Source organism: Rhodanobacter sp. Soil_C_14, assembly GCF_057657335.1.
The window spans coordinates 1-57495 of record NZ_JBDGIQ010000002.1 but is presented as its reverse complement, the minus strand read 5'-3'; the positions used below and the strand labels follow the sequence as shown (position 1 = coordinate 57495).

Below are 57495 nucleotides of genomic sequence, written 5' to 3'. Positions count from 1 at the left end.
GCGGCGCTGGTGTTGCTGATCGCCCTGGTCAATCTGGCCAACCTGATGATGCTGCGCGCGCTGGCGCGCCAGCATGACGTGGCGGTACGCCATGCACTGGGCGCGTCATGCTGGCGCAGCCTGCTGCCGGCGCTGGCGGAGGGCCTGCTCATCGGTGTCGTGGCGGCGTTGGCGGGCATGGCGCTGGCGCTGGTCGGGCTGGCCTTGCTGCAGGGGGCCATTCCCGCTTCGTGGCGCTGGGGCGGCCAGGTGCAGGTGGGCGCCACGGCTTGGCAACTCGCTTTCGGCATGGGTTTGCTGGGCGCGGTGCTGGCGGCCGCGTTCGGCGTGCTGCGCAACCGGGGCGCGGCCAGTGTCGAGGCATTGCGCGAAGGCGGGCGCAGCGGCGTCGGCATCGACCGTGGCCGCCTGAGCCGCGGCCTGGTGGTGGCGCAGGTGGCGCTGGCGACCGTGCTGCTGTGCGCCGCCGGCCTGCTCGTGCGCGCCATCGGCGATGCCTCGCGGCAGCCGCTGGGCTACACGGAAACCGGCGTGCTCACGTTCGAACTGGCGCCGGTGAAAGGCCACTATCCGGACACCGCGTCGATGCTGGCCATGACCCGGCAACTGGTCGAGCGCCTGCGCATCCTGCCCGGCGTGAGCGCCGCGGCGGTGACCACCAACCTGCCCACCAGCGACGACATCTTCGGCTCGTTCAACAACGGCATGCGCACGCCCACGGGCGGTGAATTCCAGTCGCAGGTGAAGGGCATCGGCACGGACTATTTCAACGTGTTCGGCATGCACCTGCGCGAGGGACGCGACTTCGCGCTGACGGACCAGCAAGGCGGTGCGCCGGTGGCGATCGTCAGCCAGGATCTGGCCGACCAGTGGTATCACGGTCGCGCGCTGGGCCAGCAGCTCGACATCGAGGTGAGCAATGCGGCACCGGTGCCCATGCGCATCGTCGGCGTGGTGCCCCGCACCTGGCAGCGCGGCCCGCTGCATCCGCCGCTGCCGGTGGTGTACCTGCCGCTGGCGCAACTGCCGGCGCCCACGATGGCGATCTTCCGCGAGCTGGAACCGCTGCGTTTCGCGGTGCGCGGCCACGGCAATCCGGATGACTGGCGCGCCGGCGTGCGCGAGGCGGTGGCTGCGGTGGCGCCCGAGCAACCCATCGCCAGGCTGCGCAGCATGCGCAGCATTGTCGAGCAGACCACCGCCGACGCGCGACTGAACCTGCTGTTGATCGGCGTATTCGCCACGTTGGCGCTGTTGCTGGCCGCGGCCGGGTTGTATGCGGTGATGGCGGTGGCGGTGGCCGCGCGCGAACGCGAATTCGGCGTGCGCATGGCGCTCGGTGCGCAGCCCTCGCGGCTGGTCGCCCTGGTGCTGCGTGGCGGCCTGCTGCAGATCGCGGCGGGGCTGGTGCTGGGCGTCGGCATGGCGCTGGTGTTCACCCGCCTGTTGCGCGCGCTGATCGAGCAGCTCGGTCGCCGCGCCTTCGATCCGTGGGCGCTGGCCGGCGTGTGCGTGGTGCTGGCCTTCGCCGGTTTGCTGGCCTGCCTGGTGCCGGCGCTGCGCGCCGGTCGAACCGATCCCATGCGCGCCTTGCGCGGAGAGTAGCGACGATGAAGCACATGACGCGGGAGCTTTCGCGATGAACATCTGGCTGGCGGAAATCTGGCGTGCCTGGCGCGCGAGTCTGCGGCGTCCCGGTTTCCTGCTGCTGGCTGCGGGCGTGCTGGCGCTGGGGGTCGGCAGCACCGCCGCGGTGTTCACCCTGATCGACCAGGTGCTGCTGCAGCCGCTGCCGGTGCCGCAGGCCTCGCGGCTGCTGGTGGCCGGTCCCTGGAACGGCGACCATGTCAGCGCGGTGTCGCCGCAGCAGTACCAGCACATGCAGTCGCTGGAAGGCGTGCAATCGCTCGGCCTGATCCAGGATGGCCCGAAGTTGAACATCGCCGGTGGCGGCCAGCCGGAGCTGGTGCCGGCGAGCTACGCCGATCGCGGCCTGCTGCCGACGGTCGGTCTGTCCCTGCAGCTTGGTCGCAACTTCAGCGCCGAGGAGGACCGGCCGCACGGGCCGCAGGTGGTGATCCTGGGCCACGGTTTCTGGCAGCGCCGTTATGGCGGCGACGCCGGCGTGATCGGCCGCAGCATTTCGATCGAAGGCACGCCGCGCACCATCGTCGGCGTGTTGCCGCAAGACTTCGCCGCGCTGGGCTTCGCGGGCGACGTGGTGTTGCCCGCCGCGCTGCCGCCGAACACCGTCAATGACGGCACCAACTACATGGCGCTGCTGCGCCCCAACGCCGGTGTGGCCGCCGCCACGGTGGCGGCCGAGGTCGACACGCGCCTGCACGCGATGTACGTCGCGCTGGGCAACGATGACTGGAGGCGTGCCCACTTCGGCGCGCAGCCGTTCAGTGCCTGGCAGCATGCCGATGCCGGCCACGTGCTGACGCTGTTCCTCGCCAGTGCACTGTTCGTGTTGCTGATCGCCCTGGTCAACCTGACCAACCTGATGCTGCTGCGTGCGCTGTCGCGCAGCCACGATGCCGCGGTGCGCGGTGCACTGGGCGCGCCGATGTCGCGGCTGGCATTGCCGGCGCTGGCCGAAGCGCTGCTGGTCGGCGTCGCCGGTGCGCTGGTCGGCATGCTGCTGGCGATGATCGGCCTTGGCGCCTTGCAAAGCCACATGCCGGCGGAGTGGTTGCCGAATGGTCGGCTGCATTTCGATGCCGCGACATGGCTGCTGGCCCTGCTGGCCCTGCTGGTCGGGCTGGGCGGTGCGCTGCTGGCCGCGGCGCTGGGTCTGTGGCGCGGGCGCCGCGTCACCGGGATCGACGAACTGCGCGAAGGCGGACGCAGCGGGCTGGGCCCGCACAGCGGTCGGCTGGGCCGCGTGCTGGTGGTGGCCCAGGTGGCGCTGGCGACCGCGCTGCTCAGTGCCGCGGGCCTGTTCCTGCACACGCTGTACGACGCCGCGCGCACGCCGCTGGGTTTCGACAGCGACGGCATCCTCACCTTCGAGCTGGCGCCGGTGCTGGCCGACTATCCCGACGCCGCCGCGGTGGAGCGCCTGTCGACGCGCGTGCTTGAACGTCTGCGCGCGATACCCGGCGTGACCACGGTGACCTCCACCACCAATCTTCCGGCGGACCTGTGGAGTGGCCAGTTCAACCTCGGCGGCCTGCACCTGCCCGGTAGCGGGGAGATGTTCAACACGCAGTACCGCGGCGTCGACCCCGACTTCTTCGCGCTGTTCGGCATCGCCACGCATGAGGGGCGCACGTTCGGTCGCAACGATATCCGCGGCGGCGAGCCGGTGGCGATCATCAACCGGGCGATGGCGCAGAAGCACTATGGCGGCCAGGCCCTCGGCAAGCTGATCCAGCGCGGTGAGCGCGGCGACCATGCCGGACTGTGGTCGGCGCGGATCGTGGGCGTGGTCGGTGACACCAACCAGTTCGGTCCGCTGGAAGAACAGCCGGAAGTGCTGTACGTGCCGCTGGCGCAGATGACCGACAACGCCATGGCGATTTTCCGCAGCTTCGAACCGATGCGCTTCGCGCTGCGCGGCCATGGCGACCCGAACGCGTGGCGCGATGCGCTGGCGGCGGCGGTGACCGCCGTCGCGCCGAACCAGCCGATCGCCAACGTACGCAGCATGCAGGGCATCGTGCGCAGCACCACTGCGGACATGCGCCTCAACCTGTTGTTGGTCGGCATCTTCGCCGCGCTGGCGCTGCTGCTCGCCGCGGCCGGCATGTACGCGGTGATGGCGGTGGCGGTGGCCGCCCGCGAACGCGAGTTCGGCGTGCGCAGCGCGCTGGGCGCCTCGCCATGGCGCTTGATGCGACTGGTGCTGCGCGGCGGGCTGTGGCAGATCGGGCTTGGCCTGGTGCTGGGCGTCGGCCTCGCGCTGGGACTGTCCGGCGTGCTGCGCGCGGTGCTCGAAGACATCGGCCGCGGCGCGGTCGACCCGGTGGCCATCGGCGGCGTCTGCGCGGTGCTGGCCGTGGCCGGTGTGCTGGCCTGCCTGGTGCCGGCGCTGCGTGCCGGCCGTGTTCATCCGATGCGCGCGTTGCGGGGGAGCAGGGAATGATCGTGCGCGAATTTCGCGGTGCATGGCGGCGGTTGCTGGCGCGGCCGGGTTACACCTGTCTGTCGACCGGCATGCTGGGTGTCGGCCTGGGCGTGCTGCTGTTTCTGTTCAGCCTGATCGACACCCTGGTCCTGCAGCCGTTGCCGTTCCCGCATGCCGATCGGCTGCTGGCGATCGGCGAGGTGCACGACAACGGCAGCGGCATCGGCGATATCGAGAGCAGCCAGTACCTCGACCTGCATGGCCGACTGCAGGGACTGGATGAGGATGGCGCCTATGCACCGGTCGGCCTGGGCATGGACCATGGCAACGGCACCAGTTTTTACAGCGGCACCTTGTGGACCTCGTCGATGATGGATCTGCTCGGCGTCAAGCCGTTGCTGGGGCGCGGCTTCGGCGCGGCGGACGACGTGCCCGACGCCGCCCCGGTGGTATTGATCGGCGAGACCTTGTGGCGGCACGAGTTCGACGCCGACCCCGCGGTGATCGGGCGTGCCGTGCGCGTCAATGGCGAGTGGGCGACGGTGGTCGGCGTGCTGCCGGCGGCGTTCGGCTTTCCGGGTGTCAGCCAGCTGTGGATGCCGCTGCAACCTCGCGCAGGGCAGCACGATTCCGTGTACATGGTCGGGCGGCTCGAGCCCGGTGTCAGCCTGGTCCAGGCGCGTTCGCAGCTGCTTGCGCTGGACGGCCAGCTGCGGCAGCGGTCGAGGTCGTGGCAGATGCAGCAGGCCCTGACGGCCAAGCCGCTGGCGGTGAGTTTTGCACCCGAAGACATGCTGCGCTGGGTCTGGCTGATGTTCGCCGCCGCCGCGCTGGTGTTGCTGCTGGCCTGCGTCAACGTGGCCAATTTGCAACTGGTGCAGACCCTGAGCCGGCGTCGCGAGCTGGCCTTGCGCAGTGCGCTGGGCAGCAGCCGTGGCCGGCTGATGCTTGGCGTGCTGGCGGAGAGCCTGATGCTCGGCATGATGTCGCTGGCCCTGGCGCTGCCGATCGTGCACTGGGGCAATCGCTGGATCATTTCCGCCTACATGACGGCGGACCGGCAGGCTCCCGGCTTCCAGCACTTCGGCATCAGCGGCGGCGTGCTGATGTTCGCTGTCGCCGTGGCGTTTTTCACCACGGCGCTGGCCGGACTGATACCGGCGTGGCGCGCCTCGCACGCCGACATGCAGGATGCGTTGCGCGAAGGCAGCAAGGGATCGGGCGGCGCGTTCGCGCGTATCGCCAAAAGCCTGGTGGTGATGGAAATCGTGCTGACCGTGGTCCTGCTGGTCGGCGCCGGCACCTTCGTGCGCTCGCTGAACCAGCTGCTGGCGGTGCCCGCGGCCGGCGGTGGCGATGCCAGCCATGTGCTGACCGCCGAGGTGGCGCTGCCGCCGAAAGCGTATGCGAAGGACGAGCAGCGCATCCGCTTCTTCAGCACGCTGGCCGAACGCCTGCGCGCGGACCCGCAGGTGCTGGATGCCACGGTGGCCAACACCGTGCCCGGCGCGCGGCTGGGCAGCCACGAAATGATCGGCGCGAAGGGACGCTCGCGTCCGTCCGGCGGCTGGACCGAAGCGCAGATGGGTATCGTCGACGGGCACTTCCTCGACACCTACGGCGTGCACCTGCTGTCCGGCCGGTTCTTCGATACGCGCGATCGTGCCGACAGCCAGCCGGTCGCGGTGATCGATCACAAGACCGCCGTCGCACTGTGGCCTGGCCAGGAGGCGGTGGGCCAATCGCTGGTGCTCTATCCCGAGCAGCCGTGGGCGACCACCGTCACCGTGATCGGCGTGATCGAGCCGCTGCAACTGGATACCCAGATGGAGCGATCGGTGCCGGGATTCCTGGTGCCGCTGCAGCAATCGCAAGGAATGTCGCCGCTGGCCGCCGTTGGCCTGGCCGTGCGCACGCGGGCGGATGCCCATGCCTACGGGCCGCGCCTCACGGCGCTGGTGCGCAGCGTGGATGCGCAGGCCGCCGTGCACTACGTGCACAGCCAGTCGCACCTGATGGCTTCCGGACGGATCGGCTTGCTGGTGCTGACCCAGGTGTTCAGCGCGCTGGGTCTGATCGCGCTGCTCCTCGCGGCCGCCGGACTGTATGGCGTGCTGGCCTTTTCGGTGGCGCAGCGCACGCGGGAATTCGGGATACGCCGCGCGATCGGTGCGGGCAACGCCGCGATCGTGCGCGAGGTCGCGCGGCAGTTGCTGTGGCAACTGGGCCTCGGGCTGGGCATCGGCCTGCTGCTGGCGTGGCCGTGGTCGGGCCTGCTGGCCGACCCCAACCTGCACACGCAGGCGCATGACATGCGGGTGTTCGTGCCGGTGCTGCTGGTGGTGGCGCTGGTGGCGATGTTTGCGTCACTGCTGCCGATGATTCGCGCGCTGCGCGTGGCGCCGGCCATTGCGCTGCGCTACGACTGATGCGCTCCTGCGCGCCGGAGCCGATATGCTTTGCTGAACCCGTGAACGGAACGACATGACACGCGAATCGAATCCCACCGTCCTGCTGGTCGACGACCAGGCCGACGTGCGCGAAGCCTTGCGCCTGCTGCTGAAGTCCGAGGGCTTCGCCAGCGTGGGCGTCGACGGCCCGGCGGCCGCGCTGGAAGCGGTGCGCCAGCGCGATTTCAGCTGCGCGCTGATCGACCTCAACTACACCCGCGACACCACCTCGGGCGAGGAAGGCCTGGCCCTGCTCGATGCGTTGCGCCAGCACGTGCCGGAGCTGCCGGTGGTGGTGATGACCGCGTGGGGCAACGTGCCGCTGGTGGTGGATGCGCTGCGCCGCGGCGCCGGCGATTTCATCGAGAAGCCGTGGGACAACGCGCGCGTGCTCAGCATCGTGCGCACCCAGATCGCGCTGGGCGAGGGCGCGCGGCGGCAGCGCCGGCTGGAGGCGGAGAACGCGCTGCTGCGCGGTGGCGGCGAAGCGTTGATCGCCGAGTCGCCGGCGATGCGCCGGGTGATGGAGCTGGTGGCGCGGGTCGCGCCCAGCGACGCCAACGTGCTGGTGCTGGGCGAGAACGGCACCGGCAAGGGCGTCATCGCGCAGGCGCTGCACGCGCAGTCGCGACGCGCGGCGAAGGCGCTGGTCAAGGTCAACATGGGCGGCATCGCCGAGAACGTGTTCGAGTCGGAAATGTTCGGCCACGTGCGCGGCGCGTACACCGACGCCAAGAGCGAACGCATCGGCCGTTACGAGCTGGCCGACGGCGGCACGCTGTTCCTCGACGAAGTGGGCAACGTGCCGATCTCGCAGCAGCCGAAGCTGCTGCGCGTGCTGGAGGATGGCGAGTTCGAGCGGCTGGGTTCCTCGCGCACGCAGAGCGCGGATGTGCGGCTGGTCTCGGCCACCAATGCCGACCTGGCCGTCGAGGTGGAGGCGGGGCGCTTCCGCAAGGACCTGCTGTATCGGCTCAACACGCTGGAAATCCGCCTGCCGCCGCTGCGCGAACGCCGCGACGACATCCTGCCACTGGCGCGCAGCTTTCTCGAACGCAGCGCCGTGCGTTATGGCCGTCACGATCTGCGCCTGGCGCCGTCGGCCGAGCGCGCGCTGCTGGCCTGGCGCTGGCCGGGCAACGTGCGCGAGCTGGGCCACCTGATGGAACGCGCCGCGCTGCTGGCCGAGCAGGATCTGGTCAGCGACTCGGCGCTGGCTTTCGGTCCCGGCCCGGGTGGCGGCACGGCGGCGGCGTCGACCGAGCTCGACGACATGACCATCGACCAGGCCGAGGCGCATCTGGTGCGACGCGCGCTGGAACGCCACGATGGCAACCTGCAGCATGCCGCCGATGCGCTGGGGATCACCCGCCAGACGCTTTACCGGCGCATGGAAAAACACGCGCTGCGCGATCCCGCCAGTGACGACGATGGCTGAACCCGTGGCCAGGGCGTCATCGCGGCGCCGCGCGCGCATGCCCGCATTCGAGCGGCGCGTGCTGTCCGGCGGCTGGCTGGTGGCGTTGCCTGCACTGGCGGCGCTGGCGATCGTGCTGCTGACGGGGCGGCCCGAGGTCGAACTGTGCTGGCTGCTCGCCGTCGCCGTGCTGGTGCTCACCGCGATGCTCGCCCGCTGGCAGCACCGGCGCGTGGTGTATCCGCTATACACCCTGGTCGGCCTGCTCGAAGCGTTGCGCGAAGGTGACTACAGCCTGCGCGGGGTGAGCGGCGGCGTGCTGGGCGAGGCGATCTACGACATCAACGCGCTGGCCGACCGGCTGCAGCGCGAGCGCCTGCAATCGGAGGATTCGGCGCGCCTGCTGGGCAAGACGCTGGCCTCGCTGGATAGCGCCGTGTTCGTGTTCGACAGCGACGTCCGCCTGCGCCTGCTCAATCCCGCCGCGCAACGCCTGCTCACCGGCGAGCGCCATGCGCTGATGGGTCGCCGCGCGGACGAACTGGGCCTCGATGCGCTGCTCGCCGCGCCATCGGCGCAGGTCGTGCGGCACGTGTTTCCCGGCCGCAGCGGCCGCTTCGAGATTCGCCACGCGCCACTGCGCAACGAAGGCCGCAACGGCCAGCTGCTGGTCGTCAACGACGTCGGCCGCGCGCTGCGCGAGGAAGAGCGCCAGGCCTGGCAGCGGCTGCTGCGCGTGCTTGGCCACGAGGTCAACAACTCGCTGGCGTCGATCCATTCGCTGGCCGGCACGCTGGCCAGCCTGGTCGCGCGCGAACCGCTTCCCGACGACTGGCGCGAGGATGCCCGTGGCGGCCTGCAGGTGATCGGCAACCGCGCCGAATCGCTGGCCCGTTTCCTGGCCGGCTACAGCAAGCTGGCCGCGCTGCCGCCGCCGCAGAAGCGGAGCGTCGACCTGGCCGAGCGCATCGCGGCGGTGGCGCGGCTGGAGCAGCGCCTCGTCGTGCGCGTCGAAGACGGGCCGCCGCTGTCGCTGCAGGCCGATCCCGACCAGCTCGAACAGGCGCTGATCAACCTGCTGCGCAACGCCGTCGAGGCGAGCCTCGACGGCAAGGGCGAGGTGGTGATGCGCTGGCGCAGCGAGGGCGAGCGTGTGCTGATCGAGATCCTCGACGATGGCCCCGGCCTGCCCGGCAGCGACAACCTGTTCGTGCCGTTCTTCACCACCAAGCCCGGCGGCTCCGGCATCGGCCTGGCCCTGGTGCGGCAGATCGCCGAAGCACACGAAGGCGGCGTCAGCCTGGGCGCCCGCGAAGGCGCGCCCGGAGCCGTCGCCCAGCTGTGGTTGCCGCTGGAGCTGGCGCGCGACTAGCCGGCGTCGCCTTCGGTGTACTTCTCGTGCAGCGCCACCGGCGCCACCTGCCGGTTCGCGCGCCGCCGAATCCACAGGTTGATCAGCTCCACGAACACCGAGAAGGCCATCGCGGCGTAGATGTAGCCCTTGGGAATGTGCTGGCCGAAACCATCGGCCACCAGCACCAGGCCGATCATGATCAGGAAGCTCAGCGCCAGCACCTTGACCGTGGGATGGCGCTCCACGAATTCGCCGATCGGCCGGGCAAACGCCAGCATGAATCCGATCGAGGCGAGGATCGCGGTGACCATCACCCAGCGCTCGTCGACCATGCCTACCGCGGTGATGATGGAGTCCAGCGAGAACACGATGTCGAGCATCATGATCTGCACGATCACGCCGCCGAACGTCGCGGTGGCGGCGCCCACGGTCACCTGCTCGCTGGCGCCTTCCAGCTTCTGGTGGATTTCGTGGGTGGCCTTGCCGATCAGGAACAGGCCGCCGCCGACCAGGATCAGGTCACGCCACGAGAAGGCGTGGCCGAACAGCGAGAACAGCGGCGCGGTCAGCCCGACGATCCAGGCGATCGCCATCAACAGGCCCAGCCGGGTGATCGCGGCCAGCACGATGCCGAGGCGGCGCGCCTTGTCCCGTTGCTCCGGCGGAAGCTTGCCCGCCAGGATCGAGATGAAAATGATGTTGTCGATGCCGAGCACCAGCTCCAGTGAGGTCAGCGTCGCGAGGGCGATCCAGATTTCGGGATTGGCCAGTGATTCCATGGGGATCTCTTTGAGGTGGGTGGCTGCAGGACAGGCTGGTCACGCGGTGGAGCCACGGCGTCAAAGGCGTTCGTGATGGACGCAGCTTCGCCGTGGGACGGCGAAGGTCTTGCTCGCAAACCTGGCGGTTTGCCGCTGCACCGGGGTCAAGCCCGTATTGACGGTGACAGCGAGTGGGAGCTACTCCCCTTCACGGCTGATGCTAGCACGCGTTCGTGCGCGTCACGCCGACATGCCTTCCCGCAGCGCCGCGATGCGTTGCGCCCGCGGCAGGCGTTTCCAGGCCATCTCCAGCCGCAGCGCGTCGCCGTGGCTGGCGACCCACACCCAGCCCAGCAACTGCCGCGGCGGATTGGAACGGGTGAAGCGGGCGCCCTTGCCGGCGAGGTGCTTCGCGTAGCGCTGCGCGGGATCGCGGGCGATGCCGGTGTAGACGCGGCCATCAGCGCATTCGAGCAGGTAGACCGCCCAGGCGTTGGCGCCGGGGGCGTCGCTCATGGCCTCATGCCCACTCGATCAGGCCTTCAACCGCACAGAGCTGCTTCCACGACGGACGGCCCTTCAGTCGCGTGGCCAGTGCGGCCAGATGCGGCCAGCTCGTCGCGGGCTTCGGCATGTTGCGCGACCAGCGCATCAGCATCAGGGCGTAGAGGTCGACGATGCTGAAGCGCTCGCCCAGCATGTACGGGCCTTGCGTGGCGAGGTGGGCATCGAGCTGCGACCAGCACTTCTCGATGCCGATGCGCGCGGCTTCCTTCACGGCATCGCTGGCGTCGGGCAGGTGGTCGCCGGGGTAGAACCACTGGCGGAACAGCGGCTGCAGCGCGTTGGCCAGGTGGAACATCCGCTGCAGGCAATCGGCACGTTGCGCGCTGGCCAGCGCAGGCGCCAGCGCGGCCTCGGGATGCCGTTCGGCCAGCAGTATCGCCAGTGCCGCCGCTTCGCCATGCGGCACGCCGTCGACGACCAGGGTCGGCACCACGCCGTTCGGGTTCAGTGCGAGATAGGCCGCGCTGCGCTGCTGGCCGGCGTCCAGGTCCACGCGCTCCAGCACGTGTGGCGCGCCGATTTCGAGCAGCACCAGATGCACAAGCATGCTGGCCGCACCGGGGGAGTAGTAGAGCGTGTACATGGCGAGGTCCGCGAATGAGTCAGCGGATGATACGACGGGGAAGCGGCGGCCCCCATCCGCCCTTCGGGCACCTTCCCCCGTTGCACGGGGGAAGGAAGCGGTGGGGCCCCGACGCATGCTCCCTTCCTCCGCCTGCGGGGGAAGGTGCCCGAAGGGCGGATGGGGGGGAAGCTCTTCCCCCAAACCCCGATCAGTCGTCCAGTTCCGACCAGCGCGCATAGGCCGCGTCGAGTTCCGCCTGCACCGCCACCAGGGCCTCGTTGGCCTTGACGATGGCGGCGCTGTCCTGCTGGAAGAACGCGGGCTCGTTCATCGCGGCGGTGCGCGTGGCGATGTCGGTTTCCAGTTGCTCGATGCGCTTGGGCAACTGTTCCAGCTCGTGCTGTTCCTTGAAGCTGCGCTTGCGCTTCGCCACTGGCGGTGCGGCTGGGGCCGGGGCAGGGGACTTGCCGGTTGCGGTGGTGCCGCGCGGAGCCGGCCGCTGGCGCAGCCAGTCGCTGTAGCCGCCCACGTATTCGCCGATCTGGCCCTCGCCCTCCAGCACCAGGGTGCTGGACACCACGTTGTCGAGGAAGGCGCGGTCATGCGAGACCAGCAGCAGGGTGCCCTGGTAGTCGGTCAGCAACTCTTCCAGCAGTTCGAGTGTTTCCACGTCGAGGTCGTTGGTCGGTTCGTCCATCACCAGCAGGTTGGACGGCTGGGCGAACAGCTTGGCCAGCAGCAGGCGATTGCGTTCGCCGCCGGACAGGCGGGTGATCGGCGCGCGGGCGCGTTCGGGCGAGAACAGGAAATCCTGCAGGTAGCCGATGATGTGCTTGCGTTGGCCATTGAGTTCGATGAACTCGCGGCCCTCGGCCACGTTGTCCAGCGCGTTGAGCGAGTCGTTGAGCTGCAGCCGGTGCTGGTCGAAGTAGGCGATCTGGATGGACGTGCCCAGCTCGGCGCTGCCGCGCAGTGGCGTCAGTTCCCCCAGCATGATCTTCAGCAGGGTGCTCTTGCCGGCGCCGTTGGGGCCGATGATGCCGATGCGGTCGCCGCGCAGGATGGTGGTCGACAGGTCGTCGATCAGCACGCGGCCATCGTAGGCCTGGTGCACGTGCTTGAGGTCGATCACCTTCTTGCCGGAAGACTGCGCGTTGGCGGCGGTCATCTTCACGTTGCCGCCGAGGTTGCGCCGCTCGGCGCGCTCGTTGCGCAGCGCCTTCAGCGCGCGCACGCGGCCCTCGTTGCGGGTGCGCCGGGCCTTGATGCCCTGGCGAATCCACACTTCCTCCTGCGCCAGCTTCTTGTCGAACAGCGCGTTAGCCTGCGCCTCGGCGTGCAGGCGCTCCTCGCGGCGGCGCAGGTAGTTGTCGTAGTCGCCCGGCCAGTCGGTGAGCTGGCCGCGGTCGATCTCGACGATGCGCGTCGCCAGCGCGCGCAGGAAGCTGCGGTCATGGGTGACGAAGATGATGCTGCCGGCGAACTGCTTGAGGAAGCTCTCCAGCCAGCCGATCGCCTCGATGTCCAGGTGGTTGGTCGGCTCGTCCAGCAGCAGCACGTCGGGCTTGCGCACCAGGGCCTGGGCCAGCAGCACGCGGCGCTTCATGCCGCCGGAAAGGGCGGCGAAGTCGGTCTCGCCGGGCAGTTCCAGCTGGGTGATCACGTCGCTGACGCGGCGGTCGAGATCCCAGCCGTGCTGCGCCTCGATCTCGTGTTGCACGTCGCCCAGCGCGTCGAAGTCGCCGGTGTCGAGCAGGTGGTGATAACGCGCCAGCAGCCGACCCAGGTCACCCAGGCCCTCGGCGACCACGTCGAACACGCTGCCTTCGGTGCCGTGCGGCACCTCCTGCGCCATCCGCGCCACCACGATGCCGTTCTGCACGCGCACCTCGCCGTCGTCGGCATGCAGCTCGCCGGCGATCAGCTTCATCAGGGTGGATTTGCCTTCGCCGTTGCGACCGACGATGCAGACCCGCTCGTTCGCCTCGATCGACAGATCGACGTGTTCGAGCAGGAGTGGGCCGCCGATGCTGAAGTCGACGCGTTGCAATTGGATAAGAGACATCCGCCCATTGTAGCGGTAGCCGCGTCCTTGCTTGCGTCGGGATGGCCCCAAAAAGAAACGGGCCGCACTGGGCGGCCCGTTTCATGTCGCTGGAGGATGTCGCTTACTTCAGCTTCGCATCCTTGCGCAGCGCCTCGGCGCGGTCGGTCTTTTCCCACGAGAACGAGGTGAACTTGTTGCCGTTGGCGTCGACCAGGTCGCGCGGAGTGCGCCCGAAGTGGCCGTAGCTGGCGGTCTGCTGGTACATCGGGTGGATCAGGTCGAGCATCTGCAGGATGCCGAACGGACGCAGGTCGAAGTGCTTGCGGATCAGCTTCTCGATCTTCTCGTCGCTGATCTTGCCGGTGCCGAAGGTGGTGACCGAGATCGAGGTGGGATGCGCCACGCCGATCGCGTAGCTCACCTGCACTTCGCAGCGGTCGGCGATGCCGGCGGCCACGATGTTCTTGGCCACGTAGCGCGCGGCGTAGGCGGCCGAACGGTCGACCTTGGACGGGTCCTTGCCCGAGAACGCGCCGCCACCGTGACGGGCCCAGCCGCCGTAGGTGTCCACGATGATCTTGCGGCCGGTCAGGCCGCAGTCGCCCACCGGCCCGCCGATCACGAACTTTCCGGTCGGGTTGATGTGGAACTTGGTGCCCTTGTGCAGCAGCTTGGCCGGCAGCACCGGCTTGAGGATTTCCTCGCGCACGGCCTCGATCAGGTCCTTCTGCTTGACGCTCGGGTCATGCTGGGTCGACAGCACCACGGCGTCGATCGCGGTGGCGATGCCGTTCTCGTAGCGCAGGGTGACCTGGCTCTTGGCATCCGGGCGCAGCCACGGCAGCGGCGAATTCTTCTTCTTGCGCACCTTGGCCTGCTGCTCGACCAGGCGGTGCGAGTAGTAGATCGCGGCGGGCATGAAGTCCTTCGTTTCATTGGTCGCGTAGCCGAACATCAGGCCCTGGTCGCCCGCGCCCTGTTCTTCCGGCTTCTTGCGGTCCACGCCCTGGTTGATGTCGGGCGACTGCTTGCCGATCAGGTTGATCACGCCGCAGGTGGCGCCGTCGAAGCCGACGTCGCTGGAGTCGTAGCCGATGTCCAGGATCACCTTGCGGGTGATCGCTTCCAGGTCGATCCACGCATCGGTGGTGATCTCGCCGGCGACGATCGCCACGCCGGTCTTGACCATGGTTTCGCAGGCCACGCGGGCGCGCGGGTCCTGCGCGACGATCGCGTCGAGGACGGCGTCGGAGATCTGGTCGGCGACCTTGTCCGGATGGCCTTCGGAGACCGATTCGGAGGTGAACAGGTAGTTGGACATCGCGGTTTATATCCCTTTGTTCGGATAGAAAGATAAATGAAGTCGGGCATGATACATCCCCGCTCCGGGTTTTGCAGCTTGCGCCGATTTCCGTCCCTGCGGGGTTAGGCGCGTGTTCAGCCGTCTGGACGGCTGCGCGTTCAGGCGGCCAGCCGGTCGCCGGCGGCAAGCGCCGCGAAATAATCGCGGGTCAGCCGCAACTGCTCGTGGACTGTTTCCGCCCGGTTGACCACCTGCCGGAACGCGGCGTTCTCCGGACGGTCCTTCGCGTACCAGCCCAGGTGCTTGCGCGCGATGCGCACGCCGGCCTGTTCGCCATAGAACGCGTACAACTGCTCGAGGTGGCCGAGCAGGATGGTGCCGACTTCGGCCGGCTCCGGCTCGGCCAGCAATTCGCCGGTGGCGAGGTAGTGGGCGACCTCGCGGAAGATCCATGGCCGTCCCTGGGCACCGCGGCCGATCATCAGCGCGTCGGCGCCGGTGACGTCCAGCACGTGCCTGGCCTGCTGCGGAGTGTTGACGTCGCCGTTGGCCAGCACCGGAATGCGCACGGCGGCCTTCACCGCGGCAATGGTGGCGTACTCGGCCTCGCCCTCGTACTTGTCCGCGCGGGTGCGCCCGTGCACGGCCAGCGCGGCGATGCCGTTGTCCTGGGCGATGCGGGCGATGTTCAGCGCGTTGCGGTTCTGCCGATCCCAGCCGGTGCGGATCTTCAGCGTCACCGGCACCTCGACGGCGTCGACCACTGCCTTGACGATGCGCGCCACCAGCGGCTCGTCCTGCAGCAGGGCGGAGCCCGACCACACGTTGCACACCTTCTTGGCCGGGCAGCCCATGTTGATGTCGATGATCTGCGCGCCGTTGGCCACGTTGAAGCGCGCCGCTTCGGCCAGCATCGCCGGGTCGTAGCCGGCGATCTGCACGCTGACCGGTTCGGGTTCGCCCTCGTGGTCCATCCGCTGCAGCGACTTGCGCGTATGCCACAGCCGCGGGTCGGCATTGGTCATCTCCGACACGGCCAGCCCCGCGCCCAGCCGCTTGCACAGCAGCCGGAACGGCTTGTCGGTGACGCCGGCCATCGGGGCCAGCACCACGGGCGGGTCGATCAGGTAGGGGCCGATGCGCATCGGCGCATTGTAGCGGCCCGCGGCTGCCGCGACGCGGCGATCAGTGCGTGGGCACCGCCCGCTGCGCGGCCCCGCGGTCGTGCCGGTGCTTGAACAGCGGCACGAACAGCAGCGCCATCACCAGCGAATAGCCGGCGAAGGCCAGCCAGATGCCGGGCCAGTCCTTGCAGATCGCCACGGTGTCGTCGCACTGGTGGTTGGTGAAGAAGTGGTCGATCACGAAGCCGGCGATCAGACTCCCCAGCACCGCGCCGATGCCGTTGGTCATCAGCATGAACAGGCCCTGGGCGCTGGCGCGGATCTTCGGGTCGGCCTGGCTTTCCACGAACAGGGAGCCCGAGATGTTGAAGAAGTCGAAGGCCATGCCGTAGATGATGCACGAGAGCACGATCATCCACAGTCCGCCGGCTGGGTCGCCGAACGCGAACAGGCCGAAGCGCAGCACCCAGGCCAGCATGCTCATCGTCATCACCGCCTTGATGCCGAAGCGCTTCAGGAAGAACGGGATGGTCAGGATGAACGCGGTTTCGGAGAACTGCGAGATGGAGATGATGATGGTGGAGTACTTCACCGCCAGCAGGTTGGCGTACTCAGGCACCTTGACGAAGTCGCTCAAGAAAGCGTCGCCATAGGCGTTGGTCAGCTGCAGCGCCGCGCCCAGCAGCATGGCGAAGATGAAGAACACCGCCATGTTGCGGTTCTTGAACAGGGTGAACGAGGTCAGCCCCAGCCGGTCGGCGAGGCCGCGGCCTTCCTCGGCGCGCAGCCGCGGCGGGCACTTGGGCAGGGTGAACGCATACAGGCCCAGCAGCAGCGAGGCGGCCGCGGCCACGTGGAACTGCGCGGGTGACGCCTTGAAACCGAGCAGGCTGGTGGTCCAGGTGGCGGCGATGAAGCCGATCGTGCCCCACACGCGGATCGGCGGGTAGGTGTTCACCACATCCAGGCCGTCCTGCTTGAGCGCGTTGTAGGTCACCGTGATCGCCAGCGAGATGGTCGGCATGTAGAAACACATGTTCAACAGCATCACCCAGAACATCTGCTCCGGGCCCTGCACGTGCGGGATCGAGAACAGCACCGCGGCACCGCAGATCTGCAGGATGCCGTAGAGGCGTTCGGCGTTGATCCACTTGTCGGCCACGATGCCGACCAGCGAGGGCATGAACAGCGAGGCGATGCCCATGGTCGAGAAGATCGCGCCGAAGCTGGTGCCCGACCAGTGCTGGGTCTGGAACCACCAGGTGCCGATGGTCAGCAGCCACGCGCCCCAGATGTAGTACTGGAAGAAATTGAGTACGGTGAGACGGAGCTTGAGGCTCATGAACGAGGATTCCCCTGCAAGGCCGGGGTCGGCCCCGTGGCCACAATGTTGTAGCGGGGCAGGTTAGACGACGCCGGCGCCGGGCGGCAAGGTGCAATGCGGCAGCTCGTTCCGGCAGCTCACCCCGGCACGGCCAGCACATCGGCCACGCGCTGGCGCAGCACCGGCAGCAACTCGGTCTCGAACCACGGGTTGTGCATCACCCACGGCCGGTTGCGCGGACTCGGGTGCGGCAGCGGCAGCACGCCGCGCGCCAGGTGGGTGCGCCAGTTGCGCACGGTATCGGTGAGCGTGGCGTCGCGCGCGTCGCCGAGCATGCCGACCTGGGCGTACTGACCGATGGCCAGGGTCAGTTGCACGCCGGTGAGCAGCGAAAACAGGCGCGGATGCCAGATCGCGGCGCACGCCGGTCGCGGCGGCAGGTCGCCGCTCTTGCCCTTGCCCGGGAAACAGAAATCCATCGGCACGATCGCCACGCGATCGGCGTCGTAGAACGTGGCGCGATCGATCTGCAGCCAGTCGCGCAGGCGCTCGCCGCTGACGTCGTCGAACGGAATGCCGCTTTCCTCCACCTTGCGCCCTGGCGCCTGGCTGACGATCAGCAAGCGCGATCGGGTCGACGCCTGCAGCACCGGCCGCCGCCCCGGCGGCTGCTGCATCGCGCAGGTGTGCCCGCAGCGGATCTCCGCCAACAAGGCATCCATGTCGCGCTGTTGCTGCATCGGGCCCAGCTTTCTTTTCTTCTCCATTCCCTATTCCCTATTCCCGGCCCTCAAACCACCTTGCCCGGATTGAGGATGCCATCCGGATCGAATGCGGCCTTGACCGAGCGCATCAGCGCGATGGTCGACTCGCCCAGCGCCAGCGGCAGGTAGTCGCGCTTCACCACGCCGATGCCGTGCTCGCCCGACAGTGTGCCGCCCAGCGCGATCACCAGGGCGAACAGTTCGGGCAGCACGGCGTAGCCGCGTTCGATCTCGTCCACGTCGCGCGGCAGCAGGTTCACGTGCAGGTTGCCGTTGCCGGCGTGGCCGAAGCACACCAGCGGCACCGCGTGCCTGGCGGCCAGCGCCTGCGCGCCGGCGACCAGTTCGGGCAGGCGGCTCACCGGCACCACCACGTCCTCGTTGATCTTGTGCTCGGTCACCGCGTGCTGGGCGAACGAGAGCGCCTTGCGCGCGGCCCACAATGCGGCGTTCTCGCCGGCGTCGGCCGCGACGTCCAGTGCGATCAGGCCTTCGCCGCGCGCCGCGCGTGCCACCGCGTCCTGGGCAAAGCCCACGGTCTCCGACGTGCCGTCGACCTCGATCAGCAGCAGCGCTCCCGCTTCGGGCACGTCGGCATCCGGTGCGTGGTCGCGGGCCAGCTTGAGCGCCAGCGCATCCATGAACTCCAGCGCCGCGGGCGTCACCGGTTGCGCCATGATGCGCGCCACCGCCTGCGCCGCGCTGGCCGTGTCGCGATAGGTGGCACGCAGCGAGCGCACGGCAGCGGGCCGGGGGGTGAGTTTCAGCGTCGCCTCGGTGATCAGTGCCAGCGTGCCTTCCGAGCCGACCAGCAGGCGGGTCAGGTCGTAGCCGGTGGAATCCTTGGTGGTGTGCGTGCCGGCGACGAAACCCGCGCCGGTGCCGGCCACCGCGCGCAGGCCCAGCACGTTGTCGCGGGTGGCGCCGTACTTCAGAGCGCGCGGTCCGCCCGCGTTGCAGGCGAGGTTGCCGCCTATCGTGCACCAAGGTGCCGAGCCGGGATCGGGCGCCCAGAAGAATCCGTGCGGCGCCAGCGCCTGCTGCAGGGCCTCGTTGGTGACGCCCGGCTCGACCACCGCGAGGCGATCGTCCGGCGCGATGCGCACGATGCGGTCCATGCGCTGGAAATTCGCCACCACGCCACCGGCCAGCGGCACCGAGGCGCCGGTGGAACTGGTGCCTCCGCCGCGCGCGGTGAGCGGCACGCGATGTTCGCGGCAGGCGCGCACCAGCGACTCCACTTGGGCGTGCGTGGCGGGATGGACCACGACGTCGGGTCGATGCGCGTGGCGCGAGTGGTCACGCGCCGCGAGACGCAAGGCGTCGTCGCCGCTGTCCAGTGCGTCGCCGGGAAAGATCGTGCGCAGGCTGTCGAGCAGGGAAGCGGGCAGGGTCATGCCGCGATTATCGCACCGGGCGGGGTTCAGCCCGCCTCGAATGCACCACGCAACCATTGCCGCTGCAGCGCTTCCAGCGGGCCGTCGTAGCTGACCACGTCGAAACGGCAGGCCGCCCGCGCATGTTGCGGGTGCGCGGCCAGCCAGTGCTGTGCCGCGAGTATCAGCTTGCCCTGCTTGGCGGCGGTGACCGAGGTGGCGGCGTCGCCGTGGCTGGCGCTCTTGCGGTAGCGCACCTCGACGAAGACCACGGTGCCGCCGTCACGCATCACCAGGTCCAGCTCGCCGTGGCGCGTGGTGTAGTTGCGCGCCAGCAGTTTCAGGCCGGCGCGTTCGAGCTCGCCGCAGGCGCGTTGCTCGAAGTCGTCGCCGGCCGCGCGCATCAGCGCGATTCGGGCTGGAAGGTTCCGCTGGACGACGGACTCGCCGGCACCGGCTCGGCGTTGGCGGGCGGCGCGGTCGATGGCATGTCGTCCATCTGCAGGCTGCCGCCCAGCGGGCGCGCCAGGCCATCCTGGAAGCGCGCCCATATCAGCACGCGGCGCACGCGGCCGAACTGGTCGGCGGCGAGCTGACCGCTGGCGCCTGGCAGGTAGCTGCCCGGATGGGCGCGCATCCATTCGATGTAGGGCACCAGGTTCCAGGCATCCATGCCGAAGGCGAACAGCCGCGCCGCGCCGCCCCGGGCCGCGGGCAGGCGCGTGGCGATGTCGTCGTGGCTGGGCAGTCCCGGCTGGGCGTCGAACAGCCAGGGTGCGTCGCAGAATTCCAGGCCGTCCAGGTCGCGATTCGCGGCGGAGTCGTCGCTGCCTTCATAGACGTGCGAGGTGCCGAATACCGGCAGGCCGACCCGGGCGATGTGCAACTGCGGCAACAGCAGCCGCGCCTGTTGCGGGCGCATGCTGATGAAGATGCCGCTGTCCACCACCACCGGATTGTCCGGCTGCGCCGTGCTGGCGCTGGCTGCGGGCTCGGCGGTGGCCGGTGCCGTCGGCAGTCGCATCCCGGCAATGACATCGGCGTAGCTGGTGACTCCGGGCGGCAGGGTGATCGAACCCAGCAACTCGCCGCCGCGCGCCGTCAGCTCCGCCTTGAACGCGCTGGCCGCACGCTGGGCAAAGTCGTCGACCGAGACCATCACGTAAGCCTTGCGGATGCCCCGTTCGATCATGTGATCGGCGGCCTGCGCGCCCTCGGTCTCCGGCAGCAGGCCGAATTCGCTGGTGTCACCGGCGGGCAGTTGCTTGTCGTCAGGATGATTCAGGGCCAGCAGCGGAACCGGCAGCTGCGCCTGGCCGAACACGGCGGCGACTTCAGTGCGGGTCAGCGGGCCGACGACCAGCCGCGCGCCGTCACTGACGGCCTGCTGATACGCCTTGAGTGCGCCGTCGGCGGTGCCCTGGCTGTCGTAGACCCGTACCGAGGGGCGCGGCGCGTGATTGCGGCCGGCATCGAGATAGGCCGCGAAGAAACCTTCGCGGATCGCCGTGCTGGCGGCGGCGTAATTGCCGTCGTTGGGCAACAGCAAGGCCACCTGGGTGGGCACCTTGTAGCCCTCGCGCACGTTGGCGTCGGCGCCGGGCAGCAAGGTACCGACCGGTTGCTGGAGGTCGGGGGTCGGCTGCGCCACGGTGACGCCGAGCTGGCTGAGCGCCTCGTTCACCCACGGCAGCATGCGGTCGCCGCGCTGCATGCCGGCGGCGCGCTGCTTCAGCGAATCGACGCCGACCTGGCCCAGCAGGGCGAGGATCTGCTGGCGATTCTGGCCGTGGTCGAAACCGCTGAGCTGTCCGTCCAGCTCCACGCGGGTTCGCGCGGCACCCCACCGGTCGCCGCTGGCGGCCATCGCGCGGGCGCGGAATTCCAGCAGGCGCGGCTGCAGCGCCGCCGGGACGGCGACCCGGGGTTGCGTGGTCAGCCGCAGCGCGGTGGCGGCATCGTGCTGGTCCAGTGCCAGTTCGGCGCGCAGCAGGTCCAGCCGTACCGGTTCATCACCGGCAAGGTTCTGCCGCTTGATGCTGGCGAGCACGGGTGCGGCGCGCTGGAGCTGGCCTTCCTCGCGCCATGCCTCGGCGGCGTACAGGCGATAGCTGTCGGCGTGTCCGCGCGATTGCCCGGCCAGCGCGAGCCATGCCTGCGCGGCCTGGTCGAACTGGCCCTGCGTGGCCAGTGCGGCGGCACTCTGCGCCGCGGCAAGCTCCGCCGGCGAGCGTGGTGCATTGCTGGGCACGCAGGCGGCCAGCAACAGCGAAAACAGCAAGGCAGTCGCGGCGACGCGCGAGTGGCGCATGAAGCGCATGGGAAATCCCTTGGTCGTCATGGTCGTCAATGCGCGATCATAACGGATTGGATTGTCGCCCCGTGGTGCAGGAGTTTGCAGATGTCATCGGTTCAGTCAGGGTGTTTGTGGGTGGTGGCCACGCCCATCGGTCATCGCGACGATTTTTCAGCACGGGCGATCGCCACCTTGCGCGCGGTGGCGGTGATCGCAGCGGAAGACACCCGCCACAGCCGCCCGCTGCTGGTTCACCACAATATAGATACGCCGCTGCTCGCACTGCATGACCACAACGAGCGCGATGCCGTGGATGCGATCGTGCGTCGGATGCAGGGCGGCGATTCGGTCGCGTTGATCTCGGATGCGGGCACGCCGCTGATCAGCGACCCGGGCTTCCGGCTGGTCCGCGCCGCGCGTGCCGCAGGCATCCGCTGCATTCCGGTGCCGGGCGCGTGCGCGGCGATCGCGGCCCTGTCGGTGGCCGGCCTGCCCAGTGACCGTTTCGTGTTCGAAGGTTTCCTGCCGCCGAAGGCGGCGGCGCGGCGCAGTCGCCTGCAGGAACTGGCCGGCGATCCGCGCACGCTGATCTTCTACGAGTCGTCGCACCGCGTCGCCGAAAGCCTGGCCGACATGCGCGACGTGTTCGGCGCCGATCGCGAGGCCGTGCTGGCGCGCGAGCTGACCAAGATGTTCGAAACCGTGCTGGGCGAGCCGCTGGCGGGGTTGGCGGCGCGGGTCGTCAGCGATCCGGACCAGCAGCGCGGCGAGCACGTGATCCTGGTGGCCGGTCGCGGCGAGGAAGCCGACGCGAAGCTGGCTGAGGGCCGGCGCGTGTTCGCTATCCTGCGCGAGGAGTTGCCGCCGGCGAAGGCGGCGAAGCTGGCGGCGGCGATCAGCGGGGCGCCGCGCAAATCTCTCTACGAGAGCGAGAAGTGAGTGGAGAGGAGTGAGGTAGGGGCAAACACGCAGGCAGCGGCTTCTCTCTCGTTTCTCACTCCTCTTCACTCACTCCTGTATCCTTTCCCGTGGAGTCGGCCGGACAGTCGCGTCGCGCGCAAGCGCATCGAGGAAAGTCCGGGCTCCGCAGGGCAGAGTGCCAGGTAACTCCTGGGCAGCGTGAGCTGACGGCCAGTGCAACAGAGAGCAGACCGCCGATGGCCCGCAAGGGCACAGGTAAGGGTGAAAGGGTGCGGTAAGAGCGCACCGCGTACGGGGCCAACGTCGTACGGCACGGTAAACCCCACTCGGAGCAAGACCAAATAGGGGGACGATAACGCGGCCCGCGTTGTTCCCGGGTAGGTTGCTGGAGCCAGGCGGCGACGCCTGGCCGAGAGGAATGACTGTCGCGTCGCAAGACGTACAGAACCCGGCTTACAGGCCGACTCCACCTCTTCGTGCATGCCATCGCCACCTCGACGCCTTCGTCGGGGTGGCGATGGCACGCCCATGTGAACGGAAATTCAGTCCGCGGGCGCCAAATGGCGTGATTTCGCGTGGATTTCACCCTATTCCGGCCCAAAGCAGCGCGGGTCTGATTGCAAAAAATTCCCTGCTTTCAAACACCTTGCCGGTGTTCCTGAGAATATGCTGCATGTACGGTCAGGATTTTGCCTTTACTCATTGATTCACAAGCGAAATTGCCTTGACAGTCTCAGGGGGCGAGATTATCGTGGGCTCCAGTGTGAAATTGTGGGTTTTCGTGGAGTCTGCTGATCGTGTTCCAGGGCGAAACCGCCATCACCATCGACGACAAGGGTCGCCTGACCATCCCGACAGCGTATCGGGAGCAGGTGGCGGGCGAGTGCGCCAATCGCCTGGTGATTACCTACAACCCGTTCGAGGCGGGCAGCCTGTGGCTGTTTCCGCATGCGGAGTGGGAAAAGGTGCGCGATCAGGTGAACGCCCTGTCCAAGGTCAAGGCGGCTCACCGCGACATGCAGATGAAGCTGGTCGGTGCCGCCGCCGTGGTCGAGCCCGATGGCGCGGCGCGCGTCCTGTTGCCGGCCAGCCAGCGGGCCACCACCGGCATCGAGAAAAAGGCGGTGCTGCTGGGCATGGGCAACAAGTTCGAGCTGTGGAGCGAACAGGCCCACCTGGCCAAGATCCGCCAGAGCATCGGCGAAGACGACATCACCAACGAAATGGCCGAACTGCGCCTGTAAACGGCGCGGCGACACACGTGGGACGGGAGCGGGAGTGCGGCATGGCCGAGCAAGTTTTGCGGCACATCCCGGTGATGCTGGGTGAAGCAGTGGAGGGTCTCGCCGTGCATGCGGGCGGGCGTTATCTCGATGGAACCTTCGGTCGCGGCGGTCACGCCCGCGAGGTCTTGTCGCGCCTGGGCGCCGACGGCCGCCTGCTGCTGATGGATCGCGATCCCACCGCCATCGCCACGGCCCGCGCCGAGTTCGCCGCCGATCCGCGGGTGTCGATCCGCCATGCGAATTTCTCCAGCTTGGCCGAGTGGGACGAAACCGCCCACGGCCTCGATGGCGTGCTGCTCGACCTGGGCGTGTCCTCGCCGCAGCTGGACGAGGCCGCGCGCGGTTTCAGCTTCATGGCCGATGCGCCGCTGGACATGCGCATGGACACCAGCCAGGGCGAGAGCGCGGCCGATTTCCTGGCCCAGGCCAGCGAGCGCGAAATCGCCGACGTGTTGTGGAACTACGGCGAGGAACGCCACAGCCGCCGCATCGCCCGCGCCATCGTGGCCGATCGCGAGGCCACCCCGTTCCTCCGTACCGGCCAGCTGGCCGCGCTGATCGAGCGCGTGGTGGGCCGGCGCGAGCCGGGCAAGCATCCGGCCACGCGCAGCTTCCAGGCGCTGCGCATTCGCGTGAACGGCGAACTGGATGCCCTGCAGCAGGGCTTGAATGCCGCGCTGGAACGGCTGAAGCCGGGCGGTCGCCTGTCGGTGATCAGCTTCCACTCGCTGGAGGACCGCGCGGTGAAGCTGTTCATCCGCGACCACTCCGGCCGCGTGCAGAACAGCCGCCGCGGACCGCCGGTGCAGGGCGCGCCGGCGCAACTGGCGGCGGTCGGCAAGGCGCAATTCCCGGGCGATGCCGAACTGGCGGCGAACCCGCGCTCGCGTTCGGCCGTCCTGCGCGTGGCGGAGAAACTCGCATGAAGGCCGTCGGCGCCCTCTGCCTGCTGGTGTTGCTGGTGGCCGTGCTGGCCAGCGCGCTCGGCGTGGTGTGGACGCGCCACGAGAGCCGCGTGCTGTTCGTCAACCTGACCGCGCTGCAGAACCAGCGCGACGAGCTGAACATCGAATACGGCAAGCTCGAACTGGAGCAGGCCACCTATGCCGAACCCCGGCGCATCGACGACGAGGCCCGGCAGAAGCTGGGCATGGTCGATCCGCGCCCGCAAGACATCCGGTTGCTGCGATGAGCTGGCGCAAGCACGTCAAGCCATCTCAACCCGGTCGCCGTCGCGTCGCGGGTCCCAGTGCGCGGCGGCGCATGGTCGTGGTGGTCGGCCTGCTGGGGCTGGTTTCCGCGGCCCTGGTCGCGCGAGCGTTCGACCTGCAGGTGGTGCGCAAGGAGTTCTACCAGCGCCAGGGTGACGCGCGCTTCCTGCGCGAAGTGCCGATCCCGGTGTCGCGCGGCACCATCTTCGACCGCAACGGCGAGCCGCTGGCGGTGTCGACGCCGATGATGTCGATCTGGGCCAATCCGTCCGAGGTGCTGGACAACGACGAGCGCATTCCCGCGCTGGCGCAGGCGCTGGGCGTGGAAGCGGACGGCCTGAAGGCGCAGCTGGCGCAGCGTTCGGATCGCGAGTTCGTCTACCTGCGCCGGCAGATGTCGCCGGCCGCGGCACAGGCGGTGCTGGACCTGGGCATTCCGGGCATCAACGGCCAGCGCGAATTCAAGCGCTACTACCCGTCCGGCGAAGTCACCGCCCACGTGCTCGGTTTCACCAACATCGACGACCGCGGCCAGGAAGGCTTGGAGCTGGCGTACGACGAATGGCTGGCCGGCAAGCCGGGTGCCAAGCGCGTCATCCGCGACCGCATGGGTCACGTGGTCGAGGACCTGGAGCAGGTGCGCGCGCCCAAGCCCGGCCAGAACCTCACCCTGAGCATCGACCGGCGCATCCAGTTCCTGGCCTACAACGAGCTGAAGAACACGCTGGAGAAATCACAGGCCGACTCCGGCTCGATGGTGGTGCTCGACGTGCGCACCGGCGAAGTGCTGGCGATGGTCAACCTGCCGACCTACAACCCGAACGCTCTGGGCGGTAGCAAGCCGGGCCAGCGCCGCAACCGGGCGATGACCGACGTGCTCGAACCCGGCTCGACGATCAAGCCGATCCTGATGGCGGCGGCGCTGTCCAGCGGCAAGTACACGCCCACCAGCCCGCTCATCGACACCACCGGCGGGCACTGGTACTTCCAGGGCCACGACATCCACGACACGCACAACTACGGCGTGCTGACCCCGACCGGGGTGATCACCAAGTCCAGCAACGTGGGCGCGGCGCGCATCGCGATGCAGCTGGACACCTCGCTGATGTACGACACCTATCGTGCGTTCGGCTTCGGCAACAGCACCGAGAGCGGCTTCCCCGGTGAGGCATCCGGCTACCTGCGCATCGGCCGCGACTGGCGCCCGCTGGAAAAGGCCATTCTCGGCTACGGCTACGGACTCAACGTCACCGTGCTGCAGCTGGCCAACGCCTACGCCACCATCGCCGATGGTGGCGTGATGCACAACCCGACCTTCATCAAGAACAACGACAGCGCCGCGAAACAGATCATCTCGCCCGAGGTGGCGCACGAACTGCTGCGGATGATGGAGACGGTGACCGGGCCGGGCAGCACCGGCACGATGGCGCGCATCGCCAACTACAGCGTGGCCGGCAAGACCGGTACCGCGCACAAGGCGAGCGCCGGTGGCTATGCCAAGAGCAACTACACCTCGGCGTTCGCCGGCATCGTGCCGGCCAGCAACCCGCGCCTGGCGGCGGTGGTGGTGATCGACAATCCGCAGAAGGGCAGCTACTACGGCGGCACCGTGTCCGGCCCGGTCTTCGCCAAGGTGATGGAAGGTGCGCTGCGCCTGCTCGACGTGCCGCCGGACAATATCGGCCGCTGGTATGTCGGCGGTCCGCTGCAGAGCCCGAACGGGCTGGTCGGCAGCAAGCCGCCGGTGGATGCACCGATCGACGATGCGCCCGTGGACGAGGACACGCCATGAACACCGGCCACCTCGACCAGTTGTTGCTGGGTATCGCCGACGCGCAACTGGCAGCGATGCCGGAAGTCGCGCGCATGACGGTCTCCGGCCTGAGTCTGGATTCGCGCAGTGTGCAGCGCGGTGACGCGTTCTTCGCGCTGCATGGAACCCGCGCCCATGGCATCAGCTTTGCGCCTGCCGCCGTGCAGCGCGGCGCGCGCATCGTGCTGGCCGAGGCCCCGGCGACAGGCGAATCGCTTGCCCCGCTTGCGGGGGAAGCTGGCGAAGGCGGAAGGGGTGAGTTGCCGCAGGCAGTCGGCGAGGTGCCGGTGCTGTGGATCGACGACCTGCACGCGCAGGTCGGCGAGATCGCCGCGCGCTTCCACCAGCGACCCAGCGAGTCGCTGCGTCTGATCGGCGTGACCGGCACCAACGGCAAGACGTCCTGCGTGCAGCTGCTGGCCCAGGCGCTGACCCTGCTGGGTCATCGCGCAGCCTCGATCGGCACGCTCGGCGCCGGGGTGCACGGCCAGCTGCATGAGGGCGAGCGCACCACCCCCGACGCGATCAGCGTGCAGGCGCAGCTGGCGGCGTTCCGCGACGACCGCGTCAGCCATGTCGCGATGGAGGTTTCCTCGCACGCGCTGGTGCAGGGGCGCGTGGCCGCGGTCGACTTCGAAGTGGCGGCGTTCACCAACCTCACCCGCGACCACCTCGACTATCACGGCAGCATGGAAGCCTACGGCGCCGCCAAGGCCATGCTGTTCGCGTGGCCGGGTCTGCGCAGCGCGGTGATCAACATCGACGACGCGTTCGGCCGCGAGCTGACGAGTCAGCTGTCCGACGATCTGCAGTTGCTGCGCTTCAGTGCGACCGGCGACGACGAGGCGGAAGTTGCCGCCAGCGACATCGTCGCCTCGGCCGAGGGTCTGGCCTTCCATCTGCGGACCCCGTGGGGCAGCCGCGTGATCCGCAGCCAGCTGATCGGTCGCTTCAACGTGGCCAACCTGTTGGCCGTGGTGGCCAGCCTCGGCGCGCTGGGCGAACCGTTCGCGCGCATCGTCGAGGTGGTCGCCCAGCTGCAGCCGGTGAACGGCCGGATGAGCCGGATCGGCGGCGTGCACGGCCAGCCGCTGGTGGTGGTCGACTACGCGCACACCCCGGATGCGCTGGAGCAGGCGCTGAATGCCGTGCGCACCCACTGCGCCGGCAAGCTGATCTGCGTGTTCGGTTGCGGCGGCGAGCGCGACGCCGGCAAGCGTCCGTTGATGGGCGAGATCGCCGCCAGGCTGGCCGACGTGGCCATCGTCACCGACGACAACCCGCGCGGCGAAGACGGCGATGCCATCGTGGCGCAGATCGTGGCCGGCATGACTGCCGCGCCGGCGATGGCGGTCGAGCGCGATCGCGCGGTGGCGATCGCCGATGCGCTGGCGCTGGCCCGGCCGGGCGACGCGGTGCTGATCGCCGGCAAGGGACACGAGACCTATCAGGACGGCGCAACCGGCAAGCATCCGTTCGACGACCTGCTGGTGGCCCGTGCGGCGCTGGAGCAATGTCAACGGGAGCAGCGCGCATGATGGCGCTCGCCACCATTGCCGTGTGGACCGGCGGCCGCCTGCTCGCGGGTGATGCCGAGGTCACCGGCGTGGCCATCGATACGCGCAAGCTCAAGCCCGGCGACCTGTTCGTCGCGATCAAGGGCGAGCGAGCCGATGGCCATGACTACCTGGCCGAGGCTGCCGCGCGCGGCGCGGTGGCCGCGATGGTCACGCGCAAGGTCGACAGCGACTTGCCCCAGGTGCTGGTCAACGATGCAGGACTGGCGCTGGGCGACCTGGCCAGCGCGGTGCGTGCCCAGCGCGACGTGCGCGTGGTCGGCATCACCGGCTCCAACGGCAAGACCACGGTGAAGACCCTGGTCGCCTCGATCCTGTCGCGGCACGGCCGCACCCATGTCAGCGGCGGCAACTACAACAACGAATTGGGCCTGCCGCTGAGCCTGCTGGCGATGCCGGCCGACACCGAATACGCGGTGTTCGAGATGGGCGCAGGCAAGCCTGGCGACATCGCGTATCTGGCTGCCATCGCACGGCCCGATATCGGCCTCGTCACGCTCATCGCGCCGGCGCATCTTGCGCGCATGGGCAGCATCGAGGGCGTGGCCGAAACCAAGGGGGCGCTGTATCAGGCCCTGCCGGTGGACGGCACCGCGATCATCAATGCTGACGACGCGTTCGCCAGCTTCTTCGGCGGCCTGGCCGGTTCGCGCCAGGTGTTGCGTTTCGGCCTGGAGCACAAGGCCGACGTGGGCGCCGACATCATCGAGCAGCGCGTGGACGGTTCGCGCTTCGTGCTGAGCACGCCCCGGGGCGACGCCGAGGTGGCGCTGGCGCTGCCCGGTCGGCACAACATCGCCAACGCGTTGGCCGCGGCCGCGGTGGCGCTGGCGCTCGACGTGCCGCTGGACACCATCGTCGCCGGACTCGAGCAGGCCTCCGGCGTGGCCGGTCGCCTGCGTCGCGTGGTGGCTGCCGGCGGCTGGACCCTGATCGACGACAGTTACAACGCGAACCCCGGTTCGATGGCGGCGGCGATCGACACGCTGCTGCTGGCCGGCGGCGAGCGCTGGCTGGTGCTGGGCGACATGGCCGAACTGGGCGCCGATGCGCGCGCGCTGCATGCAGGCATCGGCGCGATGGCGCGCGAGCGCGGCATCGAGCGCCTGTTTGCGGTGGGTCCGTTCGGTACGGCGACGGTCGAAGCCTTCGGCGCCGGCGCCACGCACTTCGACGACAAGGCGGCGCTGATCGCCGCGCTGCAGGCGCAGCTGCATGCGGGCGTCACCTGCCTGGTCAAGGGTTCGCGTTCGGCCGGCATGGAGCAGGTTGTGGCCGCCATCGACGGTGGCGCAGAAAAGAAGGGGGAGGCATTCCATGCTGCTTGAGCTGGCCGACTGGATGGCACGGCATTTCACCGCGCTGCACCTGTTCCAGTACATCACCTTCCGCACCATCATGGCCGCGCTCACCGCGCTGGCGATGTCGCTGCTGTGCGGGCCGTGGCTGATCAACCGGCTGGCTGCGCTGAAGGCGGGCCAGGTGGTGCGCAGCGACGGGCCGCAGACGCACCTGGTCAAGGCCGGCACGCCGACCATGGGCGGCGTGATGATCCTGCTGTCGGTCACCGTGGCCACCTTGCTGTGGGCCGACCTGCACAACCGCTACGTGTGGGTGGTGCTGGCGGTGCTGCTGAGCTTCGGTGCGATCGGTTTCTACGACGATTACCGCAAGCTGGTGCTGAAGGACAGCCGCGGCCTGGCCAGTCGCTGGAAGTATTTCTGGCAGTCGGTGTTCGGGCTGGGTGCGGCGCTGTTCCTCTACTACACCGCACCCCATGCCGCCGCGGCCGGGCCGGTGGCGGAAACGGCGCTGTACCTGCCGCTGTTCAAGCACGTGGTGCTGCCGCTGGGCGTGTTCTTCATCGCCATCACCTATTTCATGATCGTGGGCTTCTCCAACGCGGTGAACCTCACCGACGGACTGGATGGCCTGGCGATCATGCCGACCGTGCTGGTCTCCGGCGCGCTGGGCGTGTTCGCCTACCTGGCCGGCAACAAGGTGTTTTCCGAATACCTGGGCATTCCCTCGATTCCCGGCGCGGGCGAGCTGGCGATCTTCACCGGCGCGCTGGCCGGTGCGGGGCTGGGCTTCCTGTGGTTCAACACCTATCCGGCCCAGGTGTTCATGGGCGACGTGGGCGCGCTGGCGATGGGCGCGGCGCTGGGCTGCGTCGCGGTGATCGTGCGCCAGGAGATCGTGCTGCTGGTGATGGGTGGCGTGTTCGTGATGGAAACCGCCTCGGTGATGATCCAGGTCGCCAGCTTCAAGCTCACCGGCAAGCGCGTGTTCCGCATGGCGCCGATCCACCACCACTTCGAACTGAAGGGCTGGCCCGAGCCCCGCGTGATCGTGCGCTTCTGGATCATCAGCGTCGTGCTGGTGCTGATCGGCCTCGCCACGTTGAAGGTGCGGTGATGATGAAAGCCGGGAATCGGGAATCGGGAATCGGGAATCGGAAGGGCGTGCGTCTGTGCGCTTTTGCCCATTCCCCATTCCCCACTCCCTATTCCCGCGCCTCCAAAGGAGGCACCCATGTTTGACGCCTCGCAAGCCAGACGCCGGACCGGGCCGCGCGGCAGCTACGATCTGTGGCTGCTGGTCGCGCTGGTCGGGCTGGCCAGCGTGGGCGTGGTGATGGTGACGTCCAGCTCGATCGCGGTGGCGGACATCCAGCACATCGGCGCGTTCTATTTCCTGAAGAAACACCTGCTGTTCCTCAGCCTGGGCCTGTTCGCGGCGGCGCTGGCCATGCGCACCGAACTGAAGCTGCTGGAGAAATATGCGTTCCCGCTGCTGGCGCTGGCCTTCCTGATGCTGTTGGCGGTGTTCGTGCCGCACTTCGGCATGCGCATCAACGGCGCGCGGCGCTGGCTCAACCTGCTGGTGACCACGTTCCAGCCGGTCGAGGCGGTAAAGCTGATCCTGGTGATCTACGTGGCCAGCTACCTGGTGCGCCACCGCGACAGCGTGGAGACGAAGTTCCTCGGCCTGTTCAAGCCGGTGCTGGTGGCTGGCCTGATCGTGCTGCTGCTGCTGGCGCAGCCGGACTTCGGCTCGGCCACGCTGGTGATCGCGGTGACCATCGCGATGGTCTGGCTGGGTGGCGCGCGGCCGATCTTCCTGTTCCTGATGGGTCTGCCGCTGATGCCGCTGCTTTATATCGCGGCGACCGGTGAGAGCTACCGCATGAAGCGGCTGACCTCGTTCATGGACCCGTGGAAGGATCCGTTCAACGACGGCTTCCAGCTGACCCAGTCGCTGATGGCGATCGGTCGCGGCGAGTGGACCGGCGTGGGCCTGGGTTCCAGCGTGCTGAAGCTGTCCTACCTGCCCGAAGCGCATACCGATTTCATCTTCGCGGTGATCGGCGAGGAGCTGGGCCTGGCCGGCGTGATCCTGGTGATCAGCCTGTTCGGACTGGCGGTGGGCCGCGGCCTGTACATCGGCCTGAAAGGCGTCGAGGTGGGCCAGCGCTTCGCCGGCTACGTAGCCTTCGGCATCTCGCTGATGCTGGCGATGCAGGCCTTCGTGTCGGTCGGCGTGAACCTCGGTGCGCTGCCGACCAAGGGACTGACGCTGCCGCTGATCAGCTACGGCGGCTCGTCGATGGCGCTGACCTGCGCCATGGCCGGTGTGCTGCTGCGCGCCACCTACGAGATCAACCGCGCGCTGGACGCGCGGCAGATGGCCACCCGGATGCCGGCAGCTGTCGCTGCCGTCGACGCGAGCGCCGCGGCGAAGCCGCGCGAGGCGGTGGCAGCATGACCGCGCAGCGTCCCGTGCTGATCATGGCCGGCGGCACCGGCGGCCATATCTTCCCCGGCCTGGCCGTGGCCGAGTGCCTGCGCGCGCAGGGCGTGCCGGTGGTGTGGCTGGGTGCGGACGGCGGGATGGAAACGACGGTGGTGCCGGCGCAGCGGATCGAGCTGCACACGGTGGCCGTCGGCGGTCTGCGCGGCAAGGGTTGGGAGACCCGGTTGCTGGCGCCGCTGATGCTGTTGCGTTCGCTGCTTGCTTCGCTGGCCGTACTGCGCCGGGTCAATCCGCGCAGCGTGCTGTCGATGGGCGGCTACGTGGCCGGCCCCGGCGGTCTCGCCGCGTGGCTGTTGCGCCGACCGTTGCTGGTGCACGAACAGAATCGGGTGGCCGGCTTCACCAATCGCAAGCTGGCCGCGCTGGCGAAGCGCGTGCTGGCCGGTTTCGCCGATGCCTTGCCGCAGGCCGAATGGGTCGGCAATCCGGTGCGCGACGCGATCGCCGCGCTGCCACCGCCGGCGCAGCGCATGGCCGGGCGCGAGGGCAGGCCGCGCCTGCTGGTGCTGGGCGGCAGCCTGGGCGCGCGCGCACTGAATCTCGCGCTGCCGCAGGCGCTGGCCCTGCTGACGGCGGAGCAACGGCCCGAGGTGCTGCACCAGTGCGGCAACCGCGGTCTGGACGAGGCCCGCGCCGCGTATGCGAAGGCCGGCGTCGAGGCGCAGGTGGTGCCGTTCATCGACGACATGGCGGCCAGCTACGGCCGCGCCGACCTGGCTGTCTGCCGCGCCGGCGCACTGACCCTGGCCGAGCTGGCTGCGGCCGGACTGGGCGCGGTGCTGGTGCCGTTCCCGTACGCGGTGGACGACCACCAGACGCGCAATGGTGAAGTGCTGGTGGCGGCCGGAGCCGCCGAACTGATGCAGGAGAACGAGCTGGACGTACAGATTCTGGCGCAGCGACTGGAGTCGCTGCTGGGTGACCGCAGCCGCCTGCTGGCGATGGCCGGGGCCGCGCGCACGCTGGCTAAACCCGACGCGGCGCAGGTCATCGCCCGCGCATGCCTGGAGGTGGCCGCATGACGCCGCGCCGCCTGCATGCGCACGAAGATCCGATGAGCACGTTCCGCCGGGTGCACTTCATCGGCATCGGCGGCGTCGGCATGAGCGGCATCGCCGAGGTGCTGCACAACCTGGGCTACGCGGTGTCCGGCTCCGATCGGGCCAACTCGCCGACGGCACAACGGCTGCAGCAGCTGGGCATCGTGGTGCACGTGGGCCATGCGGTGGAAAACATCGGCGACGCCGACGTGGTGGTGACATCCAGCGCGATCAGGCAGGACAACCCGGAACTGGTCGCCGCCCGTGCCGGCCGCATTCCGGTGATTCCCCGCGCGGAGATGCTGGGCGAACTGATGCGTTTCCGCCGCGGCGTGGCGATCGCCGGCACCCATGGCAAGACCACCACCACCAGCCTCACCGCCAGCGTGCTGGCCGAGGCCGGTTACGACCCGACCTTCGTGATCGGTGGCCAGCTCAACGCGGCCGGCGCCAATGCGCGGCTGGGCACCGGCCAGTACCTGGTGGCCGAAGCGGACGAATCGGACGGCTCGTTCCTGATGCTGTCGCCGGTGATCGCGGCGGTGACCAACATCGACGCCGATCACCTGGAGAACTACCACGGCGATTTCGCCGAGGTGAAGCAGGCGTTCGACGACTTCCTGCACCGGCTGCCGTTCTACGGCCTGGCCGTGCTGTGCGTGGACGACCCGGAAGTGGCGGTGCTGGCGAAGTCCACCACGCGGCGGGTGATGACCTACGGCATCGACAGCGCGGACGCCGACGTGCGCGCGCTGAAGGTGAGCCAGCACGGCTTCGAGATGCACTTCGACCTGCAACTGCCGGGGCGCGACGAGGTGCTGCCGGTGAAGCTCAATCTGCCGGGTCGGCACAACGTGCTCAATGCGCTGGCCGCGGCGGCGATCGGCTGGCAGCTCGGCGTCGAGGCCGATGCGCTGGCCCGTGCGCTGGAGAATTTCCAGGGCGTTGGCCGGCGTTTCCACCGGCGCGGGGAACTCGCGCTGGACCACGGCAGCGTGCTGCTGGTCGACGACTACGGCCACCATCCCCGCGAACTGGCCGCGGTGTTCGCCGCCGCCCGCGGCGGCTGGCCCGATCGGCGCCTGGTGGTGGGTTTCCAGCCGCACCGCTACAGCCGCACGCGCGACCTGCTGGACGACTTCGCCAACGTGCTGGCCGAAGCCGACGTGCTGGTGCTGACCGATGTCTACCCCGCCGGCGAAGCGCCGATCGCCGGCGCCGACGGTCGCGCCCTGGCGCGCGCCGTGCGCGCGCGCGGCAAGGTCGATCCGGTGCTGGTCGAGCATCCGCGTGATCTGAAAGAGAGCCTGCCGGCGCTGCTGCGCGATGGCGACCTGCTGCTGCTGCTCGGCGCGGGCGACATCGGCGCGGCGGCGGTGGAGCTGGCGCAAACGGGCAACCTGAGGACAAGCAAGTGAGCACGATGATCAAGGACCCTGCCCAGTTCGGACGCGTCGCCGTGGTGATGGGCGGCAGCTCGGCCGAGCGCGAGGTGTCGCTGGATTCCGGCCGCAACGTGCTCGCCGCACTGCGCGCGCGCGGCATCGACGCCCATGCCATCGACGGCATCCCGGCCCTGCTCGATGCGTTGCGCGCCGGGCACTTCGCCCGGGTGTTCAACATCCTGCATGGCCAGCACGGCGGTGGCGAGGATGGCGTGCTGCAGGGCGCGCTGGAATCGCTCAACGTGCCGTACACGGGTTCCGGCGTGCTCGGTTCGGCGTTGTCGATGGACAAGACCCGTTCCAAGCGCGTGTGGCAATCGCTGGGCCTGCCGACGCCGAAGTTCGTGGCGCTGCCGCGCGGCGCCGACGTGCATGCGGCGGCGAAGCAGGTCGGCTTTCCGCTGATCGTGAAGCCGGCCTGTGAAGGTTCCAGCGTGGGCGTCACCCGCGTGTTCGACGAATCGCAACTGGACCAGGCGGTGGAGCTGGCCGCGAAGTATCCCGGCGACCTGCTGATGGAAACCCTGATCGAGGGTGACGAACTGACCGTCGCGATCCTCGGGCGCCAGGTGCTGCCGTCCATCCACATCGTGCCGAAGGGCGCGTTCTACGACTACAACGCGAAGTACATCGCCGAAGACACCCTGTACCTGTGCCCCGGCCAGGAAGGCGAGGCCGAGGCGGAACTGCGCGCGCTGGCGCTGCAGGCGTTCGACGCGCTGTGCTGCGCCGGCTGGGGGCGGGTCGACGTGATGCGCGATCGCGCCGGTCGCAACTGGCTGCTGGAAGTGAACACCGCGCCGGGCATGACCTCGCATTCGCTGGTGCCGAAGGCCGCCGCCGTGGACGGCATCGACTACCAGGAGCTGTGCTGGCGCGTGCTGGAAACCAGTTTCCGGGAGGGCCTGTGAAGGGAGCCGTCCGCCTCGTCGCCTGGTGCCTGGCCATCGCCCTGGTCGCGCTGCCGATCGTCGGCGTGCTGCGCGGCTGGTTTGCGGCCGGGCGCTGGCCGGTGACCCGGTTGACGGTGCAGGCCGAGTTCAAGCACGTCAGCGAAAGCGACCTGCGCGCCGCGGTGCGCCCGCGGCTGGGCAAGGGCTTCTTCGCGCTGGATCTGGACGCGGTGCAGAAAGCCGTGGCTGCGCTGCCGTGGGTGGAATCGGTCGAGGCGCGCAAGCGCTGGCCAGACACGCTGCAGTTGCGCATCTACGAACGCCAGCCGTTCGCGCGCTGGAACGACAGGCAGCTGATCAGCCGCCAGGGCCTGGTGTTCGATGCGCCCGGCATGAATGACCTCGGCGACCTGCCGGAGCTGCATGGCCCGGATGCCAGGCTGGCCGAGGTGGTGAGCTTCTACGCCGAGACGCTGAAGGCCTTCGCCGGCACGCACCTGCGCATCACCGGCGTGGCGCTGACCGAGCGCGGCAGCTGGAGCATCGGCACCGCTGGCGGTGCGCAGATCGTGATCGGCGATCGCGAGCAGGCGGGTCGTCGCCTGCGCCGTTTCCTCGACGTCTATCCGCAACTGATCGCCGGACACACCGACGGTTTCGCCTACGCCGACCTTCGCTACACCAACGGATTCGCCGTGCGCTGGCCCGATGCGGCCGCCGCCAACGCTGGGGGTTCGCCTCGCACATGAGCATTTTTCTATGAAGCCGCGCAACGACAAGCAACTGGTGGTGGGGCTCGACATCGGCACCTCGAAAGTGGTGGCGATCGTGGGCGAGTACGAGCCGGGCGAGCCGATCACCGTGATCGGCATCGGCACCCACGTCTCGCGCGGCATGAAGCGCGGCTCGGTGGTCGACATCGAATCGACCGTGCACTCGATCCAGCGCGCGGTGGAGGAAGCCGAGCTGATGGCCGGCTGCGACATCCGTTCGGTCTACGCCTCGATTTCCGGCAGCCACCTGGAAACCCGCAACTCGCACGGCAACGCGGCGATCCGCGACCGCGAGGTCACCGCGGCTGACCTGGAGCAGGTGCTGGAGGCGGCCAGTGCGGTGGCGATCCCGGCCGACCGCAAGGTGCTCTACAAGGAGTCGCAGGAATACCGCATCGACGGCCAGGACGGCATCCGCGCCCCGGTCGGCATGAGCGGCGTGCGGCTGGAGGCCAACGTGCATCTGGTCACCGGCGCGGCTGCGGCGGTGCAGAACATCTCCAAGTGCATCCAGCGCTGCGGCCTCACCGTGGACGAACTGGTGCCGTCGGCGCTGGCCAGCGCCAAGGCGGTGCTCACCGACGACGAGCGCGAGCTGGGCGTGTGCCTGGTCGACATCGGCGCCGGCACCACCGACATCGCGATCTACACCCAGGGCTCGATCCGCTACACCGCCTCGCTGCCGGTCGGCGGCGACCAGGTCACCAGCGACATCGCCTACGGCGTGCACACGCCGACCGCCCACGCGGAGGAGATCAAGATCAAGTACGCCTGCGCCCAGACCGGGCTGGCGCACGCGGAGGAAACCATCCAGGTGCCCAGCGTGGGCGATCGCCCGCCGCGCCGGCTCGCGCGGCAGTCGCTGGCGCAGAGCGTGCAGGCGCGCTACGAGGAAATCTTCGAGATGGTGCAGGACCAGCTGCGCCGCTCCGGCTACGAGAGCCTGGTCGCGGCCGGCGTGGTGCTGACCGGCGGCGCCTCGAAGATGGAAGGCGCGCTGGAGCTGGCCGAGGAGATCTTCCACAAGATGGTGCGCATCGGCGTGCCGCAGCAGATCGACGGCCTCGGCGAAGTGGTTTCCAGTCCGCTGCACGCCACCGGCGTGGGCCTGCTGCTGCACGGTGCGCGGGCAGGCGGCATGCGCGTGGGCGGGCCGGTCGGCGGCAGCGTCGGTGGCCTGGTCGGAAAAGTGCGTGGCTGGCTGACCCGGAATTTCTGAAAACACGGTTGCGGATGACGCAGGACGCGTCATCCAGGGTGGAGGGACATCCACCCATCACCATGGACCGACAGGAGTCGTCATCCATGGTTAAAACGACAACAACTCTACGGAGGACGGGAAATGTTTGAACTGATCGATAAACTCGCACCCAATGCAGTCATCAAGGTGATCGGCGTGGGCGGCGGCGGTGGCAATGCCGTGGCGCACATGCTCAACGCCAACATCGAAGGCGTCGACTTCGTCGTCGCCAACACCGACGCCCAGGCGATGACCAGCTGCGGCTCGCGTACCCACCTGCAGCTCGGTGGCAACGTGACCAAGGGTCTCGGCGCCGGCGCGAACCCCGAGGTCGGCCGGCAGGCCGCGCTGGAGGATCGCGAACGGATCGAGGCGATGCTGGAAGGCGCCGACATGGTGTTCATCACCGCCGGCATGGGCGGCGGCACCGGTACCGGCGCCGCGCCAGTGGTGGCGCAGCTGGCCAAGGAGAAGGGTATCCTGACGGTGGCCGTGGTCACCAAGCCGTTCCCGTTCGAGGGCCGCCGGCGCATGCAGGTCGCCCTGAAAGGCATCGAGGACCTGTCCCAGCACGTCGACTCGCTGATCACCGTGCCGAACGAGAAGCTGCTCAGCGTGCTCGGCCGCGAGGTCACCCTGCTCAACGCGTTCAAGGCCGCCAACGACGTGCTGCAGGGCGCCGTGCAGGGCATCGCCGACCTGATCACGGCCCCGGGCCTGATCAACGTCGACTTTGCCGACGTGCGCACCGTGATGTCCGAGATGGGCCTGGCGATGATGGGCTCGGGCACCGCCCGTGGCGACGATCGCGCCCAGGCCGCGGCCGAGGCGGCGATCAAGAACCCGCTGCTGGAAGACGTCAACCTCAACGGCGCCTGCGGCATCCTGGTCAACGTCACCGCCGGCCCGAACCTCACCATGCGCGAGTTCGACGAGATCGGCCGCATCATCCACGACTTCGCCAGCGAAGACGCCACCGTGGTGATGGGCACCTCGCTCGACCCGGAAATGAAGGACGACGTGCGTGTCACCGTGGTCGCCACTGGCCTCAACCGGGCGATGGCCTCGCGCCAGCAGCCGCCGATCCGCATGGTGGAAACCAGCCAGCAGGTGCAGATGCGTCCGCGCCCGGTGGTCTTGCGCACCGGCACCGGCAACGAGGTGGTCGACTATGCCCAGCCGGACGTGGTGCATTCGAACCAGGGCAGGACGGAACCTTCGGCGCCGGCGAAGCATGCCGAGCCCGGCTTCGACTACCTGGACATTCCGGCGTTCCTGCGCCGCCAGGCTGACTGAAGAGGTGACTTCCGGCAGGCTGACTTCCGACAGGTTCAAACTGTCCGGGGAGATGCGAAAGTATTGAACAAATCCGCGTTGGGCCGGTCACTGCAGGACTCACCGGGCACGTCGCCTGCCGATGGCAGGGCGGCGGATTCGGGTGTCCCGGCCGGAACACGCAGGTCTGGTCACGCTGCCGGTAGTGCGCCGTGGTACCGCAACAAGACTGTGCATCAGGACGATGCACGGCCTGTCACCAGGGCTTTGCCGTGATGGCAGGTCCGATGTCCCGTGCCGGATTCCCGTCCCAGGCACGGGGCGTCGTGTCGTCGCCGTTCTCCTCGGGAAATCAGATGGATACCCGTCGCTTCAGGGATGAAGGAACCATGAAGGCATAATCAGACTGTACGGTACGGTTTGCTTTTACCACAGGTTAAAACTGTGTTAGCATCCGCCCCTGATTGGCTGCTGCCTACACAGGTACCAACAAAAATGATCAAGCAGCGTACCCTCAAGAACATCATCCGGGCGACCGGTGTCGGCCTGCATACCGGCGACAAGGTCTATATGACCTTGCGTCCCGCAGCGCCCAATACCGGCATCGTGTTTCGACGAACGGATCTCGATCCGCCGGTCGACATCCGCGCGCGAGAGGATCATGTCGGCGACACCCGCCTGTCGACCACCTTGGTCAATGGCGACGTGCGCGTCTCCACGGTCGAGCATCTGCTGTCGGCGATGGCCGGACTGGGCATCGACAATGCCTATGTCGACTTGTCTGCGCCGGAAGTGCCGATCATGGACGGCAGCGCCGGTCCCTTCGTGTTCCTGCTGCAGTCCGCCGGCATCGAAGAGCAGAATGTGGCCAAGCGCTTCATCCGCATCAAGAAGCCGGTGAAGGTGCAGGAAGGCGACAAGTGGGCCAGCTTCGAGCCGTTCGAAGGCTTCAAGGTGGGCTTCTCGATCGACTTCAACCATCCGATCATCAGCCAGCGCACCTCGCGTGCCGAGATCGACTTCTCCACCACCTCCTTCGTCAAGGAAGTGAGCCGCGCCCGCACGTTCGGCTTCATGCGCGACATCGAGATGCTGCGCGAACACAACCTGGCGCTGGGTGGCTCGATGGACAACGCCGTGGTGCTGGACGACTACCGCGTGCTCAACGAGGACGGCCTGCGTTACGAGGACGAGTTCGTCAAGCACAAGATCCTCGATGCGATCGGCGACCTGTACCTCCTCGGCCACAGCCTGATCGGCGCCTATCACGCGCACAAGTCGGGTCATGAGCTGAACAACAAGCTGCTACGCACGCTGATGGCCGATGCCTCGGCTTGGGAAGAGGTCAGCTACCAGGACGACCCGGCCACCTCGCCGATCTCCTACGCCCATCCCGCCCAGGCGATCTGAGCCGACGCCGCGGCAGCGGCGCTCCCGTCAAAACGAACGGCCGTGTCTCGCGACACGGCCGTTTTTGTGATGGTCGTCACATTTTATCCGCGGGCCGCTTCACGCCCCGACGACATCCCGGCTTATTCCTTAACAAAGTGCATGCTATAAACCTCACACCGAATTGACGGACGGCGACTTCAGTCCGCGTCGGCAACAGGGGAATCAGCGGTTTCGGCGAAGGACGCCAGCTCAAGGAACAGTGCCCGCAATTCGGGGTCTGTGAATGACGCGGCGGCCGCCACGAGGTGGGCGGCGGCGGCAGGCGAAAGCGGTTTTGACCGATCCGGTGGCGTTGCGGCCGGTGGTTGGGGGACCACTTTCACGGTGACTGAACTGGCGCGCGTGCCGATGGCATGTGCGGCGGCAAGGATCTGTGTCTGCATCAAGCGCAGGCGCGATGCCCAGCCCGGTGAAGACGCCAGGAAGACGAGGCGGTCGTGGCGCAGGTTGGCGAATCTCACCTGCTCGCGCAACGGCGATGGCAACGTCTGGCGCAATGCGCGATCCAGCGCTTCCAGCGACTCGGCCTTCTGGGCCAGGGTCGCGAAGGAGCCGCAATCGACAAGTGACTTCGGTCCGTTGTCGCGGCGGCGGGAAGTGGCCGGGGTAACGCGTTGCATGGTGCCGGAAATCGATCTTGGAAAGACATGCAAATCATACTCGTATCACGTGCCCGGAAATTGCCGCAAACCCTTGACCTGGCGAACCGGCGCCTGCGCTGGAAGCTCTTCGCCGTGGCTTCGGTGGCGGTGCTGGCCTGCATGAGCGCCGGCGTGGCGCTGGCCCTGCTGGTGGCCAGTCCGCGGGATCGTTCGTTGGCCGAGATCCACGCCTTGCAGCAGGAGATCGGGCAACAGAAGGCCCAGTTGGGCACCGTGCGCGAGGACGCCCGACGCGGGCTGGACGCGCTGGCCGTGAAGCTGGGGCAGCTGCAGGCCCAGTCGACCCGCCTGAACGCGCTGGGCGAACGCCTGGCCGAGGTCGGCAAGCTGGACAGCGGCGAGTTCAACTTCGACCAGCAACCCGCGGTGGGTGGTGTCGAGGATGCCAGCGGCACGGCATACGCGCTGCCGCCCTCGCTGGACAGCGGCATCAACCAGCTGGCCGGCCAGTTCGATCGCCAGCAGGCCCAGTTGTCGGCGTTGCAGAGCCTGCTGCTGGACGCCAAGATCGAATCGAATCTGAAACCCACCGGCATGCCGGTGCCCGGCTACATCTCCTCGTACTTCGGCGTGCGCGCCGACCCGTTCGACGGCCATTCGGCGCGGCACACCGGCATCGACATCTCGACGCCCCTGGGTACTGCCGTGCACACCGTGGCCGAAGGCATGGTGACCTTTGCCGGCGTGCGCAGCGGCTACGGCAAGGTGATCGAGATCGACCACGGCAACGGCTACATGACCCGCTACGCCCACAACAGCGCGCTGGAAGCCCGTCCGGGCCAGCACGTGCAGGTCGGCGACGTGATCGCCAGGGCCGGCTCCACCGGTCGCTCCACCGGCTCGCACGTGCATTTCGAAGTCTGGTACGACGGCCGCGTGGTCAACCCGCTGGCCTTCGTGCGCAATCACCGCTGAGTCTTTTCCGGCGGTTCCCGCCACTTGAATCGGGCGCCCGCCGGCGCCATTCAGGATGGCGGGTGCGGCATCTGCTGCTGCCTGCATCCCCTCCAGCCGGCCTGACGGGCAGTGCCGAGCGGGCATGTAGTAACATGCCCGATTGGCCCGCGCCTGTGGCGGGCGTTTCAACTCTCCAACCCGGAAAATCGATGTTCAATCGTGCCCTGACGAGCCTGTTTGGTAGCCGCAACGAACGCGTGCTGCGCCAGATGTCCAAGAGCGTCAACCGCATCAATGCGCTGGAGCCGGAGTTCGAGAAGCTGAGCGACGACGAGCTGCGCGGCAAGACCGACGAGTTCAAGCAGCGCGTCGCCGCCGGTGAATCGCTGGACAAGCTGCTGCCGGAAGCTTTCGCGGTGGTGCGCGAGGCGGCCAAGCGCACGTTGGGCATGCGCCATTACGACGTGCAGATGATCGGCGGCATGGTGCTGCACCAGGGCAAGATCGCCGAGATGCGCACCGGCGAAGGCAAGACCCTGGTCGGCACGCTGCCGGTGTACCTCAATGCGCTGGCCGGCATGGGCGTGCACGTGGTCACCGTAAACGACTACTTGGCACGGCGCGACTCGGCCCAGATGGGCAAGCTGTACAACTTCCTCGGCCTGGCCGTGGACGTCGTGTATCCGGGCATGGACCACGCCGACAAGTACGCCGCCTACCGTGCCGACATCACCTACGGCACCAACAACGAATTCGGTTTCGACTACCTGCGCGACAACATGGCGCTGAGCAAGGAGCAGCGCTACCAGCGCGGCCTGCATTACGCCATCGTCGACGAGGTCGACTCAATCCTGATCGACGAGGCGCGCACGCCGCTGATCATTTCCGGCCCGGCCGAGGATTCCCCGCAGCTGTACCTGGCGGTGAACAGGATCGTGCCGCAGATGATCCGACAGGCCGAAGAGAACGGCAGCGGTGACTACTGGGTCGACGAGAAGCAGAAGCAGGTCCACCTGTCCGAAGAGGGCATGCAGCACGCCGACGAGCTGCTGCGCGCGGCCGGCGTGATCGACGAAGACAGCGGCCTGTACGACTCCAAGAACCTGGCGGTGGTGCACCACCTCAACGCCGCGCTGCGCGCCAACGGCATCTACCAGCGCGACGTGGACTACATCGTGCGCGACGGCGAGGTGATCATCGTCGACGAATTCACCGGCCGTACCCTGGCCGGCCGGCGCTGGTCCGACGGCCTGCACCAGGCGGTCGAGGCGAAGGAAGGCGTGCCGATCCAGCGCGAGAACCAGACGCTGGCCACGGTGACGTTCCAGAACCTGTTCCGCATGTACAAGAAGCTGGCCGGCATGACCGGCACGGCCGACACCGAGGCGTTCGAGTTCCAGAGCATCTACGGCCTGGAGGTGGTGGTGATCCCCACCCACAAGCCGATGATCCGCAAGGATAACCCGGACATGATCTTCCTGTCGCAGACGCCGAAGTACAACTCGGTGATCGAGGACATCAAGGATTGCCACAAGCGCGGCCAGCCGGTACTGGTCGGCACCACCTCGATCGAGGTGTCCGAGCTGCTGTCCGGGCTGCTCAACAAGGCCGGCGTGACGCACGAAGTGCTGAACGCCAAGCAGCACGAGCGCGAAGCGCACATCGTGGCCCAGGCCGGTGCGCCGGGGCAGGTCACCATCGCCACCAACATGGCCGGTCGCGGTACCGACATCGTGCTCGGCGGCAGCCTCGAGGCTGCGCTGGCGGGCTTGCCGGAAGGCGCCAGCGAAGTCGATCGCGCCCGCGTCAAAGCCGAATGGAAGAAGTTGCACGAGCAGGTGCTCGCCGCCGGCGGCCTGCACATCATCGGCACCGAACGCCACGAATCGCGGCGCATCGACAACCAGCTGCGTGGCCGTTCCGGCCGCCAGGGCGACCCGGGTTCCTCGCGCTTCTACCTGTCGCTGGAAGACAACCTGCTGCGCATCTTCGGCGGCGAAGGCCTGGTGCGCTGGATGAAGCGCTTCGGCATGAAGGACGACGACGCGCTGGAAGATCGCATGATCAGCCGGCAGATCGAGAAGGCGCAGCGCAAGGTCGAGCAGCACAACTTCGACATCCGCAAGCACCTGCTGGAATTCGACGACGTCGCCAACGACCAGCGCAAGGTGATCTACCGCCAGCGCGACGAATTGCTGGATGGCGAGGAAGTGCAGGCGACCGTCGCCGACATCCGCGAGGACGTGGTGCAGTCGATGGTGCGTGCCTACGTGCCGGACGAGAGCATCGACGACCAGTGGGACCTGGCCGGGCTGGATCGCGAGCTGGAAAGCGAACTGGGTCTGTCGCTCGACCTGAAGTCGTGGATCGAGCAGCAGCACGAGGTCGACGCGAAGATGATCCTCGAGCACGTCCGTGGCGCGGTGAACGAGCTGTTCCAGGCCAAGGAAGCGCAGATCGGTGCCGAAACCATGCGCCAGCTCGAGAAGCACATCATGCTGACCGTGGTGGACAACGCCTGGAAGGATCACCTGGCCAGCATGGATTACCTGCGCCAGGGCATCTATCTGGTCGGCTACGCGCAGCAGGACCCGAAGCAGGCGTTCAAGCGCGAGTCGTTCAAGCTGTTCTCCGGCATGCTCGAACGGATCAAGGGCGAAGTGATCCAGATGCTGGCGCGCATCCGTATCCGCAGCGAGGAGGAAGTGGCGGCAATGGAGGCCGAGCAGCAGCGTCTGGCTGACCGCCTGCAGCAGCAGATGCTGGCCACGGGCGGCGGCGCGCCGCCGGCCGGTGCCTTCGGCGGCGACTCTGCTGACGATTCCGCCGTCGGTGCCGGAATCCGCATGGCGCCGCAGGCGGATGGCCCCAAGGTCGGTCGCAACGAACCCTGCCCCTGCGGCTCGGGCAAGAAGTACAAGCACTGCCACGGCCAGCTCGCCTGAGCTGCCGCGACAGTCCCATGAAAAACCCCGCCGCGGCGGGGTTTTTTCCTGGCTGGAGGCGGTCGCGAATCAGTCCTCGCCGCCGGGTGGGCGCTTCCGGTGCGGTTCCGCGTCGACCGTGACGTAGCGGGGTTCGTCGCCGTCCAGCTGCAGCGCGGTGAGTTGTCCACCCCAGACGCAGCCGGTGTCGATCGCGTGCACGCCCAGTCCGGCGAAGCGACCCAGTGCCGACCAGTGACCGCAGACGATGCGGGTATCGCGCTTGCGCATGCCGGGCACTGAGAACCAAGGATACAGGCCCGGCTTCTGCGTGCCGGGAACGCCCTTGGCATCGAAGTCGATGCGGCCGTTGACGTCGCAGTAGCGCATCCGGGTGGTGGTGTTGATGGTGGCGCGCTGGCGGTCCAGCCCCTGCAGGCGGCTGGACCACACCGCCGGCCGGTTGCCGAACAGGTTGCGCAGCAGACGCGGGTGACGCGGACTGGACAGTTCGCGCTCCACGTCCTGGGCCGCCCGCAATGCCTGGCGCAAGGTCCACATCGGGGCCAGCCCGGCATGCACCATGGTCCAGTTGAGCCGTTCATCGTGGTGCACCAGCTTCTGCGAGCGCAGCCATTCGAACAGCACGGGCGCGTCGTCGGCGAACAGCACTTCGCGCAACTCGGGATTGACCCGCGCCTGCGCGTCCGGGCGGCGCTGCGAGATCGCCAGCAGGCTGAGGTCGTGGTTGCCCAGGGTGATGATGCTGGACTCGCGCAGGCCGTGAATCAGCCGCAGCGTGTCCAGTGACTGCCCGCCGCGGTTGACCAGGTCGCCGCAGAACCACAGCTGGTCCTGCGCCGGATCGAAGCGCAGCTTTTCCAGCAGGCGTTGCAATTCGGGATAGCAGCCCTGCACGTCGCCGATTGCGTACGTCGCCATGTCAGTCCTTGACCATCAATGCAGCGTACGCGGAATGGACAGGGTGAAAGTCGGGATCGGCGCCTCGAATTCCGTGCCGTCGTCGGCAAGCATCTGGTAGCTGCCGCCCATGGTGCCCACCGGCGTTTCCAGCACCGCGCCGGAGGTGTATTCGAAATCGTCGCCCGGGCGCATCCACGGCTGTTCGCCGACCACGCCTTCGCCGCTGACTTCCTCGACCTTGCCGTTGGCGTCGGTGATCATCCAGCGTCTGGCGAGCAGGCGTGCCGGCATCGCGCCGGCATTGCGCAGGGTGATGGTGTAGGCGAAAACGTAGCGATTGTCACCCGGCTTGGACTGGTCCGGAACAAAGCGGGTCTGGACCTGCACGTCGATCGTGTAGGAAGGTTTTTCAGTCATGTCGCGATTGTACGGCCTGCCGCCGTGATTGGGTGGCGTTGCCTCGGGTGAGTCGATCAGCGATCGCCGTAGACCTTGGCCAGGCGCACGAAATCCGTCGGCGCCAGTGTCTCGGCGCGGGCGCGCGGATCGACGTCGGCGCGGCGGATCGCATCGGCATCGAGCAACTGCGCCAGGGCATTGGACAAGGTCTTGCGGCGTTGTCCGAACGCCGCCTTGACCACGCTGTAGACGTGTTCGGGTTGCGCGTCGTGCAGTTCTTCCGCAGGCAGCGGCAGCAGGCGTACCACCGCCGAGTCCACCTTCGGTGGCGGCCGGAACGCTTCCGGCGGCACCTCGAACAACGGCTCCACGCGGCACGCCAGCTGCAGCATCACCGACAGCCGTCCATACGTCTTGCTGCCGGGCTCGGCCGCCATGCGGTCGACCACTTCCTTCTGCAGCATGAAGTGCATGTCCTGGATGGCGGCGGCATGTTCCACGCAGTGGAACAGGATCGGGCTGGAGATGTAGTAGGGCAGGTTGCCGGCGATGCGCAGACGGGAGACGCCGTGGCTGTGCGCCATCGCGGTGAAGTCCACCTTGAGCACGTCGGCATGGACGATGTGCAATTCACCCGCGCTGGCGGCGCGGGCCTGCAGGCCGGGGATCAGGTCGGTGTCCAGTTCGATCGCGGTAAGCCTATGGGCAGCGGCGAGCAACGGCAGGGTCAGCGCTCCCTCGCCCGGCCCGATCTCGACCACGAAATCCCCGGCGCGCGGTGTGATCGCGCTGACGATGCGATCGATGTAGCGGCCGTCGTGCAGGAAGTGCTGGCCGAAGCTTTTCTTGGGGCGCGCGTTCATAAAACAGGAGTGAGTGAAGATGAGTGAGAAGTGAGAGTGGCGAGCTGGCGACTTTTACTCACTTCTCACTCCTCTTCACTCTCTTCTCGCCGCTGATCAGCGTCAAGGCGAGGTTTGCCGCGGCGATCAGGCTGGCCGGATTGGCCCTGCCGCTGCCGGCCAGATCCAGCGCGGTGCCGTGGTCGACCGAGGTGCGGATGAACGGCAGGCCGAGGGTGAGGTTGACGGTGCGGTCGAACGCTTCGCTTTTCAGCACCGGCAGCGCCTGGTCGTGATACATCGCCAGCACCGCGTCATAGCCCTGGCGTTGCGCCGGCACGAACGCGGTGTCGGCCGGAAGTGGCCCGATCAGCTGCATGCCTTCGCGGCGCAAGGCCTCGATCACGGGGATCAGCGTGTCGATCTCCTCGTGGCCGAGGTGGCCGGCTTCGCCCGCATGCGGGTTGAGGCCGAGCACGGCGATGCGCGGCGAGGCCAGGCCGAATTTCGTCTGCAGCTCCGCATGCATGATGCGCAGCGTGCGGGTGAGCGTGACCGGCGTGATCGCGGCAGGCACGGCCGCCAGCGGCAGATGGGTGGTTGCCAGCGCCACCCGCAGTTCCGGGCTGGCCAGCATCATCACCACGTCGGCATGGGCGCGCTCGGCAAAGAACTCGGTGTGTCCGCTGAAGCGGATGCCGGCGTCGTTGATCGAGGCCTTCTGCAGCGGCGCGGTGACTACGGCGGCATAGCGCCCGGCCATGCAGCCGTCCGACGCTTCGCCAAGCGTGTCCAGCACGTGGCGGGCGTTGCGTGGATCGGGTCGGCCCGGCACTTCGTCGACCGCCAGCGGCACATGTCGCACGCGCAGTATGCCGGACTGGCGTTCGGTGGCATCCAAACCATCGTCATCGATCAGCGTGATCGGGACCGCGCAGCGCAAGGCCGCACGCAGCAGCAGGCTGCGGTCGGTGATGGCGACGAGGTTGGCCGGCAGGGACGTGCCGGCCAACCGGATCAGCAGTTCGGGGCCGATGCCTGCCGGCTCTCCGGCGGTGACCGCGAGCCGGGGCAACGGCACGGCGTCCAACTGCGCTTACGGCGACTTGACGGACTGGTCGTCCGCGCTGCGCAGCTCGGGTACCAGCACGTTGATGTAGGCGTTGGAACGCAGGTCGCGCAGGTAGTCTTCGTATGCCTGCTCGGATTTGCGTGTGCCGATCGCCTGGCGTGCCTGGTCGCGGGCGAGCTGTACCGTCTGGTCACTCTGGCGCTCGCCGAGGCGTTGCAGGATGTGCCAGCCGGCTTCGCTCTGGAACGGCTTGGATACCTCGTTGTCCTTCAACTGGTCCAGCTGGTTGGCGATGGTCTTGCCCCAGGCATCCTTGGGAAACCAGCCCATGTCGCCGCCGACGTTGGCCGAGGTGTCGTCCTTCGAATATTCCTTCGCCAGCGTGGCGAAGTCCTCGTGTTTGTCGACAATGCGCTGATACAGGTCGCGGGCCTTCTGCTCGGCCTGCTCCGGCGTCACCAGCTCGCTGGGACGGATCAGGATCTGCCGGGCATGCAGTTCGGTGACCATCTTGCGACTGCTGTCGCGCTGGTCGACCAGCTTGAGGATGTGGAAACCGGTAGGGCCGCGCAGGGCGGGGCTGACGTCGCCGGGCTTCATCGTGGCGATGGTGTCGGCAAACGCGGGTGGAATCTCGTCCAGCCGGCGCCAGCCGAGGTCACCACCTTCCAGCGCGTCCGATGCATCCGAATAGCGGATCGCGGCCGCGTTGAAGTCCATGCCACCCTTGATCGCGGCCATTGCCGCCTCGGCCTTGGCCTGGCTAGCCTGAATGGCCGCGGCGTCGCCGCCAGCGGGAATGCTGATCTGGATATGCGCCAGATGCACTTCGCCGGACTTGTAGGTCGGGCTGCTGAGCAGGTTGTCGATCTCGCTGTCGGTTACCGACACGGAGTCCTGCACCACGCTCTGATGCAGGCGTTGTACGGTGATCTGGTCGCCGATCTGCTCGCGGAAGGCCGCAAAGCTGCTGCCGCTGCGCTCGACTTCAGTACGCAACTGGTCGGGGTTGAGGTTGTTCTGCTGCGCCACGCCCTGAATGGCCTGGTCGATGTCGGCATCGGACACGCGAATGCCCTGATCCTGCGCCTTCTGGATCTGCAGCCGCATCAGCACCAGCCGGTTCAGCACCTGCTGCTGCAGCACGTTCATCGGCGGCAGTTGCTCGGCGTGGCCGGCATACTGCTGCTGCACCGAGAGCACGGCGTCGTTCAGCTGGCTCTGCAGGATCACGTCGTCGTTGACGACGGCCACGATCCGGTCCAACGGCTCGCTGGCCGGGGCGGCCGGGGTCAGCAACTGGGCGTGAGCGGGCAGGATGATCGCAAGCGCGAGCAGGAGGGATGCAAAGGTTTGCTTCATCAGTGGAAAGCCTGGTCGCCGCAGCGATTGTGTTTATTGATAGCCGAGAATATCACGGCGCAGCAGGGGGTCGATCTGGCCACCGGTGGAACCCAGGCCCTTGAACACCACTTCGAACATCACCGCGTTGTCCCGCCGATCGAGCCTGCCGGCCGTCGCGATCGGGCCAAAACCGTAATACGCCTGGTTGACGTAGCTGCGTCCGACCAGGCGCAGCGACACGCAGCAGCTGTCGTATTCCACGCCGGCCAGCGCGTCGATGCTCTGGCGATCCTTCACCGAATACGTCCACGCGCCCACCAGCCGCCAGCGTTCGGACACCGGATAGACCACGGAGGCGTTGTATTGTTCCAGCAGCCCCCGACGGTAGCGATAGGAGAAGTTGAAGATGCCGTCCGTGCCGATCCGGCGCTGCAGTTCCAGCATGCCCATGTCGGTGAGCCGGCTGTTCGGGCTCCACTGGTACGAGCTGGCGAGCCGCCAGCGGTCATTCAGGCGGATGTCGAGCTGGGCCACGTAGTCCGAGCGGGTCCAGTCGGTGGGGGGCACCACGCTGTTCTGGCCGCGTGCCAGCTGCACCCGTTGCGGGCTGAAATAGTGGATCTGGCCAAGGCTGGCCGACAGCCGCTCCACGCCGCCCTCGTCGAGCAGGCGCGTGGTGAGCGCCGCGGTGAGGTTGTTCGCATCCATCTGCCGGTCGGCACCGGAGAAGCGGTTCGGCGAGAACAGCTGCCAGTAGTCGAACGTCATCGCGTTGGTGTTGAACAGCGGCAGGTTGTCCTGGTTGCGATACGGCACGTACAGGTAGTACAGCCGCGGCTCCAGGGTCTGCGTATAGCTGCTGCCGAACAGCGAGGCAGCCCGATCGAACACCAGCCCCGAGTCCAGGCTGACCACCGGCAGCGAGCGGCTCGGCGACTTGTCGGTGAACGGCGTGCCGACACCACTGCCCAGCAGGCCGGCATAACCGTAATCCTGGTAATCGCCGTCGAGCTGGTAGGCGGTGTAGCGCCAGGCCACCTTCGGCCGCACGAACCAGGCCGAGCTGCCGAAGTCGGCAGCGAGATAGGGATAGAGGTCCTCGCGCTGGCCCTCGACATAACCGGTCTTGCGGAAGGCGACTGCCTCGCTGTCCAGGCCGAGCTCCAGCCAGCGCGACAGCGGCACGTCCATGCTGAAACGGGCGTAGGGTAGTTGCCGGTACGGCAGGCCACGGTCGGTGATGAACGGATTGACGTTCTGGTAGATCGTGCCGCCAACCGAGGCGTCCCACCACTTGCCGGAACCCACCAGGGCGGCGTTGGAGGACAGTGTATAGATCGCGCTGTGACTCAGGCTGTCGCCGAAGTCGTACAGGTAGCTGGCGTCCGAGGCGTGATTGTACGAGCTGACGAACTGCCAGCCCTTCCACAATTGCGTGCGATCGGAGAACTGCACCAGATAGCGCGAATCACCCCGGGTGTCGGCCAGCCCGTCGCTCTCGCCGTGATCCCTGGGCACGTACTGCGCGTTGAGCTGGCCGGTGCTGCCGGGCACCAGGTAGCGGAACTCGCCGCCCAGCATCGCGCCCCGCGAGCTGTAGTAGCGCGGGTCGAGCGTGGCGTCGTAGTTCGGCGCCAGGTTGAGGTAGTACGGCGTGCTGATTTCGTAGCCGGAGCGTCCGCTGTGGCCGATGGTCGGATACAGGAAGCCGCTCTTGCGCCGGTCATCGATCGGAAAGCTGAAATACGGCAGATACAGGAACGGCACCTTGCCCACGCGCATGGTGGCGTTGCGCGCCACGCCGACGCCATTGACCTTGTCGATGGTGATCGACTTGGCGCGGAATTCCCACACGTGATGACCCACGTCGCAGGTGGAATAGGTGGCCTGCGAATAGCGCGTGTGCTGCGCGTCCAGCATCTGGCCCTGGCTGGCGGTGCCGTTGCCGCGCGCGTCGAGCATCTGGTAGCGCACATCGTTGGCGACGCCGTGGCTGGCCTCGGTGTTGCCGCGCATGTGCGAGGCGGCCAGCAGCTGCCCCGCGTCCTGATAGCGTACGTTGCCGCTCGCGTCGTAGTCGGTGCTGCCGTTGTTGTAGTCGATGCGGTCGGCGCGCAACAACTGGTCAGCGCGCTCCAGCCGCACGTCGCCGCTCAGGTGGTAGACCGACTGGTTGGAGCTGTCCACGTGCCGTGCCTGCACCTGGGTCGGGCTGGTGTCGCGCAGGCTGCTGTCCCGCATCAGGCTGGGGTCGTAGAACTCCAGCAGGGCATTCGGGCGGCACATCGCGTAGTTGAGTGGCCGCGGGGCGCAGTGGAACGAGCCCAGCGGGCAGGCCAGATCGGCCGCTCCGGATGCATCGCTGGTGGCCGGGCTCTGGCCGCTGCTGGCGTCGGCCTGACCGCCGATCAGGGCGAGTGCGGCGGCAACCGCCAACAGGCGGCGTGGAGGTAGCTTGCGCGTCACGGGAAATCTGCCGGCTTCGAAGGCTCGTTAAGCTAACAGAAAGCCCCCCTCGGCGGCAGATGCTGGCGTTGCCGGAAGCGGTCGGGATTCAGCGTGTGAAGGTCGGCCATCGGGATGGTGGAGGCTTTCAATCCATCAGCGCTGCGACGTGTGCACTGCTGCTGGCAGCCAGCGCCGCCAGGTCATAGCCGCCTTCCAGCGAGGAAACCAGCCGCCCGCCGGCATGCGTGTCGGCCAGCGCGACCAGTCGCTCGGTGATCCAGGCATAGTCCTCGCTGCCCAGCCGGATGTCGGCCAGCGGATCGTTGCGATGGGCGTCGAAGCCGGCCGAGATCAGCACCAGCTGCGGCTTGAACGCATGCAGTCGTGGCAGCAGCACGCCGTCCCACAGTTCGCGGAATTCGTGCGGACCGGCGCCGGGCGAGAGCGTGCCGTTGACGATGTTGCCGACGCCGCGCTCGTCCTCGTAACCACTGTCCGGATACAGCGGCGACTGGTGGCTGGAGGCGAACAGCACGCGCGGCTCGCGCTCGAAGATGTCCTGGCTGCCGTTGCCGTGGTGCACGTCGAAATCGGCGATCGCCACCCGTTTCAGCTTGTGCGCGGCCAGCGCGTGGGCGGCGCCCACCGCGATGTTGTTGAACAGGCAGAAGCCCATCGAGCGGTCGGCGGTGGCATGGTGGCCCGGCGGACGCACCGCGCAGAACGCGCGCCGGGTCGTGCCGCCCAGCACCGCGTCGACCGCCGCCACCACCGCGCCGGCCGCACGCAACGCGGCCTCGGTCGAGCCGGCGCCCATCACCGTGTCCTGGTCCAGCGCCAGCATTTCGCCGGGCGGCGGGCCGGCCAGGATTTCCGCGACGTGGGCGGCACCATGCACGCGCAGCAGTTGTTCACGGGTGACCGGCGGCGCCTCGATGCGATCGAGCGCGGCGAAGCGGTCATGGTCCAGCGCCTGCAACACCGCGCGCAGCCGCGACGGCCGCTCGACGTGGCCCGGGCCGGGGTCGTGCGTCAGGCAGGCGGGGTGCGTGTACAGCCGCAGCATGCGGCGATTCAGGCGGACGGCTTGGGCTTGCGCCGACGCTCGTGCTGCCACAGCACTTCGCCGTGGCCGCTGGCACGCGCCAGCACGCGCGAGATCACGAACAGCAGGTCGGACAGCCGGTTCAGGTAGCGCTGCGGCTGGCTGCGGATTTCCTCCACCCGGGCCAGCGCGATCACCTCGCGCTCGGCGCGGCGGCACACCGTGCGCGCCAGATGGCCGCAGGCCGCGGCCATGCCGCCGCCGGGCAGGATGAATTCCTTCAGCGGCGGCAGCGGTTCGTTGAGTTCATCCAGGATCGACTCCAGCCGGCTGATGTCGCTGTCCTCGACCATCGCCATGCCGGGAATGCACAACTCGCCGCCCAGATCGAACAGGTCGTGCTGCACCTGGGTCAGCGCCTCGCGCACCTCGTCGGTGACGCCTTCGGCGGCCAGCAGCATGCCGATCGTGCTGTTGAGTTCGTCCACCGTGCCGTAGGCGGTGACCCGCTGCGAATCCTTGCCGACCCGCGAACCGTCGCCGAGGCCGGTGGAGCCGTCATCGCCGGTGCGGGTGTAGATCTTCGAAAGACGGTTGCCCATGCGGGGGAGATCAGTGGCTCAGGCCGGTCCGGTCCGACTGGCGCAGCGTGCGCGCCAGCAGCGTCACGCCCACGTGCAGCACGGCACCGATGCCGACATACAAGGCGGTGGTGGCCAGGAACGGCAGGTCCCAGTCGCCCAGGTTGGCGAACCAGCTGCCGAAGCTGCGCGGCAGCGGCACGCTGTGGCTGAGCCAATAGAAGCTGCCGTTCGAAATCAGGTAGCACAGCGTTTCGCTGACGAGCAGCGACACCGCGGCCAGGCCGAGCGTGGTCAGGCTCAAGCCGGACTGGTGGCGGGCCAGCCAGCTGCCGCCCATCCACAGCGCGGCGAAATACACCGGCATGAACCAGTACGCCGGCGATACGCAGTAGTGGCTCCAGAAATCGAGCCCGCTGCCGGTGATCGCGAAAAAGTCGACCAGTACCGCGGTGGCGATCAGCAGCGGGAAGGCCCAGCGGGCGGAGCCGCGCAGCCAGAAACCGGCCAGGAAGAAGACGCCCCAGGAGGCGTCGGGCAGCGCGCCGAAATGATGCAGGCGGGTAGCCACCATCACCAGGGCCAGCAGCAGGAAGATGCCGATGCGTTGGTTCTGCGTCTTGGCCATGGGGACTCCGTGTAGGCGACTGGACAGACCGCTAGTCTAGCCGAACGTGCTGCGCCGCAGACAGCACCTGCGGGTATCATCGACGAATGGACGTCTCCGAAATTTCCCCCGGCAGCGAAACCGGCGTGCTGATCATCGGCGGCGGCCTGGTCGGCGCCAGCCTGGCGATCGCGCTGGATGCGGCCGGCATCGCCGCCACCCTGGTCGAGACGGCGGCGCCGCGCGCCGACGCGCAGCCCAGCTACGACGAACGCAACCTCGCGCTGGCCAGGGCTACCGTCAACGGGCTCGACGCGATCGGCGTCTGGCGTCACGCCGCCGCCCGCGCCACGCCGATCCGGCACATCCGGGTCAGTCGCGCCGGAGAGTTCGGCAGCGCCCGCATCGACGCCAACAAGCAAGGCGTCGATGCGCTGGGCTGGACCTTGCCGGCACGCGAGCTGGGCTTGGCCCTGCTGCGACGGCTCGACGAATGCACCCGGCTGACCCGGCTCGCTCCCGCGACCCTGTCCGCGCTGGAGCCGTTGGCCGATGGCTGGCGCGCCCGGATCGACATGGCGGACGGCCCGCGCAGCATCGACACGCCGCTGCTGGTCGGCGCCGACGGCACGCATTCATTCGTGCGCGCCCGGCTCGGCATCGAGGCCGAGCATCACGATTACCGGCAAAGCCTGTTCGTGTGCACGGTCACGCCCGAACGCGCGCACGCGAACCGCGCCTTCGAGCGTTTTTCCGACGACGGCCCGATCGCCATGCTGCCGCTGGCCGAGCGTCGCTGCGGATTGGTGCTCACCGTTTCGGCGGACGAAGCCGACGCGGTGGCCGCGCTGGACGATGCCGGCTTCCTCGACCTGGCCCAGCGTCGCTTCGGCTGGCGGCTGGGTCGCCTGACGCGGCCGGGCAAGCGCCATCCTTACGCGATCCATCGCGTGGCCGCCACGCAACTCGTCGCGCCGCATGCGGTGCTGGTCGGCAATGCCGCGCAGACCGTGCATCCGATCGGCGCGCAAGGTTTCAACCTGGGCTTGCGCGACGCGTTGACCCTGGCCGAGCTGGTGACGGCGGCGGCCGACCCGGGCGATCCCGCCCTGCTCGCGGCCTACGCGGCGCGCCGCGCGCCGGATCGCGAGGGCACCATGGCGATGAGCCACGGCCTGGTCCGGCTTGCCTGCCTGGAGCAACCGCTGCTGGCGCCGTTGCGCTCGCTGGCGTTGCTGGCCTGTGACCGGCTGCCGCCGCTGCAACGGGCGCTGGCGCGGCGCGGCATGGGTTTTTGCGGTGAACCGCCACGGGCGGTGCTGGAGCGCCTGCCATGAATGCATCGGTCCAGGAAACGACGTCCCGGCGTCGTCCACCCACGCTGGACGTGGCGGTGGTCGGCGGCGGTATGGCCGGTGCCGCCACTGCGCTGGCGCTGGCCCGCGCAGGCTTCGGCACGGCCCTGCTGGAGGCGCGTGCGCCGGCTGCGTGGGATGCGCAGGCCGAGGTGGACCTGCGCGTGGTCGGCCTGGCGCCGTCCTCGGTGGCCCTGCTGGATGATCTGGACGTCTGGACATCCATTCGCGAAGCGCGCGCGGCGCCGTATGTCCACATGCACGTCTGGGACGCGGAAAGCGGTGCGACGATCGACTTCGACGCCGCCAGCGAAGGACGCGACCTGCTCGGCCATATCGTCGAGAACTCGCTGGTGCAGTGGACGCTGTGGCAGGCCCTGCAGTCGGCCGGCGTACGCGTGATGTGCCCCGCCGAGGTGACGGCGTTCGAGGCGCGCGAGGATCGCATCCAACTGGAGTTGGCCGGTGGGGACACCCTGTCGGCGGCCCTGCTGGTGGCCGCCGATGGCGCTGCTTCGCCGCTGCGCCGGCTCGCCGGCATCGGCACCCGTGGCCGCGATTACGCGCAGCGCGCGGTGGTGGCGCACGTGACGACCGAACGACCGCACCAGGCCACCGCGTGGCAGCGTTTCCTGCCCGGCGGCCCGCTGGCCCTGTTGCCGTTGGCCGACGGTCGCAGCTCGATCGTGTGGTCGCTGCCGGAAGCCGAGGCCCGGCGGGTACTGGCGCTGGACGAGCCCGCGTTCCTCGATGAACTGGGCGTGGCCAGCGACTTCCGGCTGGGCCGGATCATCGCCAGCACGCCGCGCGCCGGATTCCCGCTGAAACTGCAGCTGGCCGAACGCTACCAGGCCGAGCGCCTCGTGCTGCTCGGTGATGCGGCGCACACGGTGCATCCGCTGGCCGGGCAGGGCGTGAACCTGGGCCTGCGCGACGTGGCCGAACTGCGCGACGTGCTGGTCGACGCCCGCGCCGCCGGTCGCGACATCGGCGCGGTTCACGTGTTGCGCCGCTACGCACGCCGCCGGCGCAGCGCCGACACGCTGGACGCGCTGGGCTTCGACGCACTGGCGCGGGTCTATGCGTGGCAATCGCCGGCGCTGGTGGCCGCGCGAGGACTCGGCGTGCGTGTGCTGGATCGCCTTGCGCCGTTGAAGCGGCGACTTTCGGAACACGCTGCCGGGTATTGAAACCTTGCTCCTCCCCCTGCTCGCAGGGGAGGGGTCAATCAACCCGCGTCAATCAACCCACGCCAATCAACCCACGGAGAATCATCATGCGCATCTCCCGACTCTGCTGCCTGCTGGTGCTTGCCGGTTCGAGCTTCGCCCTGCAGGCGAAGATGGTGCATCGTCCGGTGGAGTGGACCCAGGACGGCACCCGCTTCCACAGCGTGCTGGTGTACGACGATGCCTCGACCGCGCAGCGGCCAGGCCTGGTGATGGTGCCGAACTGGTACGGCATCAACGATGTGGCCGTAAAGAAGGCCGAAATGATCGCCGGCAGGGATTACGTGATCCTGCTCACCGACATGTACGGCGCCAGCGTGCGCCCTCAGGTGGGCAATGCGGCGCAGGCGCAGGCCGCGGTGAAGCCGCTGTACGGCGACCGCGCGCTGATGCGCAAGCGGATCAACGTGGCGCTGGACCAGTTGAAGGCGCAGGCGGCGAGCGCGCCGATCGACCTGAAGAAGCTGGGTGCGATCGGTTTCTGCTTCGGCGGTTCGGCCGTGCTCGACCTGGCCCGCAGCGGTGCCGATGTCGCCGCGGTGGTGTCGTTCCACGGTGGGCTGGACACCGACAACCCGGCGCTGGCGAAGAACATCAAGGCCCGCGTGCTGGCGATGAACGGCGCCGACGACAAGGGCACCATGCCGGACGCGGACAAGTTCATGGACGAGATGCGCTTGAGCCCGGCCGACTGGCAGTTCGTGGTGATCGGCCACGCCGTGCACTGCTTCACCGAGGTCGGCGAGAACTCGCCCGGCTGCCGCTACGACGAACGCGCCGCCACCCGCAGCTACCGCCTGATGCATGACTGGCTGCGCACCGCGTTCGCGGGCACGCCGTAGGGGTTTCTGGCGCTTGCTGAAAGACCTTTGGAGCGGAAAGCATCAGGAGCCAGAGCTTTCGTCTGCCTACGGCAGCCGAGCCACGTTTCTCTGAGTGGCCAGAGAAACGTGGCCCAAAGAGAGGCCACCCCGCTTCCGCGCCTTGCGGACATCCTGTCCGCA

At 68.2% G+C, this 57495-nt stretch carries 47 protein-coding genes and 1 other RNA gene (1 of these 48 only partly in view); 27 read left to right on the top strand and 21 right to left on the bottom strand.

Annotated elements, in window-relative coordinates:
- The 5 genes in view from AC3A56_RS05835 to AC3A56_RS05815 are tightly spaced (at most 55 nt apart) and all read left to right on the top strand, a layout consistent with a single transcriptional unit that may run on beyond the window.
- A protein-coding gene (locus AC3A56_RS05835; protein ID WP_487769659.1) for an ADOP family duplicated permease crosses the window boundary here: on the top strand, positions 1 to 1605 show its 3' portion. The gene continues 831 nt to the left of window position 1, outside the view; 1605 of the gene's 2436 nt are visible here — the last part of the coding sequence; its start codon lies off the left edge, out of view; the stop codon is at positions 1603 to 1605.
- A gap of 34 nt (positions 1606 to 1639) precedes the next feature.
- Entirely contained in the window at positions 1640 to 4090 is a 2451-nt protein-coding gene (locus AC3A56_RS05830; RefSeq protein ID WP_056763890.1) for an ADOP family duplicated permease, read from the top strand.
- Positions 4087 to 6501, top strand: a complete 2415-nt coding sequence (locus AC3A56_RS05825) for an ADOP family duplicated permease (protein WP_056716868.1) — start codon at positions 4087 to 4089, stop codon at positions 6499 to 6501. Before AC3A56_RS05830 ends, AC3A56_RS05825 begins: the two co-directional genes overlap by 4 nt.
- A 55-nt stretch (positions 6502 to 6556) precedes the next feature.
- Positions 6557 to 7960, top strand: coding sequence for a sigma-54-dependent transcriptional regulator (locus tag AC3A56_RS05820; protein WP_056716867.1), 1404 nt, complete (start codon positions 6557 to 6559; stop codon positions 7958 to 7960).
- 37 nt (positions 7961 to 7997) lie between these two features.
- The gene (locus AC3A56_RS05815; protein WP_056716864.1) at positions 7998 to 9311 is read left to right on the top strand and encodes a sensor histidine kinase; all 1314 of its coding nucleotides are present in this window, start codon (positions 7998 to 8000) and stop codon (positions 9309 to 9311) included.
- On the opposite strand, the gene AC3A56_RS05810 is transcribed toward AC3A56_RS05815, so the two are convergent.
- The 11 genes from AC3A56_RS05810 to AC3A56_RS05760 all read right to left on the bottom strand — a co-directional run bounded on the left by AC3A56_RS05810 (position 9308) and on the right by AC3A56_RS05760 (position 21444).
- A complete protein-coding gene (locus AC3A56_RS05810) occupies positions 9308 to 10072 on the bottom strand; it encodes a TerC family protein (protein WP_487769658.1) in 765 nt (254 codons plus the stop codon). The two genes, AC3A56_RS05815 and AC3A56_RS05810, sit on opposite strands and share 4 nt — an antisense overlap.
- A 222-nt stretch (positions 10073 to 10294) precedes the next feature.
- Entirely contained in the window at positions 10295 to 10570 is a 276-nt protein-coding gene (locus AC3A56_RS05805; protein ID WP_487769657.1) for a GIY-YIG nuclease family protein, read from the bottom strand.
- A 4-nt stretch (positions 10571 to 10574) separates the two neighbouring features.
- Complete coding sequence (locus tag AC3A56_RS05800; protein ID WP_487769656.1) at positions 10575 to 11204, bottom strand: glutathione S-transferase family protein; 630 nt, start codon at positions 11202 to 11204, stop codon at positions 10575 to 10577.
- A 190-nt stretch (positions 11205 to 11394) separates the two neighbouring features.
- Positions 11395 to 13251: an ATP-binding cassette domain-containing protein gene (locus tag AC3A56_RS05795; protein ID WP_487769655.1), complete on the bottom strand. Its 1857-nt coding sequence runs from the start codon at positions 13249 to 13251 to the stop codon at positions 11395 to 11397.
- A 103-nt stretch (positions 13252 to 13354) separates the two neighbouring features.
- Positions 13355 to 14554 carry a methionine adenosyltransferase gene (metK, locus tag AC3A56_RS05790; protein WP_056716855.1) on the bottom strand — a complete coding sequence of 400 codons (1200 nt, stop codon included), beginning with the start codon at positions 14552 to 14554 and terminating at the stop codon, positions 13355 to 13357.
- A 140-nt stretch (positions 14555 to 14694) separates the two neighbouring features.
- Positions 14695 to 15681, bottom strand: a complete 987-nt coding sequence (gene dusB, locus AC3A56_RS05785; RefSeq protein ID WP_040673506.1) for a tRNA dihydrouridine synthase DusB — start codon at positions 15679 to 15681, stop codon at positions 14695 to 14697.
- A gap of 40 nt (positions 15682 to 15721) precedes the next feature.
- The gene (locus AC3A56_RS05780) at positions 15722 to 17002 is read right to left on the bottom strand and encodes a nucleoside permease (RefSeq protein WP_204110591.1); all 1281 of its coding nucleotides are present in this window, start codon (positions 17000 to 17002) and stop codon (positions 15722 to 15724) included.
- 119 nt (positions 17003 to 17121) lie between these two features.
- Positions 17122 to 17751 (bottom strand): uracil-DNA glycosylase family protein, encoded by a 630-nt coding sequence (locus tag AC3A56_RS05775; protein ID WP_487769654.1) that lies wholly within the window; start codon positions 17749 to 17751, stop codon positions 17122 to 17124.
- A gap of 23 nt (positions 17752 to 17774) precedes the next feature.
- Positions 17775 to 19145: an FAD-binding oxidoreductase gene (locus AC3A56_RS05770; RefSeq protein ID WP_487769653.1), complete on the bottom strand. Its 1371-nt coding sequence runs from the start codon at positions 19143 to 19145 to the stop codon at positions 17775 to 17777.
- A 26-nt stretch (positions 19146 to 19171) separates the two neighbouring features.
- The gene (locus tag AC3A56_RS05765; RefSeq protein WP_056763908.1) at positions 19172 to 19528 is read right to left on the bottom strand and encodes a YraN family protein; all 357 of its coding nucleotides are present in this window, start codon (positions 19526 to 19528) and stop codon (positions 19172 to 19174) included.
- Positions 19528 to 21444, bottom strand: coding sequence for a penicillin-binding protein activator (locus tag AC3A56_RS05760; RefSeq protein WP_487769652.1), 1917 nt, complete (start codon positions 21442 to 21444; stop codon positions 19528 to 19530). The genes AC3A56_RS05765 and AC3A56_RS05760 overlap by 1 nt, the downstream gene beginning before the upstream one ends.
- A gap of 81 nt (positions 21445 to 21525) precedes the next feature.
- Between AC3A56_RS05760 and rsmI the strand changes: the two genes are divergently transcribed.
- The 17 genes from rsmI (at position 21526) to lpxC (ending at position 40120) form a co-directional block, all read left to right on the top strand.
- Positions 21526 to 22359, top strand: a complete 834-nt coding sequence (gene rsmI, locus AC3A56_RS05755; protein ID WP_487769651.1) for a 16S rRNA (cytidine(1402)-2'-O)-methyltransferase — start codon at positions 21526 to 21528, stop codon at positions 22357 to 22359.
- A gap of 91 nt (positions 22360 to 22450) precedes the next feature.
- Positions 22451 to 22813: RNase P RNA component class A (rnpB, locus tag AC3A56_RS05750), an RNA gene on the top strand.
- Between the two features lie 325 nt (positions 22814 to 23138).
- Positions 23139 to 23585, top strand: coding sequence for a division/cell wall cluster transcriptional repressor MraZ (gene mraZ, locus AC3A56_RS05745; RefSeq protein WP_056716844.1), 447 nt, complete (start codon positions 23139 to 23141; stop codon positions 23583 to 23585).
- A 41-nt stretch (positions 23586 to 23626) separates the two neighbouring features.
- Positions 23627 to 24553 carry a 16S rRNA (cytosine(1402)-N(4))-methyltransferase RsmH gene (gene rsmH / locus AC3A56_RS05740; protein WP_056716842.1) on the top strand — a complete coding sequence of 309 codons (927 nt, stop codon included), beginning with the start codon at positions 23627 to 23629 and terminating at the stop codon, positions 24551 to 24553.
- A complete protein-coding gene (gene ftsL, locus AC3A56_RS05735) occupies positions 24550 to 24819 on the top strand; it encodes a cell division protein FtsL (protein WP_056716840.1) in 270 nt (89 codons plus the stop codon). Before rsmH ends, ftsL begins: the two co-directional genes overlap by 4 nt.
- Positions 24816 to 26630 (top strand): peptidoglycan D,D-transpeptidase FtsI family protein, encoded by a 1815-nt coding sequence (locus tag AC3A56_RS05730; protein ID WP_056716837.1) that lies wholly within the window; start codon positions 24816 to 24818, stop codon positions 26628 to 26630. Before ftsL ends, AC3A56_RS05730 begins: the two co-directional genes overlap by 4 nt.
- Complete coding sequence (locus AC3A56_RS05725; RefSeq protein WP_487769650.1) at positions 26627 to 28189, top strand: UDP-N-acetylmuramoyl-L-alanyl-D-glutamate--2,6-diaminopimelate ligase; 1563 nt, start codon at positions 26627 to 26629, stop codon at positions 28187 to 28189. Before AC3A56_RS05730 ends, AC3A56_RS05725 begins: the two co-directional genes overlap by 4 nt.
- The gene (locus AC3A56_RS05720; RefSeq protein WP_487769649.1) at positions 28186 to 29556 is read left to right on the top strand and encodes a UDP-N-acetylmuramoyl-tripeptide--D-alanyl-D-alanine ligase; all 1371 of its coding nucleotides are present in this window, start codon (positions 28186 to 28188) and stop codon (positions 29554 to 29556) included. Before AC3A56_RS05725 ends, AC3A56_RS05720 begins: the two co-directional genes overlap by 4 nt.
- Complete coding sequence (gene mraY / locus AC3A56_RS05715; protein ID WP_056716833.1) at positions 29546 to 30646, top strand: phospho-N-acetylmuramoyl-pentapeptide-transferase; 1101 nt, start codon at positions 29546 to 29548, stop codon at positions 30644 to 30646. Before AC3A56_RS05720 ends, mraY begins: the two co-directional genes overlap by 11 nt.
- 117 nt (positions 30647 to 30763) lie before the next feature.
- Positions 30764 to 31996, top strand: a complete 1233-nt coding sequence (ftsW, locus tag AC3A56_RS05710; RefSeq protein WP_487769648.1) for a putative lipid II flippase FtsW — start codon at positions 30764 to 30766, stop codon at positions 31994 to 31996.
- Positions 31993 to 33066 (top strand): undecaprenyldiphospho-muramoylpentapeptide beta-N-acetylglucosaminyltransferase, encoded by a 1074-nt coding sequence (gene murG / locus AC3A56_RS05705; protein WP_487769647.1) that lies wholly within the window; start codon positions 31993 to 31995, stop codon positions 33064 to 33066. Before ftsW ends, murG begins: the two co-directional genes overlap by 4 nt.
- Positions 33063 to 34502, top strand: a complete 1440-nt coding sequence (murC, locus tag AC3A56_RS05700) for a UDP-N-acetylmuramate--L-alanine ligase (protein WP_007809404.1) — start codon at positions 33063 to 33065, stop codon at positions 34500 to 34502. Before murG ends, murC begins: the two co-directional genes overlap by 4 nt.
- Positions 34503 to 34507: 5 nt before the next feature.
- Entirely contained in the window at positions 34508 to 35440 is a 933-nt protein-coding gene (locus AC3A56_RS05695) for a D-alanine--D-alanine ligase (protein WP_487770025.1), read from the top strand.
- Positions 35437 to 36171 carry a cell division protein FtsQ/DivIB gene (locus AC3A56_RS05690; RefSeq protein ID WP_487769646.1) on the top strand — a complete coding sequence of 245 codons (735 nt, stop codon included), beginning with the start codon at positions 35437 to 35439 and terminating at the stop codon, positions 36169 to 36171. Before AC3A56_RS05695 ends, AC3A56_RS05690 begins: the two co-directional genes overlap by 4 nt.
- A 10-nt stretch (positions 36172 to 36181) precedes the next feature.
- Complete coding sequence (gene ftsA, locus AC3A56_RS05685; protein WP_007809407.1) at positions 36182 to 37414, top strand: cell division protein FtsA; 1233 nt, start codon at positions 36182 to 36184, stop codon at positions 37412 to 37414.
- Positions 37415 to 37537: 123 nt separating this feature from the next.
- Positions 37538 to 38731, top strand: coding sequence for a cell division protein FtsZ (ftsZ, locus tag AC3A56_RS05680; protein ID WP_056716821.1), 1194 nt, complete (start codon positions 37538 to 37540; stop codon positions 38729 to 38731).
- Between the two features lie 474 nt (positions 38732 to 39205).
- Positions 39206 to 40120 (top strand): UDP-3-O-acyl-N-acetylglucosamine deacetylase, encoded by a 915-nt coding sequence (gene lpxC / locus AC3A56_RS05675; protein WP_056716819.1) that lies wholly within the window; start codon positions 39206 to 39208, stop codon positions 40118 to 40120.
- Positions 40121 to 40299: 179 nt separating this feature from the next.
- On the opposite strand, the gene AC3A56_RS05670 is transcribed toward lpxC, so the two are convergent.
- On the bottom strand, positions 40300 to 40782 hold the full coding sequence (locus AC3A56_RS05670; protein ID WP_056716817.1) for a DciA family protein: 483 nt from the start codon (positions 40780 to 40782) through the stop codon (positions 40300 to 40302).
- A 27-nt stretch (positions 40783 to 40809) separates the two neighbouring features.
- Here AC3A56_RS05670 and AC3A56_RS05665 point away from each other — a divergent pair, with 27 nt between their 5' ends.
- A complete protein-coding gene (locus tag AC3A56_RS05665) occupies positions 40810 to 41739 on the top strand; it encodes a M23 family metallopeptidase (RefSeq protein WP_056716816.1) in 930 nt (309 codons plus the stop codon).
- A gap of 191 nt (positions 41740 to 41930) precedes the next feature.
- Entirely contained in the window at positions 41931 to 44666 is a 2736-nt protein-coding gene (gene secA, locus AC3A56_RS05660) for a preprotein translocase subunit SecA (protein WP_056716814.1), read from the top strand.
- 69 nt (positions 44667 to 44735) lie between these two features.
- Here the strand turns inward: secA and AC3A56_RS05655 are convergent, their stop codons facing one another.
- The 9 genes from AC3A56_RS05655 to AC3A56_RS05615 all read right to left on the bottom strand — a co-directional run bounded on the left by AC3A56_RS05655 (position 44736) and on the right by AC3A56_RS05615 (position 53928).
- Positions 44736 to 45587 (bottom strand): symmetrical bis(5'-nucleosyl)-tetraphosphatase, encoded by an 852-nt coding sequence (locus AC3A56_RS05655; RefSeq protein WP_487769645.1) that lies wholly within the window; start codon positions 45585 to 45587, stop codon positions 44736 to 44738.
- 15 nt (positions 45588 to 45602) lie between these two features.
- On the bottom strand, positions 45603 to 45986 hold the full coding sequence (gene apaG, locus AC3A56_RS05650; protein WP_007809417.1) for a Co2+/Mg2+ efflux protein ApaG: 384 nt from the start codon (positions 45984 to 45986) through the stop codon (positions 45603 to 45605).
- 56 nt (positions 45987 to 46042) lie between these two features.
- Positions 46043 to 46831: a 16S rRNA (adenine(1518)-N(6)/adenine(1519)-N(6))-dimethyltransferase RsmA gene (gene rsmA / locus AC3A56_RS05645; RefSeq protein WP_487769644.1), complete on the bottom strand. Its 789-nt coding sequence runs from the start codon at positions 46829 to 46831 to the stop codon at positions 46043 to 46045.
- 58 nt (positions 46832 to 46889) lie between these two features.
- Positions 46890 to 47891, bottom strand: coding sequence for a 4-hydroxythreonine-4-phosphate dehydrogenase PdxA (pdxA, locus tag AC3A56_RS05640; protein WP_487769643.1), 1002 nt, complete (start codon positions 47889 to 47891; stop codon positions 46890 to 46892).
- 15 nt (positions 47892 to 47906) lie between these two features.
- The gene (locus tag AC3A56_RS05635) at positions 47907 to 49244 is read right to left on the bottom strand and encodes a peptidylprolyl isomerase (protein WP_487769642.1); all 1338 of its coding nucleotides are present in this window, start codon (positions 49242 to 49244) and stop codon (positions 47907 to 47909) included.
- Positions 49245 to 49277: 33 nt separating this feature from the next.
- Positions 49278 to 51692, bottom strand: coding sequence for an LPS-assembly protein LptD (locus tag AC3A56_RS05630; protein WP_487769641.1), 2415 nt, complete (start codon positions 51690 to 51692; stop codon positions 49278 to 49280).
- Between the two features lie 127 nt (positions 51693 to 51819).
- Positions 51820 to 52740 (bottom strand): histone deacetylase family protein, encoded by a 921-nt coding sequence (locus AC3A56_RS05625; protein ID WP_487769640.1) that lies wholly within the window; start codon positions 52738 to 52740, stop codon positions 51820 to 51822.
- A gap of 8 nt (positions 52741 to 52748) precedes the next feature.
- Positions 52749 to 53321 carry a cob(I)yrinic acid a,c-diamide adenosyltransferase gene (locus AC3A56_RS05620; protein ID WP_204110611.1) on the bottom strand — a complete coding sequence of 191 codons (573 nt, stop codon included), beginning with the start codon at positions 53319 to 53321 and terminating at the stop codon, positions 52749 to 52751.
- Between the two features lie 10 nt (positions 53322 to 53331).
- Complete coding sequence (locus AC3A56_RS05615; protein WP_487769639.1) at positions 53332 to 53928, bottom strand: hypothetical protein; 597 nt, start codon at positions 53926 to 53928, stop codon at positions 53332 to 53334.
- Between the two features lie 86 nt (positions 53929 to 54014).
- Here AC3A56_RS05615 and ubiH point away from each other — a divergent pair, with 86 nt between their 5' ends.
- From ubiH to AC3A56_RS05600, 3 genes are all read left to right on the top strand, one after another.
- Complete coding sequence (ubiH, locus tag AC3A56_RS05610; protein ID WP_487769638.1) at positions 54015 to 55244, top strand: 2-octaprenyl-6-methoxyphenyl hydroxylase; 1230 nt, start codon at positions 54015 to 54017, stop codon at positions 55242 to 55244.
- The gene (locus AC3A56_RS05605; RefSeq protein WP_056763941.1) at positions 55241 to 56452 is read left to right on the top strand and encodes a UbiH/UbiF/VisC/COQ6 family ubiquinone biosynthesis hydroxylase; all 1212 of its coding nucleotides are present in this window, start codon (positions 55241 to 55243) and stop codon (positions 56450 to 56452) included. The genes ubiH and AC3A56_RS05605 overlap by 4 nt, the downstream gene beginning before the upstream one ends.
- An 86-nt stretch (positions 56453 to 56538) precedes the next feature.
- Positions 56539 to 57333: a dienelactone hydrolase family protein gene (locus AC3A56_RS05600; protein ID WP_487769637.1), complete on the top strand. Its 795-nt coding sequence runs from the start codon at positions 56539 to 56541 to the stop codon at positions 57331 to 57333.
- Positions 57334 to 57495: the final 162 nt, after the last annotated feature.

Excerpts from the sequence above, each read along its gene's own strand:
- AC3A56_RS05605 (WP_056763941.1), top strand. The coding sequence starts at position 55,241 with ATGAATGCATCGGTCCAGGAAACGACGTCCCGGCGTCGTCCACCCACG.
- AC3A56_RS05830 (WP_056763890.1), top strand. The coding sequence starts at position 1,640 with ATGAACATCTGGCTGGCGGAAATCTGGCGTGCCTGGCGCGCGAGTCTG.
- ftsZ (WP_056716821.1), top strand. The coding sequence starts at position 37,538 with ATGTTTGAACTGATCGATAAACTCGCACCCAATGCAGTCATCAAGGTG.
- AC3A56_RS05770 (WP_487769653.1), bottom strand. The coding sequence starts at position 19,145 with ATGACCCTGCCCGCTTCCCTGCTCGACAGCCTGCGCACGATCTTTCCC.
- AC3A56_RS05615 (WP_487769639.1), bottom strand. The coding sequence starts at position 53,928 with ATGGCCAAGACGCAGAACCAACGCATCGGCATCTTCCTGCTGCTGGCC.
- AC3A56_RS05725 (WP_487769650.1), top strand. The coding sequence starts at position 26,627 with ATGAACACCGGCCACCTCGACCAGTTGTTGCTGGGTATCGCCGACGCG.
- AC3A56_RS05825 (WP_056716868.1), top strand. The coding sequence starts at position 4,087 with ATGATCGTGCGCGAATTTCGCGGTGCATGGCGGCGGTTGCTGGCGCGG.
- ftsW (WP_487769648.1), top strand. The coding sequence starts at position 30,764 with ATGTTTGACGCCTCGCAAGCCAGACGCCGGACCGGGCCGCGCGGCAGC.
- AC3A56_RS05805 (WP_487769657.1), bottom strand. The coding sequence starts at position 10,570 with ATGAGCGACGCCCCCGGCGCCAACGCCTGGGCGGTCTACCTGCTCGAA.
- rsmH (WP_056716842.1), top strand. The coding sequence starts at position 23,627 with ATGGCCGAGCAAGTTTTGCGGCACATCCCGGTGATGCTGGGTGAAGCA.
- lpxC (WP_056716819.1), top strand. The coding sequence starts at position 39,206 with ATGATCAAGCAGCGTACCCTCAAGAACATCATCCGGGCGACCGGTGTC.
- dusB (WP_040673506.1), bottom strand. The coding sequence starts at position 15,681 with ATGCGCATCGGCCCCTACCTGATCGACCCGCCCGTGGTGCTGGCCCCG.
- AC3A56_RS05775 (WP_487769654.1), bottom strand. The coding sequence starts at position 17,751 with ATGGAGAAGAAAAGAAAGCTGGGCCCGATGCAGCAACAGCGCGACATG.
- mraY (WP_056716833.1), top strand. The coding sequence starts at position 29,546 with ATGCTGCTTGAGCTGGCCGACTGGATGGCACGGCATTTCACCGCGCTG.
- AC3A56_RS05815 (WP_056716864.1), top strand. The coding sequence starts at position 7,998 with ATGCCCGCATTCGAGCGGCGCGTGCTGTCCGGCGGCTGGCTGGTGGCG.
- AC3A56_RS05625 (WP_487769640.1), bottom strand. The coding sequence starts at position 52,740 with ATGCTGCGGCTGTACACGCACCCCGCCTGCCTGACGCACGACCCCGGC.
- rsmI (WP_487769651.1), top strand. The coding sequence starts at position 21,526 with ATGTCATCGGTTCAGTCAGGGTGTTTGTGGGTGGTGGCCACGCCCATC.
- ubiH (WP_487769638.1), top strand. The coding sequence starts at position 54,015 with ATGGACGTCTCCGAAATTTCCCCCGGCAGCGAAACCGGCGTGCTGATC.
- AC3A56_RS05600 (WP_487769637.1), top strand. The coding sequence starts at position 56,539 with ATGCGCATCTCCCGACTCTGCTGCCTGCTGGTGCTTGCCGGTTCGAGC.
- apaG (WP_007809417.1), bottom strand. The coding sequence starts at position 45,986 with ATGACTGAAAAACCTTCCTACACGATCGACGTGCAGGTCCAGACCCGC.
- AC3A56_RS05820 (WP_056716867.1), top strand. The coding sequence starts at position 6,557 with ATGACACGCGAATCGAATCCCACCGTCCTGCTGGTCGACGACCAGGCC.
- AC3A56_RS05760 (WP_487769652.1), bottom strand. The coding sequence starts at position 21,444 with ATGCGCTTCATGCGCCACTCGCGCGTCGCCGCGACTGCCTTGCTGTTT.
- AC3A56_RS05635 (WP_487769642.1), bottom strand. The coding sequence starts at position 49,244 with ATGAAGCAAACCTTTGCATCCCTCCTGCTCGCGCTTGCGATCATCCTG.
- murC (WP_007809404.1), top strand. The coding sequence starts at position 33,063 with ATGACGCCGCGCCGCCTGCATGCGCACGAAGATCCGATGAGCACGTTC.
- AC3A56_RS05800 (WP_487769656.1), bottom strand. The coding sequence starts at position 11,204 with ATGTACACGCTCTACTACTCCCCCGGTGCGGCCAGCATGCTTGTGCAT.
- AC3A56_RS05670 (WP_056716817.1), bottom strand. The coding sequence starts at position 40,782 with ATGCAACGCGTTACCCCGGCCACTTCCCGCCGCCGCGACAACGGACCG.
- AC3A56_RS05620 (WP_204110611.1), bottom strand. The coding sequence starts at position 53,321 with ATGGGCAACCGTCTTTCGAAGATCTACACCCGCACCGGCGATGACGGC.
- rsmA (WP_487769644.1), bottom strand. The coding sequence starts at position 46,831 with ATGAACGCGCGCCCCAAGAAAAGCTTCGGCCAGCACTTCCTGCACGAC.
- ftsA (WP_007809407.1), top strand. The coding sequence starts at position 36,182 with ATGAAGCCGCGCAACGACAAGCAACTGGTGGTGGGGCTCGACATCGGC.
- AC3A56_RS05720 (WP_487769649.1), top strand. The coding sequence starts at position 28,186 with ATGATGGCGCTCGCCACCATTGCCGTGTGGACCGGCGGCCGCCTGCTC.
- metK (WP_056716855.1), bottom strand. The coding sequence starts at position 14,554 with ATGTCCAACTACCTGTTCACCTCCGAATCGGTCTCCGAAGGCCATCCG.
- AC3A56_RS05665 (WP_056716816.1), top strand. The coding sequence starts at position 40,810 with ATGCAAATCATACTCGTATCACGTGCCCGGAAATTGCCGCAAACCCTT.
- AC3A56_RS05795 (WP_487769655.1), bottom strand. The coding sequence starts at position 13,251 with ATGTCTCTTATCCAATTGCAACGCGTCGACTTCAGCATCGGCGGCCCA.
- murG (WP_487769647.1), top strand. The coding sequence starts at position 31,993 with ATGACCGCGCAGCGTCCCGTGCTGATCATGGCCGGCGGCACCGGCGGC.
- AC3A56_RS05655 (WP_487769645.1), bottom strand. The coding sequence starts at position 45,587 with ATGGCGACGTACGCAATCGGCGACGTGCAGGGCTGCTATCCCGAATTG.
- AC3A56_RS05695 (WP_487770025.1), top strand. The coding sequence starts at position 34,508 with ATGATCAAGGACCCTGCCCAGTTCGGACGCGTCGCCGTGGTGATGGGC.
- AC3A56_RS05765 (WP_056763908.1), bottom strand. The coding sequence starts at position 19,528 with ATGCGCGCGGCCGGCGACGACTTCGAGCAACGCGCCTGCGGCGAGCTC.
- AC3A56_RS05780 (WP_204110591.1), bottom strand. The coding sequence starts at position 17,002 with ATGAGCCTCAAGCTCCGTCTCACCGTACTCAATTTCTTCCAGTACTAC.
- secA (WP_056716814.1), top strand. The coding sequence starts at position 41,931 with ATGTTCAATCGTGCCCTGACGAGCCTGTTTGGTAGCCGCAACGAACGC.
- AC3A56_RS05810 (WP_487769658.1), bottom strand. The coding sequence starts at position 10,072 with ATGGAATCACTGGCCAATCCCGAAATCTGGATCGCCCTCGCGACGCTG.
- AC3A56_RS05730 (WP_056716837.1), top strand. The coding sequence starts at position 24,816 with ATGAGCTGGCGCAAGCACGTCAAGCCATCTCAACCCGGTCGCCGTCGC.
- ftsL (WP_056716840.1), top strand. The coding sequence starts at position 24,550 with ATGAAGGCCGTCGGCGCCCTCTGCCTGCTGGTGTTGCTGGTGGCCGTG.